Here is a 57102-nt window from a genome sequence, read left to right as displayed (position 1 = left end):
CGCCGACGCGGTCCCTCCAGTCCTCGCCCTCGCCGAGCTCCCAGTTGGCCAGCAGCTGCGCGATGCCACCCGGGCGGAGGTGCCCGGCCAGGTCCCGCACGAGCCCGGCCACGAGAGCGTCACCGGCCGCACCACCGTCGCGGTACTCGTAGAGCGGGACCTCACCACCACGCGGCGTGATCACGAACGGCGGGTTGCTCACGATCAGGTCGAAGTCCTCGCCCTCGAAGGTCTCCAGCAGGTCGGCCAGCCGCAGGTTGAAGGTCAGTCCGTTGAGCACCGCCGTGAACCGCGCGAACTCCAGCGCCCGCTCGGACAGGTCCGAGGCGACCACGGGGTGTGCCGTGTGCCCGGCCAGGTGCAGCGCCTGGACCCCGCAGCCCGTCCCCAGGTCCAGGGAGCGCTCGACCTGCGGCCGGGGCGTCCAGGACGCCAGCGTGGTCGACGCCCCACCGATGCCCAGGACGTGGTCGGTCGGCAGCGGCCCGCCCAGCGCGGTCTCAGACAGGTCGGAGGCGACCCACCAGGTGTGGCGCTCGTCGCCGTAGGGCCTCAGGTCGCAGGTGGCCACCACGCGACCGGCCGCGCGCCCGTCCGTCCGGTCGCCCACCCGGCTGTCATCGATGGGCCTGGTCAGCCCGATCCGGGCCAGACCGGCCGAGCCGGTGCGCGGCAGGGCCCTGTCCAGCAGCGCTGCGTCGACGGGACGACCGAGGGTGAAAAGCCGGAGCAGCACCGCGGCCGGGTGGTCGCTGGCACGCGTCACGCGGTCGGCCAGGAGCGGGTGGTCCCGGTGCAGGGCGGCGCCGGCCACGTCACCGAGCGCTTCGGCCACCCCTTCGACCGTGTATTCGGCATCCGTCAGGTCCTCGCGGAGGCGCCGCAGCGCCTCCGCGTCCGAGGACGAGGGGACCGGGGCGCTGCGGTGCGGGGTGGGAGCTGGCACGCACCCAGGGTAGGTCCGAGCGCCCGGGGTGGGAGACCGCATACCGGGAAGAAGCCTCGTCCTTCCCCCCGCCCCCTCGACCGGCGACACACTCTGCTGCCGACCGGCGACACGGTCTGCGCCCCACCGGCGACACGCCCTGTCGCACGAAATGACGACGACCGGCGCGCCGCACGGAGCGGCGCACCGGTCGTCGGTGCTGCGAGCGTGCTGCAGGGGCGTCTCCGCAGCAGGCGGGTCAGTCGCCGGAGATGACCCCGGCGGCCTCGACCTCGGGGGCGTCGCCGATGGCGATGTCGCGGCGCTTGGAGACTACGACCGCCCCGACGATGACGGCGATGGCCACCAGGGAGATGCCCCAGCGGATCGCGTCGTTGGCGCCGTCGCCGTAGGTCAGGCCGACGATGGCCGGGGCGATGAGCAGGGCGACGAGGTTCATCACCTTGATCAGCGGGTTGATGGCCGGGCCGGCGGTGTCCTTGAAGGGGTCACCGACGGTGTCACCGATGACGGTCGCGGCGTGGGCCTCGGTGCCCTTGCCGCCGTAGTTGCCGTCCTCGACGATCTTCTTGGCGTTGTCCCACGCGCCACCGGCGTTGGCCAGGAAGACGGCCATCAGCACACCGGTGCCGATCGCGCCGGCGAGGTAGCCGGCCAGGGCGCCCACGCCCAGGCCGAAGCCGACGGCGATGGGGGCGAAGACCGCCAGCAGGCCGGGGGTGGCCAGCTCACGGAGCGAGTCGCGAGTGCAGATGTCGACGACGCGGCCGTACTCGGGCTTCTCGGTGTAGTCCATGATCCCGGGCTTCTCGCGGAACTGGCGGCGCACCTCGAAGACGATCGCGCCGGCGGCGCGGGTCACGGCGTTGATGGCCAGGCCGGAGAAGAGGAAGACCACCGCGCCACCGATCAGCACGCCGACGAGGGCGCGCGGGTCGAAGACGAGGAAGGACTGGAGCAGGTCGTTGTTCTCGCCCAGGGCGGTGCCGATGGTCTGCTGGATGGCGTCGAAGTAGGAGCCGAACAGCGCCGTCGCGGCCAGGACCGCGGTGGCGATCGCGATGCCCTTGGTGATGGCCTTGGTGGTGTTGCCGACCGCGTCCAGCTCGGTGAGGATCTGGGCGGCGTCGCCGTCGACGTCGCCGGACATCTCGGCGATGCCCTGCGCGTTGTCGGAGACGGGGCCGAAGGTGTCCATGGCCACGATGACGCCGACGGTGGTGAGCAGGCCGCAGCCGGCCAGCGCCACGAAGAAGAGCGACAGGATCAGCGAGCCGCCGCCCAGGGTGAACAGGGCGAAGACCGCCACGGCGATGGTGACCGCGGTGTAGACCGCGGACTCCAGGCCGACGCCGATGCCGGACAGGACGACGGTGGCCGGGCCGGTCAGCGAGGTGCGGGCCACGTCGTTGGTGGGCTTGCTCTCGGTGCCGGTGAAGTAGCCGGTCAGCCACAGGATGAAGGCCGCCAGGATGATGCCCACGACCACGGCCGCGGCGGAGTTGATCGCCGGGTTGAGGTCGAGCTCGGCGACGTCGCCACCCAGGATGCTGTTCTGCTGGACCAGGTCGGCCGCGTCGTGCGGCAGGAACACCCAGGCCGCGACCACGGAGGCGACGGCGGCGATGCCGGCGGAGATGTAGAAGCTGCGGTTGATCGTCTTCAGGGCGTTCTCGCCGGCCTTGGCGCGGGTGATGAAGACGCCCAGGATCGCGGTGAGGACACCGATGGCGGGGATGATCAGCGGGAAGGTCAGGCCACCGTTGCCGCCCAGCGCCGCGGTGCCCAGGATGAGGGCGGCGACGAGGGTGACGGCGTAGGACTCGAAGAGGTCGGCGGCCATGCCGGCGCAGTCACCGACGTTGTCACCGACGTTGTCGGCGATGGTGGCGGCGTTGCGGGGGTCGTCCTCGGGGATGCCGGCCTCGACCTTGCCGACCAGGTCGGCGCCCACGTCGGCGGCCTTGGTGAAGATGCCGCCGCCGACCCTCATGAACATCGCCAGCAGGGCGGCGCCAAAGCCGAAGCCCTCCAGGACCTTGGCGGCCTCGCCCTTGAAGATCAGCACGACGAGCGCGGCGCCGAGCAGGCCCAGGCCGACGGTGGCCATGCCGACGGTGCCGCCGGTGCGGAAGGCGATCCGCATGCCGTCGTCACGGCCGGTGGTGCGGGCGGCCTCGGCCACGCGCATGTTGGCGGCGGTGGCCAGGTTCATCCCCAGCCAGCCGATGAAGGCCGAGAAGCCGGCGCCGAAGAGGAAGGCCACCGAGCGGCCGACCCGGACGAACATGTCGTCGGCCGGCAGCGCCATCAGCAGGAAGAAGGCGACGACCGCGAAGATGCCGAGGGTCTTGAACTGACGCCCGAGGTAGGCCGAGGCGCCCTCCTGCACCGCTCCACCGATGGTCTGCATCGACTCCGTTCCCGGGGAGGCTGCCAGCACCTCCTTGCGGAACATGAAGCCCATGACCAGGGCTACCAGGGAGATGCACAGCACCACGACCACGATCGAGGTGTCTGTGCTCGTGAGCGTGATGTCGCTCGCGGCACGGACTGGGGACATGGACAGCCTCCTGAAGCTGCTGGCCCGCGGGCTTCCTTGCCCCGGGGCGACGGCGCGCGGCAGGAACCGCACGTGGTGTGGATGACGTCACTGTAGCGACGTGCCGTCAGGGGACGGCCGCCGACATGCTATGCGCACGCACCCCGGGTTTGTCACCCCCCGGACGTACCGTTGTGTCACGATGTCCGACCACGACCGCCTCGAGGACCGCCTTGAGCACCCCAGCGAGCCGTCGCCCGGGGGTGCCTTCGCGCCCGCCGAGGCGCTGGCCCACCTCACCCGCGGCCCACGCGCCGAGCGGCTCGTGCACGTGCGCACGGTGCCCGCCCGCGAGGGTCGTGTGCTCCCGTGGCCGGACTGGGTCGCACCCGAGGTCACCGCGGCGCTGCACGGCCAGGGCATCCACGAGCTGTGGGAGCACCAGTCTCGGGTGGCCGAGCTGGCCCGGGAGGGCCGCCACGTGGTGGTCGCCACCGGCACCGCCTCGGGCAAGTCACTGGGTTTCCTCCTGCCCGTCCTGACCTCCCTGTGCGAGGGCGCGTCGGCGGCCGGCGGCCGTGGGGCGACGGCCCTCTACCTCGCGCCCACCAAGGCCCTCGGCGCGGACCAGGCCGCGCGGCTCCATACCCTCGCGGTGCCGGGGGTGCGCACCGCGACGCTGGACGGCGACACCCCGACCGACGAGCGGCGCTGGATCCGCGACCACGCCCACTACGTGCTGACCAATCCCGACCTGCTCCACCACACCCTGCTGCCGGGGCACGAGCGGTGGCGGGCGTTCCTGCGCTCGCTCCGGTATGTGGTGGTCGACGAGTGCCATGTCTACCGCGGCGTCTTCGGCGCGCACGTCGCCTCCGTCCTGCGGCGGCTCCTGCGGATCGCGGCGCGGTATGGCGCACACCCCACCGTGGTCCTCGCCTCGGCGACCGTGGCCGAGCCGGAGGTGCTGGCCAGCACGCTGGTGGGGCAGCCGGTCGTGGCGGTCACCGACGACGCCTCCCCGCGGCGGGAGACGGTCGTCGCGCTGTGGCGGCCGCCGGAGCTGGAGGACGGCAGCCGGCGCAGCACCGTGGCCGAGGCGTCCTCGGTGCTCGCGGACCTGGTCTCCCGCGACGTGCAGACCGTCTGCTTCGCCCGCTCGCGGATGGGCGTGGAGGTGGTGGCCGCCCGCGCCAGGCAGGAGCTGGAGGACCGGGGCGACGTCGATGCGGGGACGGTCGCGGCCTATCGCGGGGGCTACCTGCCCGAGGAGCGGCGCGCCCTGGAGCGGGCGCTGCGCGAGCGGGGGCTGATGGGCCTCGCGGCGACCAGCGCGCTGGAGCTGGGCATCGACATCGCGGGGCTGGACGCGGTGGTGATGGCCGGCTGGCCGGGCACGCGGGCCTCCTTCTGGCAGCAGGCCGGGCGTGCAGGGCGGCGCGGGGCACCGTCGTTGGCGGTGCTGGTCGCGGCGGACGACCCGCTGGACTCCTACCTGCTGTCCCATCCGGAGCTCATCTTCGACGCGCCGGTGGAGGCCTGCGTCCTGGACCCGGAGAATCCCTACGTCCTCGGCCCGCACCTGGCTGCCGCGGCAGCCGAGCAGCCGCTGACCCGCGACGACGAGATGTGGTTCGGGCCGACCGTGGCCGACCTGGCCGAGCAGCTGGTCGCCGGCGGCATCCTGAGGCGTCGACCGACGGGTTGGTTCTGGGTCCGGCCGGAGCGGCCCACCGACCATCTGATGCTGCGCGACGCAGGCGGACCTGTGCAGATCGTCGAGTCCCGCAGCGGAAGGATCCTGGGGACCGTCGACGAGGGCCGGGCACTGACCACGGTCCACGAGGGTGCCGTCTACGTCCACCAGGGCCAGCCCCACGTCGTCACCGAGCTCGACCTGGAGGCGGGCGTGGCGCTGGTCGTCACCGGCGACCCGGGCTGGACGACGCGGGCACGCAGCGAGAGCACCTTCACGATCCGGTCGGCGGAGGCTGCCACGGCCTGGGGCGCGGCGCACCTGAGCACCGGCCGGGTCGAGGTGACCACGCGGGTCACCAGCTTCCAGCGGGTGCTCCCCACCGGCGAGGTGCTCGGCCAGCACAGCCTCGACCTGCCCGAGCGCACGCTGCTGACCCAGGCGGTGTGGTGGACGCTGCCGGAGGAGGAGCTGGCCCTGGCCGGGATCGGCGAGGAGGACGTCCCCGGCGCCCTGCACGCGGCAGAGCACGCCGCGATCGGGATGCTGCCGTTGCTGGCCACCTGCGACAGGTGGGACATCGGCGGCGTCTCCACCCCCTCGCACCCGGACACCGGTCTGCCGACGGTCATGGTCTACGACGGGCACCCCGGCGGTGCCGGGTTCGCCCGGCGCGGCTACCGGGCCGCCGCGACCTGGCTGGCCTCGACCCGCGACCTGGTGGAGGCGTGCGCCTGCACCTCGGGCTGTCCCGCGTGCGTCCAGTCCCCCAAGTGCGGCAGCGGCAACGATCCGCTCCACAAGGCCGGCGCCGTGGCCGTGCTGTCCCACCTGCTCTCCGAGCGGGTCGTCACCGTTCCCGGATAACCCCCCCGGACCCGCGCCTGCGCAACTGCTCCCCCGTTCGGGCCGGGAGCGACGCTGCGGTTCGCCCCACCTGGGATATCTCGATACCCTCGGATTCGCCACACGTCGCAAAGAAAGGGCCGCGCCATGCTGATCTTTGGCCTCCTGCTCGTCCTGCTGGCCGCCGCAGTCATCACGTACATGGTGCTGGCCACCGCTGGCGAGAGCGCCATCCCGCTCGACTACGGCATTCTCAACGTGGAGATGCAGCCGCTGTGGCTCTTCCTGGCTGGCGCAGCCACGGTCGCGGTCGCGGCCATCGGCCTGTGGCTCATGGCGGTCGGCGCCCGCTCCAAGGCGCGCCGTGCCAAGGAGATGCGCGAGCTGCGCAAGCAGGCCAAGGACCAGGACCGCAGGATCGAGCGTTCCGGTGACGCGACCGCCCCGCGCACCGGCCGCACGACGACATCCGGACATGACAGCCCCCAGCGTCCCGCCACCATCCCCGGCCCGGCCAGCAACTCGCGTCCGGGTGACAGCACCTACGGCACCGGCACCAGCACCGACCGCGACGTCCCGCCGGCCGACCGCAGCCGCCTCGACCTCGATCGCTGAGCCGTCCCCACGCGGCGTCACCTCACCCGCGCTGCCCTGGTTCACCGACGCAGATCATCTGAGATCACCGACGCTGCGGGACCCCGGTCGCCGCAGCCTTCGCCCGGACCGTCCACCGGGTGCCGGCCACCGCTCGGCCGACCTCGACCTCGACCGTGGGCACCGCCCGGGCACCGGTCACGGCGGACCCCGAACCTCCGACCGCCCCTGACCGCGCCGCCCCTGACTCTGCGGGCCGGACCGCACAGCCGGTGATCCGGGCCCCGTTGTCCTGCGCCACCTCGGCGGCCACCGAGCACGCTTCCTGCACGCTCTGCCCGGTCGTGACCCGTCCCGCTGCGGCCAGTGCCGCCAGATCTGCGGCCGTACGGGCCGACTGGCCTGCGACCGCGACCGCACCGATGAGGAGCCCGGCGGCCAGGAGCACGACCACCATCCCTACCACGGCGAGCGCGAGCACTGACGCGCTGCCTCGGTCGGGGTCCGGCTGGACGGGCCGGCGGACAGGCCCTCGAAAACGCCGCGGACGAATGTTGTCGTGCCTCTGCGGACGAACGTTGTCGTGCCTCTGCACCCTCATGGCGCTGCCCCCGGCTCCCACCGGGCCTCCGCGCTGCCCATCGCCCTGGGAAGCATGCTCAGCATCCGGGTCCGGGCAGGGGCTTTCACCTGCACCAGGACCGAGTCGTCGTGTGAGGACACCACGAGCTCGGCCCCGTCAGGCGCCCTCGAGTCCACGATCTGCCGCACGACCGAGCCAGAATCACCGCGGGATGCGGCGCGGGCACCGGCCCGCGCCGCATCCTCGCAACGGACGAGGTCGACGGCGAAGGTCAGCCCCGCCAGGGCCAGCGCGAGCATCAGGACCACGGCCGGGAAGGCCAGTGCCAGCTCGGCGCTGACCATCCCAGACTCCCGACCCGGACGCCCGCGCCGGCTCACAGCGAGACCGACAGCGCCGTGGTGACCACCGTCGTCACCAGTCCCTCGACCGCGCCGGACTTGATGACGGCCAGCAGCAGCGCAGCGAAGGCGCAGGCCGCGATCGTGCCCACGGCATACTCCGCCGTCGTCATGCCAGCCTCGGGCTTGCGCCGCAACTCGCGCCAGAGCCGTCGAAAGGCGATGGTGCTCGTCTTCATGTTTCCCCTCCTTGTTCATGGGCCCTGCCCCGGTTGGGCCGAACCTCACGACTCCAAGCCTGGGCACCCGTTCCCACCTGAGGAAGGGTGGCCGGAGAAACGGTGGATATCCCACCGCGAGCCCAGGAGGATGTGGATGGGCGATCGAAGCGGTCGCATGGCCATGGCATCGTGGGCAGTCCACGTTCGAACTCGAGAGGTGCCATGACTTCCCATCTCGCCCTCTACCGGGGGCCCTCCGACGCGCCCCTGTGCACTGCGGCCGAGACGGGTCGGACTGGCACAGCATGCGCGCCATCGATGGGGCCTTGGATGTCCCGGCCCCCTGGAAGGCCGTGAAGACGCGCACCCCGTTGACGGACCCCGAGATCGTGCACGAGGTCCTGGCGCAGGGCTGGAACCGCACCGACACCACGAACGAGCCCATTCCCACCCTCGGTCTGAGGCTATCGGCAACCGCCGGGTCAGTCGACGACCACTGGAGCCTTGACGCCCAGGTGGGCGTGTCCTCCCGCACCTCGAGCGGACTCTTTCTCCTGGACGTCCAGCCGGCCGCGAGCCCGAGCTGGACACCGCACGAAGCCTCCTTGCCGACCTGGTGAGCATCTGGCAGCCCGACCGGGCAGCGTGGACGACTCCCGCACTCAGAAGCGCCGGGATGCGACTAGGTGTGCCACCGAGGGTGGCCCTGGCCGGCTGGCTCAGCTGGATCCCGGACCATGTCCCCGACCCCTTCACCGGAGGCGATCCGGTGGCCAACGGGCACCTCCACGTCCTGGCCCCCACCCTGGCCCAGTCAGATCCCGCCTGGAGAGCAGGCTCATCGGCGGAGCCTCATGATCAGGTGACGGCGAGCTGGGCCAACAGGGTCAGGACCAACGGAACGATCGTGGTCAGGACGAATGCCGGGAGGAAGGCCAGGCCGAGCGGGACGACGAGGACGACCCCCAGCCTGGCCGCCGCGACCTCCACGTCGGCGAGGCTCTCGCGCCGGAGGTCGGCCGCGGCGCGACTGAGCGCCTCTGCGGGAGGGACGCCAGCCAGATCGGCCAGCTCCAGACACTGTCGGGCCGGAAGCCAGCGTTCCCCGACACCCTGCCAGGCCGCCGTGGCGTCGATCCCACCCTCCATCGCTCGCCCCACGGCAACGAGTTCCTCTCCCGACTGGCCGGGCAGCACGGCCCCGGCAGAGACTGCTGCAGCACCCACCGAGCCACCGCCGGTCAGCGCCAGCGCCATCAGATCCATGGCCTCTGCGACCTGGCGGGCCCCGTCGTCCGCCGATCCGCGGACAGCGCTCGGTGCTCTCGACCGCGGGGTCCAGGGCCGGACGTCCGCCGGCCAGGCCAGCACCGCGAGGGCGGCGAGACTGGCCAGCAGGAACGGCGCCAGAGCCTCGACCACGGTCGCCAGATCGCTCACTCCAGCCCCTTCATGACGTGGCGGACGAGCCGGTGGACGATCAGGTGGCCCACGCCCAGCAGCACCACCCCGAGTGCGGCCGAGGCAGCCGAGACGGGACTTCCATAGAGCTCCATCGGCCCGATGCCGATGAGCGCCGCCATCGCGACACCCGCCACGGGCAGCAGCGAGAGCACCAGCACCGTGGCGCGGGCACCAGCGCTGGCGCTGCGGATGGCTCGCGCCAGGCGCCGGTGCTCCCTCGCGGAGGCGGCGCTGCTGCGGACGGCAGTGGCCAGCGGCGCGCCCGTCGAGGCGGCCACCCGCCAGGACCGCGCGACACCCTCAAGCACGTGGCTCCCCGTCCGCCGGCCCACCCTGGCCCAAGCCGTGGCCAGATCCTGACCTTCGCGAGCCGCCCTCACCAAGGGCTCCCACTCCCACGACCTCCGGCCACCCGAGGCCGCTGCCTCCAGGGTGACCGCCAAGGCCTGTGCGGTGGGCAGCCCGGCCTCCAGCCCGGCGGCCAGACCATCCAGGATGCGGACCTCCTCGCTCCACCTGTCGCCCGACCGCCTCCATCGGTCGAACAACCAGGCCCCGGCCCCACGCAAAGGACGCAGGGGACCACGCTCGTCACCCCCACGCGCCCGCCTGCCTCCGGTCGGACCACGCAGAACGGCCCTCCGCTCCTCCACGCCCTGCCCTGAACCTCGTCCGGAGGCTCGCGAGGGCCAGACCAGCACAGCCAGGGCAGCCAGCACCGCCAGCGTCGGCAGCAGCGCTCCGGAGCTGCCCCACTGCTCCAGGCCGGACGCGACACCCTCCGGCCGGACGCCATGCACCACGCTCATCCGCTGCCCGCCTCAGGCATGCGGGAGCGAGGGTCCAGGCCGAGCCGGGAGGACAGCTTCTCCCACGCCGGCCCGGGCTCCCAGCGCCCGGGCCGACCCGTCAGCGCCGCCTCCGCCCGGGTCGGGCCCTCCTCGGTCCGCCCCAGGAGCGAGACCTCCCGCACCTCCCTCCTGCCGTCGGACGATCGCGCCAGATGGACGACGACCTCGATGGCGCTGGCGAGCTGGGCGTGCACCGCTGACGGCTCCATCCCGGCCAACGCACCCAACGCCTCGAAGCGCGGCACGACGTCCGCCCCGGAGTTGGCGTGCAGGGTGCCGCACCCACCCTCGTGGCCGGTGTTGAGCGCGGTCAGCAGCTCACGCACCTCGGCACCACGCACCTCGCCCACGACGACGCGGTCGGGACGCATCCGCAAGGACTGTCTGACCAGGGTCGTCATCGTGACCTCACCGCGCCCCTCCACGTTGGGGGCCCGGCCCTGCAGATGGACCACATGGGGATGTCGCACCATCAGCTCCCGCACGTCCTCGACCACCACCAGGCGTTCGGCCGGCGCAACCTCGGCGAGCATGGCCGCCAGCAAGGTCGTCTTCCCCGATCCTGTCCCTCCCGTGACGACGAAGGAGAGCCGTCGTGCGACCACCTCGGTCAGCACCTGCAGCATGGGCCCGTCGAGCATGCCCAGGCCGACGAGATCGCCCAAGGACTGCGAGCTCACGCGCGGGATCCGCAGGCTCACATGAGCCCCTCCCGACACCAGCGGCGGCAGCAGGGCGTGCATCCGCACCCCTCCCGGGAGCAGTCCGTCGACCCAGGGCGAGGCCTCGTCGAGCCGTCGCCCGGCCAGTGCCGCGAGCCGCACGGCGAGGCGACGCACGGTCGCCGGGTCCGAGAGCTGCACCCGGCCTCGCTCCGCCCCCTCACCGCGGTCGACCCACACCCCGGCGTCCCCGTTGACCATGAGATCGGTCACCGAGGGGTTGGCCAGCAGCGGGGCCAGGGGCCCGAGAGCCTGCTCGAGTTCGTCGCTCATGCCCGACGATCCTGATCGTGTCCGACCCCCTGCGGAAGCGTCCTCACCTCAGGTGTGCACAGCTCCGAGGCACGCGCGCGGGATGTGGACAAAGAAGTGTGGACAGCGAGGTGTCGACAACGACAGGTGCGCGATGTGGACGAAGACGGGGCTCGACGTGGGCAACGTCAGAAGAAGCCCGTAAACAGGGGACGGCCCCGGCGGGGGGGATGCCGGGGCCGTCGGTGTCTGAGACCAGGGGGGGATGGTCCCATACACCCGCGCTGCAACTCTTGCGAGGAGCGCCGTACTGATCAGTATGCACCCTCGGGCGGGGAGGGGTCAAGTGCAGCAGACCAAGTCCGACCGGACGTAGGCAAACGCGTCCTGATCCGGCTCAGCGGAGTCGTCCGGCCCGCACGGCATCGGCCACCCGCACCCCCTCGGCGGCGGCGCGCTGGACCGCCTCGGCACAGTGCAGCAGCCAGAGCCGCACCCCCTCCTGGCCCCCGGAGGCATAGGCACCCAGCGCCCCCCGGTAGTCGGTGCCGGCCCGATCGGCATGGCCGACCTCGGGCACCGCGACCCCGGTGGGGTCCAGGCCGCCGGAACGCAGGATGACCCGCTCGACCGCCCGGGCGACCAGGGCGTTGCCGGCGACGAACGGCCGTGCCACGACCAGTTCCGCATGGGCCACGGCCGCGACGATCAACGTCGGCGCGGACCCCGCAGCAGCGACCCGGATCAGGTCCTGGACCTGCTGGAGGCGAGCCGTGGCGCCCGCGGGGCTGGGGGCCTCGCCGAGCTCGACCCACTCCCGACAGTCCTCGCCCCCGGTGCGAGGCCTCCCCAGCTGCTCGGCCGGGATGAGCTCGCGGGCGGCGAAGGAATGCAGCGCGGCCAGCACCTGGGCCGGTGCCTTCAGCTGCACCGGGCCGATCCCCTCCGTCGCGGCCGTGACACGGACAGCTCCGGCGAGGACACGCCACACCGGGTCCTCCTGCCGCGCCGACCAGGGCATCGCACCGCGCATGAGGTCACGGACCAGGTCCACCGAACCCTCGGACCCGGCCGGCTCCGCACCCTCGAGCATGGCGCTGGCAGCGGCGCCCCGGACCCTCGACTCCGCCGCCGCCTCCGGGGTGCGCCGACGCAACCCCTCGTGCCATCGCAGACCCGTGCAGGCCTCCCGTGCGGTCGCGACACCCTCCTCGACCCCGGGCAGCGCCTGGAGCTGGGCAAGAGCATGGCTGATGGCTGTCACCGGGCCACTCTAGAGGGGCCGCTCGAACTGCCCAACGAGGTGCGGCGGGACGCCCTCTGCGCCAGGGAGGCCGGTTACCCAGAAGTCTTTAACAAACCTTGACCAAATCGGCCTATCCCTGGCACGTCGCCGGTGAGACGATGGGTGCATCGACGAGGCGGCCCCCTTCGGGGAGTGCCCCACCGGCTGTCACGGGACCGGGAGTCGAAGGGTGTCCGCCCGGCACGTACAGGGGGTGCCGGGCGGACACCAGACCCAGAACCCCGGACTCGGGCTGCAGAGCATCCTTGGCCCCCTCCATGACTGACGACGCCGCGCTGTCCGATCTGCGCCGTCGCAGGTCGCGAGATAGCATCGCCGTCATGAGCCATCCTGTTGAGCCAGGCAAACCGTCCCACCTCGTGGGCACCACGGGCCCCCGCAGCATCGGTCAGCTCGTCAGCGACGTGTCGACCGACCTGTCGCAGATCATGCGCGGAGAGATCGAACTCGCCAAGGCCGAGATCAAGCAGGACGTCCAGCACGCAGGCAAGGGTGCCGGCATGTTCGCGGGCGCGGCGCTCTTCGGTCTCTACGGGCTCGGGCTGCTCTTCCTCGGTCTCGCCGCCGTGATCGCGATCTGGCTGCCCTGGTGGGCCGGCCTGCTGATCATGGCCGCCCTCCTCTTCGTGGTCGCCGGCGTCCTCGCCCTCATCGGCAAGAAGCAGGTCACCCAGGTCAAGGGCAAGCCGGAGAAGACGATCGAGCACGCCCAGAAGACGGTCGAGACGCTCAAGCAGGCGCCTGCCACGCTCCGTGGCGAGCGCGTGCCCGGCACGCTCCCCGAGGCGGGCACGACGACCGCGGCGCTGGAGCCCGGTACCCGCTGACCCCCGCCCCATCGCCCCCCTACGGGTTTGCTCGCTGTGAGCGAGCAAACCCGTAGGGGGCGAAACCTATGGTCTCGGCCCCCTCCGCAGCTGCGCCTCAGGCAGGTCGCGCAGGGCCGAGCGGTCCCACCCCGGCGCCAGCCCGGCCAGGTCGAGGACGCGGTCCAGGATCCCGGCGGTGAAACCCCATACCAGCAGGCCCTCGACGTCCCAGGCGGGACCGACGAACCCACTGGGGTGGTGCACCTGGAACCTCCGACTCGGGTCGATGAGCGAGGCGACGCTCGGCTGCACCACCCGCTCCACCTCCCGCCGATCCTTGGCGTAGAGCTGCCCCGGCTCCGGCTCGCGCCACCAGGCCAGCACCGGCGTGACGTCATAGCCGCTGACCGGGATGTGCAACGTCGGCAGCTCGGTCAGCACGTCCACCCCGCCCGGGTCCAGCCCTATCTCCTCCCAGGCCTCGCGCAGCGCCGTCGCCTCCGCGTCCAGGTCGCCCTCTTCGGTGCCCCCGCCCGGGAAGGCCGGCTGCCCGGCGTGCGAGCGCATCGAGTGCGCCCGCTCGGTGATGACCACGGTGGTGTCCTCCGGCTCCTCCCACCCCGGGGCGAAGAGCACGAGCACCGCCGATGAGCGACGGCCCCCGCCCGGCGGCGGGAGGAAGCGGCTGAAGGTCTCCCCCGGGATCCCCGGCACGCGCTCGGCGAAGCCGGTCAACCACGCCGGAGGCTGGTATGCGGTCACCCGCCGACCGCTCTCACGCGCGCGGCCCGGTGCGCAGCAGCTTCTCCGCCTTGACCGGGTCGGTCTCACCCTCCCCGTAGGAGGGACACAGGCGCGCCACCGGGCAGACGCCGCACGCCGGGCGCCGGGCGTGGCAGGTGCGGCGGCCGTGGAAGATCAGCACGTGCGAGAGCTGGGTCCAGTCCTTGCGGGGGAACAGCTCGCCCACGGCGTGCTCGACCTTGACGGGGTCCTCCTCCTGCGTCCAGCCGAAGCGCCGGACGAGGCGGCCGAAGTGGGTGTCGACGGTGATCCCCGGGACGCCGAAGGCGTTGCCCAGCACGACGTTGGCGGTCTTGCGGCCCACGCCCGGCAGGGTGACCAGGTCCTTCAACCGCCGCGGCACCTGGCCGTCGAAGGTCTCCACCAGCGCCGCCCCGAGCTTGAGCAGGCTGTCGGTCTTGGCCCGGAAGAAGCCGGTCGGCTGGACGATCGTCTCGACCTCGACCCGGTCGGCGGCTGCGAGCGCACGGGCGTCCGGGTAGCGGGCGAAGAGCGTGGGCGTGACGCCGTTGACCCGCACGTCGGTCGTCTGCGCCGAGAGCACCGTCGCCACGAGCAGCTGGAAAGGATCCTCGAAGTCGAGCTCGCAGTGGGCGTCGGGATAGCGCTCACCGAGCAGGCGGTACATCCGACGCGCGCGGCGCACCAGCGCCAGCCTGCTCTCGTCGACCTCGCCCGCTCCGTCGGCCATGGTGCTGCTCACCGTCCCAGACTAGACGTGATGAAAGACACACCCTTCCCCGCCCCGGGAGGCCCGACGTGCGAGGATGTGGCCGTGGACGGTCAGATTGTGATGAAGGCGCCACTGTTCTCGGCTCTCGACGACGCGACCGCCGAGCGGCTGCGGGCGTCCATGACGCCGCGCAGGCTCGCCAGGGGTGAGGTCGTCTTCCGCGAGGGCGAGCCCGGGGACTCCCTCTACGTGATCCTCGCCGGCAAGGTGAAGCTGGCCCGGACCTCGGGGGACGGGCGCGAGAACCTGCTGTCGGTGCTCGGACCGGGGGAGATGTTCGGTGAGCTCAGCCTCTTCGACCCCGGTCCCCGGCTCACCACGGCCTATGTCGTCTCCGACACCGAGTTCATCTCCCTGGGCAACGACGCGCTGCGGGTCTTCCTCGCCGATCACCCCGAGGTGGCGATGCAGATGCTCGCGGGCCTGGCCCACCGCCTCCGGCGCACCAACGAGGGCCTCTCGGACCTGGTCTTCACCGACGTGCCCGGTCGGGTCGCCAAGGCTCTGCTGGACCTGTCCGACCGCTTCGGTCGCCGCACCGACCTGGGGATGCTCGTCGCGCACGACCTCACCCAGGAGGAGCTGGCCCAGCTCGTCGGCGCGAGCCGCGAGACGGTCAACAAGGCGCTGGCGGACTTCGCGCACCGGGGCTGGATCACGCTCGGCGCCAAGTCGGTGACCCTGCTGGACCTGCACCGCCTGCGCCGTCGCGCGCGCTGAGCCCGCGCTGAGCGGCACCGCCGACGGCGGTCGGGCCGGCGATCCGGGTCGGCTACAGCTCGCCGAGATAGTCCAGCTGCGCCAGTACAGACAAACGTGCTGCCGGCCACACCGCGCGAGGCACGTCGGCGTAGACCGTCGCCACCACTTGATCGGCCAGGTCCCCACGGTCGGCCGCGCCAGCTGCGCCCGTGCCGTCCGGCGCGTGCCCGCCTCCCGCCCGCAGCGAGGCGACGGCGGAACGCACCTGCTCAAGCCGCTCGAAACGGTGGGCGAGGTAGTACTCCACGGTCCCCGTCGCGTCAGGGACGACCGGTCCGTGGCCCGGGGCGATGCTGGTCGCCTCGCCCGATCGTGTCAGCCGACGCAACGTCTCGAGGGACTCCAGGTATGAGGTGAGGTCACCGTCCGGGTAGGCGACCACCGTGGTGCCCCTGCCCAGGACCGTGTCACCGGTCAGCAGCACCTGCTCGGCGGGGAGGAGGAAGGAGACCGAGTCGGCCGTGTGCCCCGGCGTGGGCACGACCAGGACCTCCAGCCCTCCCACGCGCACGGTCTCACCGGCCGCCAGATCGTCGTGGCCACGTCCGACCGCCCGGACCGGCGCGCCGGTCAGCTCGGCCCAGCGGGGCGCCGACTCGGCGTGGTCGTCGTGCCCGTGGGTGAGCAGGGTCAGGGCGACCCGCGCGTCCCGGCCCGCCACGTGATGGAGCACCGAGGCGAGGTGCTCCTCGTGCAGGGGGCCGGGGTCGACCACGATCACCTCGGAGCTGCCGGGCTCGGCGAGCACCCAGGTGTTGGTCCCTTCCAGCGTCATCGGCGAGGGATTGGGGCACAGGATCGCGGTGGCGCGCTCGCCCCACGACCCGCCGGCCCAGGTGGGATCGGCCGGAGCCATGCCCTTCACGTGGTCACCCCCGCCCGCAGTCCGTTGCCGTCCGCGTCCAGCGGGGCGCGCATCCACAGCCGGTCGGAGTGCTCGACCGGCCACGGCATCACGCGCCGGACCTCGGACGCGCGGTCCAGCCAGGCGTCGAGGTCGCCCACCAGGGCCAGCTGCTCGACCATGACCCGGGTCGGCGGCAGCAGGATCTCCCGCCCTTCCTCGTCTGCCCGGAGCAGCGCCTGGGGCGTGGCCCACTCGACCCGCTCGGCCTCCGAGGACAGGTCGTCGGCGACCTGGCCCTGCGGCATCCGGGCGGCGAAGAAGCGGGTGTCGTAGCGTCGCGGCTCGCACAGCGGCGTGGTCCAGTGCGCCCGCAGCGCGAGCAGGTCGGTGCGCAGCACGAGGTCGAGCCGGGTGAGCATCTCGCCGAAGCTCTGGCGCCGGTCCAGCAGCGCAGCCCGCTCCCGACCCCAGGAGAGGTCGGTGAGGTCGGCCGCGACCGACCCGGCGTCCGGCCCGGCCAGCAGCACACCGCACTCCTCGAAGACCTCGCGCGCGGCGGCGATCACCAGCTCACGGGCCACGGCCTCCTCGGTGCCGAGCCGCCCCGCCCATTCCTGCGGGGAGGGCCCTGCCCAGGGGACGTCCGGGTCGGCGTCACGGGCGTCGACGCCTCCCCCGGGGAAGGCGATCATCCCCGGCGCGAACGGCATGCTCGAGGCACGCCGGAGGACGAAGACCTCCACGCCCTCCCCCGACGACGCCTCCCGGAGCAGCATGACGGTGCTCGACGGCTTGGGCGCCGCCGCTGTCCGCTCTGCCTCCGGCGTCCCGAGCCAGCCCCGGGCCGAGCTCACGAGGAGCTCCGGCATCGGGAAGTCCCGCCAGCTGCTCATCACGGCACCTTCGCTCGTCTTCGGTCGTCGTCAGTCGCGGACGGCGACGGTGATCTCCACCTCGACCGGGGTGTCCATCGGCAGGGTCGCCACACCCACGGCTGACCGGGCGTGCACGCCCGCCTCGCCGAAGGCTGCACCCAGCAGCTCCGAGGCGCCGTTGATGACGCCGGGCTGACCGGTGAACGCCGGGTCGCTGGAGACGAAGCCCACGACCTTGACCACGCGCACGACCCGGTCGAGGTCGCCGACGACGGACTTCACCGCCGCGATCGCGTTGAGGGCGCACAGGCCCGCGAGGCGCTTGGCCTCCTCGGGGTCGACCAGGCCCTCGCCCTCACCCACCTTGCCGGTCGCCGGCAGCGCGCCGTCGACGAAGGGCAGCTGCCCGGAGGTGTAGACAAGGTCGCCGTGCTGCAGGGCCGGCACGTAGGCGCCTGCCGGGGCGGCCAGCTCGGGGACGGTGTGGCCCAGCTCGGCCAGGCGCTGCTCGACGGTGCTCTGCGTCATGGTGGCTGTCTCCTTCAGTTCTTCGGGCGCTTGAGATAGGCGACGAGGTTGGTGCCGTCCGGGCCGGGCACGACCTGGACCAGCTCCCAGCCGTCCTCGCCCCACTGGTCGAGGATCTGCTTGGTCGCGTGGATGATGAGGGGGACGGTGGCGTACTCCCACTGTTGAGTCGTCATGGCCCCGACGATACTGGCCCCGGAGGTGAGCGACCATGGCCGACCGTGCCCGACCCGACCACAGGCGCCCCGATCGGGCCATCCTCGACCACCCCGCCCTGCCGCCCGCCCCGACGCGGCGCTACGGCCCGGGGCCGGACCAGGTCTACGAGCTCTTCGGGGACCCCGCCACCGCGACGGCCTGGGTCCTCCTCGTGCACGGCGGCTTCTGGCGCGGCCTCTGGGACCGCTCCCACCTGCGCCCGCTGGCGCACGCGCTCGCTGAGGAGGGGTATGCGGTCGCTCTCCCGGAGTACGTGCGCTCCGGGATGCCCGGGGGCGGGTGGCCGGGCACCTTCCGCGACGTGGCCGAAGCCCTCGCGGCGGTGCGTCGGGAGGCCGGGGCCGCACCGCTCGCCCTGGTGGGCCACTCGGCCGGGGGCCACCTGGCGGTGTGGCTGCTGCAGGAGCCCGAGGCCGGAGGCGTGCGCGGCGCGGTCAGCCTGGCGGGCTGCCTCGACCTGACCATGGTGGCCGAGCTCGGTCTCGACGACGGCGCGGCCGTCGACCTGATGGGCGGCCGTCCGGCAGAGCTTCCCGAGGCCTACGCGGCCGCGGACCCGAGGCTGAGGGGAGCCGCCCCATACCCCGTGGTCGTGGTGCACGGGACCGAGGACGAGCAGGTGCCGCTGGACGTCGCGGAGTCCTGGTGGGCGACCTGCGCAACCCCCGGCCGAGACCGTCTGGAGGTGCTCGAGGGCACGGGGCACTTCGCCCTCATCGACCCCGGGTCGGACGCCTACGGGCTCCTCACCGACCGGCTGCGGCGGCTCCTGGGGGTGGCGGCAGACCGCGGATAACCGGGAATCCTCAGGAAACTCCCGTACCGTAGACCTATGCGTTCTGCTCTCACGGCCGCGAAGGTGACCTCCCTGCTCGGGGTCTTCCTGGCGGTCTCGCTGCTGATGGGGATCATCGGCGCCGGTCTGATGGCGCCGATGGTCGGGGCCGCCGGCTTCGCCGCCCGGGAAGGGGTCGGCATGTTCGACCGCCTGCCCGGTGACCTCGAGCAGAACCCGCTCGACCAGCAGTCGCGGATCCTGGCCGCCAACGGCAGCGTCCTGGCGACCCCGGCCGACCAGAACCGCATCATCGTGGAGAGCAAGGACATCTCCCAGCACATGAAGGACGCGCAGGTCGCGATCGAGGACGAGCGCTTCTTCGACCACGGCGGCATGGACCTGCAGGGCCTGGCCCGCGCCGTGGTCAGCAACACCACCAGCGACACCACCCAGGGCGCCTCGACCCTGACCCAGCAGTACATCAAGCTCGCCCTCATGGAGGAGGCCCGCAAGAAGGGCGACATGGAGGGCTACCAGGCCGCCCAGGCCCGGTCCGGCACCGAGGGCTACATCCGCAAGCTGCGCGAGCTGAAGTATGCGGTCACCCTCGAGGAGCGCCTGACCAAGGACGAGATCCTCGTCGGCTACCTCAACCTGGCCTTCTACGGCGACCACTCCTACGGCGTGGAGGCCGCGGCCCGTCACTACTTCAACACCAAGGCCAAGGACCTGACGATCTCCCAGGCCGCCACGCTCGCCGGCATCGTGCGCAACCCCAGCAACACCAACCCGGTCGCCAACCCCGAGGCCGCCGAGCAGCGCCGCAACCTGGTGCTGTCCAAGATGCTCGAGCTGGAGATGATCACCGAGAAGGAGTACGACGAGGCCAAGGAGATCTCGGTCCCCGAGCTGCTCGAGGGCAACATCCGCGACAGCCAGCGCTCGTGCCTCAACTCCCGCAACCCCTACTTCTGCGACTACGTCACCGCCTGGCTCCTGCAGCAGCCCGCCCTGGGCGACACCCCGGACGAGCGGCGCGAGGCCCTCTACACCAAGGGCCTGACGGTGCACACGACGCTGGACGTGAAGATGTCCAGCGAGCTGCGCAAGATGCTGCGCGAGGCGACGCCCGAGAACGACTACTACCTCGGCTCGGCCGCCTCGGTCGTCGAGCCCGGCACCGGCAAGGTCCTGGCCTTCCACCAGTCGAGCAAGTACTCCTTCGACGAGTCCGGCGACAAGATCAAGAGCACCTCGGTCAACTGGAACGTCGACACCCGCTACGGCGGGCCCGGTGGGATGCAGATCGGCTCGGTCGCCAAGGCCTACACCCTGGTCGAGGCCCTCGAGAAGGGCGTCCCGGTCGAGGGCAAGCTCAAGATCGAGGAGCCCGGGCTGGCCGACTCCAACGGCGTCTGGTTGGACAACCCCGAGGACCGTCAGCCGATGCCGGCCAACGGCCAGACCCACCCGGTCGGCGTCTTCAAGCAGGAGGACTTCCAGGAGGGGTGCACCATCGGCACCGACTACTGGACGGTCCGCAACGCCGAGGACAAGAACCACGACCCCGAGATCACGATGCGCACGGCGGCCGGCCTGTCGGTCAACACGGCCTTCGCCACGCTGGCCTCCCAGGTGGGCACCTGCGACATCCGCGAGACCATGATGAAGATGGGGATGCACCAGGGCGACGGCTCCGAGCCGGACGCCTTCCCGCCCTCCATCGTCCTGGGCTCCGACTACGGCTCGCCGCTGACCGTCGCGGCCTCCTACGCCGCCTTCGCCAGCGGCGGCATCTACTGCGAGCCGGTCCCGGTCACCAAGATCACCGACTCCAACGGCAACGAGATCCCGCTGGACCTGCCCGGCTGCGAGCGGGTCATCGACGAGGACGTGGCGCTGGGCACCGTCGAGCTGCTCAAGGGCGTCATCGACATGAAGGGCTCGGGCTGGCGCGCGATCCTCGACGGCGAGCGTCCTGCGGCCGGCAAGACCGGCACCAACGACAACTCGACCCACACCTGGTTCGCCGGCTTCACCCCGCAGCTGTCGACCGCGGTCTTCGTCGGTGGCCGCATCGGCAACTCCCGGCCCTACGACGGCGACCTGGTGGACATCACCGTGGGTGACCAGTTCATCGAGGGACCGCTGTTCGGCTCCTCGATCGCGGCCCCGACCTGGAAGCGGTTCATGGACTGGGCCCACCAGGACCTGCCCGTCGAGGACTGGGACAAGCCCTCCGAGGAGATCCTCAACGGCAAGCGCGTGGTCATCCCCGACGTCATCGGGATGCAGGAGGCCGACGCTCAGGAGAAGCTGCGCGACTCGGGGCTGACCGCGAGCATCCAGCGGACCGCCTCGAGCCAGGCGGCCGGCACGGTCCTCTACACCACCCCGGGCGTGGGCAGCTCCATCCGCACCGAGACCCCCGTGGTCCTGCACGTCTCGACCGGGATCGCGGCGCCCGCCCAGCCGGCCCCCACCAGCAGGCCGAGCGCACCGCCGGAGGATGACGACGACGAGGAGGAGTCGCCCTCTCCCACGGCGTCCCCGTCACCGTCCCCCTCGCCCACACCGACGCCGTCGCCCACCCCGACGGACCCGCCGGATGAGCCCGGACCCCCCAACCCGCCGAACCCACCCGGCCGGCCGAGCCCGCCGGAGCCGCCCGGCGAGGATGAGTAGACCAGCGCGCCCCGGTCCGTCAGGACCGGGGCGCGATGGTGTCTGCAGTGCCCTGCAGGGGGGGTGGCCGGGTGGGCTCAGGAGGTCAGGGCGGCGCGCACGGCCGCGGCCACACGACCGCCCTCGGCGCGGCCCGCGACCCGGGGCGTGAGCACCTTCATGACCTGCCCCATACCGGCCATGCCGCTGACCCCGAGCTCGGCCACCGCCTCGACGGCCATCCGGTCCAGCTCGGCGTCGTCGAGCTGGGCGGGCAGGTAGGTCTCCAGGACGGCCAGCTCGGCCTCCTCCTGGGCGGCGAGCTCGGGCCGGTCGGCGGCGGTGTAGGCCTCGGCCGCCTCACGGCGCTTCTTGGCCTCCTTGGCGACCACCTTGAGGACCTCGTCCTCGGACAGCTCGCGGTGCTCCTTGCCGGCGACCTCCTCGTTGGCGATCGCGGTCAGCGCCATCCGGAGGCTGCCGGAGCGCACCTTGTCGCGGGCCCGCATGGCCTCGGTCAGGTCGTGCTGGAGGGTCGCCTTGAGTCCGGTGGAGGTCGTCATGGGCACCATTCTCTCACCCGGCCGCCCGCAGACCTCCCGAGTTTTTCGTGGGCCCCGGACCTGCGAGGATCGGGGGATGGATGCTTCGGTATGGGGTTCGCTCCGCCCGCTCGCGCTCGTCACCGGCGGCGTGGGGCTGGGGGCCGCCGCCTACGCCACCGTCGTGGAGCCGCGGATGTTCGCGCTGCGCCGGGTGGACGTGCCGTGCCTGCCGCCCGGCACCCGTCCGCTGCGGGTCCTGCACCTGTCCGACCTGCACCTGGTGCCACGGCAGCGGATGAAGCGGGACTGGGTCGCCGGCCTCGCCGCGCTGGCCCCCGACCTGGTGATCCACACCGGCGACAACCTCGCCTCCCACGACGCGGTCCCGGCGGTGCTGGAGACCTATGACCGGCTCCTGGACGTGCCGGGGGCCTTCGTGCTGGGATCCAACGACTACTTCGCCCCCAAGGCCAAGAACCCGCTGCGCTACCTGGACGACAGCCACGAGCGGCCGGGGATCGACAACCACCCCGACGACGCGGAGGACCTGGACGCCGACCCGACCCGACTGCCCACGCGCCAGCTGGTCTCCGGCTTCACCTCGCGCGGGTGGGTCGACCTGACCAACGCGCGTGCACGCCTGGAGGTCGCCGGCGTGCCGCTGGAGCTGGTCGGCGTGGACGACCCCCACCTGCACTACGACGACTACGCCTCGGTCTCCGCGCCCGCCGCACCGGACGCTGCGCTGACGATCGGGGTGACGCACGCCCCGTACCAGCGGGTGCTCGACGCCATGGCCGCGGACGGGGCCCGGCTGCTGATGGCGGGGCACACCCACGGCGGGCAGCTGCAGATCCCCGGATATGGCGCCCTCGTCACCAACTGCGACCTGGACACCGGGCGGGTGGCGGGGCTGTCGCGCTGGTGGCCGGGCGCCGGGTCCGCGCCGTCGTCGGCCACCCCCGCAGGTGCCGCCTGGCTGCACGTCTCGGCGGGCCTGGGCGGCAATCCCTACACGCCCTTCCGCTTCTGGTGCCGGCCTGAGGCGACGCTGCTCACGCTGCGCCCCGCGGACTGACCCTCCGGCTCAGGCGAAGGGGTCGCCGCACCCGCCCGACTCCGCCCAGCCGGTGGGACCGCCGGGCCCGTCCGGCCCGTCCGGTCCGGCGAAATCCTCACGGGCGTTGCCGAGCAGCACCCTGGTGAGCTCCTCCTGACCGTCGAGGAGCCCCTCAAGCGCGGCGGCGAGGTGGTCGTCGGCCGGCTCCTGGCCCGCGACGGCGGCCTCGAGCACCGCGCGCCGCATCAGCTCCTTCATGAAGGAGGCGGTCATCCCCGCCGACCTGCGGGCCGCCTCGGCGAGGACCTCCTGGCCGTAGTCGACGTCACCGCGGTAGAGGTCGAGCAGCCGGCGCCGTCCGTCCTCGTCCGGCAGCGGCACCTCCACCGCCAGGTCGACCCTGCCGGGCCGTTGGACGAGGGCCCGCTCCAGCGCCTGGGCCCGGTTGGTGGTGAGCAGGAAGGTGACGTCGGCATCTGCGTCGAGGCCGTCCATCGCGTCGAGGACCTCGAAGAGCAAGGGCCGTCCCGACGGGCCCATGCTGCGGTCCTCGGCCACGAGGTCGCAGTCCTCCAGCACCACGATCGCCGGCTGCAGCGCCCGCGCCAGGCTCGCGGCCAGCGAGACATAGGCCAGGGACTCCCCCGCGAGCACCACCACGGTGTGGTCGGGGTTGCGGCTGATGAGGTGGCGGACGGTGTGCGTCTTGCCGGTGCCGGGCGGGCCGTAGAGCAGCAGCCCCCGCTTGAGGTGCTGCCCGTGCCGGCGCAGGACCTGGGCGTGCTCGGCGATGCCGCTGACGTGGGCCACGATCCGCTCGAGGGAGCGCTCCGGGAGGATGACCTGCTCGCCCGTGACGTCGGGCCGCGGCAGGAAGGTCATCCCGGAGGACTCGGGCCCGTAGCCGGAGGATTCGAAGGAGACGACCTGGCCGCGCAGCACGCTGTGCTCGACCGCGAGGTCCCGCGCCTCGGCGAGCAGCGCCGAGGACACCTCGTCGTCGGGGCTGATGACCTCGAAGGTGCCCTTGTCCTGGCCGTAGCGGGGGTTCGCCCGGCGGGCGAAGACGCCGACCGGCTGGTCGGCATAGCTGAACAGGCGCATGCCGAAACCCATGGCCCGACGACGCGCGTCGGGCCCCACCGGCACCGAGACGTAGTCGGCCTGCCCGACGGGCAGGCGCAGGTGGACGCCGCTGATGAAGTCCGGCAGCGTCTGGTGGTAGCGCATGTCTCCCCCGCCGATGCCCAGCTCGCGCGCGTCGGGATCGCGACCGGCGAGCAGGGAGAGGGCGACGTCCCAGTCCGCGAACCGGTGCGGCATGACCTCCTCGGTGACCACGGCCAGCTCGCGCGCCGGGCGCCCGAGGTGGCCGGACAGCGCCTCCGCGAAGGGCTCCCCCTCGCCCTCGACCGCGGACCGCTGCGCCAGCTCGGACACCTCGCGGAAGGTCCGGAGGAAGCCCTGCACATCCATCTGTCCCATGGGGCTCAACCTACGCGGCACCGGTGACAGCCGATACGGATTTAGCCGGGCGCCATCTGTGGGTTATCCTTGCGGACGCTGTGCCAGGCACTTTCGGGAGCCTCGCCGGCGAGCCACGGGGTGTGGCGCAGCTTGGTAGCGCGCGTCGTTCGGGACGACGAGGTCGCAGGTTCAAATCCTGTCACCCCGACTCTTCCAGAACCGGCTCTGACCTGCGGAAACGCAGTCAGAGCCGGTTCTTTCTTTGTTTCCCGGGCATAACTGGGGCATAACGGGGACGGGCTCGAACAGCGTTGACCCCCGCGAGGCGGCAACCTCCGGGGGTCGGACGACAGCAATGAAGGTGCTGACGTGAGACCTATCGTAGCGGCGATTGCTCCGCCCGGAAAGGGCGTCGAGCCCAGGCGTTCTGGCTGCATGCCTTCGTCCCCGTCGTGTCTTGCCACCCACACAGTGCGCTGGGGGTGGTCCATCGGCTGACACCTGCAGCTCGACGCGGCGCTGGACACGGCCTCAGCCGCGAGACCAAAACGATGACGCCCCGGTGATTGACCTCCAGGCCTCTGAACCGGCACGGGCCGCCTCCGGCAGAGCAGTGCACGGCCAGCTCGAGGTTCGCGATCCGCTCGCTCTCTCCACGGGGGCGGGCCACTCGGCGTGGGTTGGAATCAACGCGAGGTCGGCTCTTTGGGGGGGATTCCCCACCAGTCTGTCCACTCCCCGGCACTCCCCGCTGACCACTACCACCAGCTCGCCGCCTTCCCCTCCCCCGCCCCCCCAGGACCGAACCATCCGCGGACAACGTGAACCCCTGACGTTCATATGCCCCTTTGGTGAGTATGACTACCTACACGAATCCACGTCCCATCTACGAATCGCTCACCCAGGCATCCGAACGGACCGGCCTCAGCGTGAGCACCTTGAGACGCCGCATCGCAGACGGAAGCCTCGAAGCCTTCCGGAACGGGCCACGACTGATTCGAGTTCGCCCGGCAGACGTCGACCGGCTCATGCGCCCCATCCCGACCGGTTGATCCTCGCGAACGTGTATCGGTCAAGTCATGCTCGTTGGTCGGCGCCGCGGGAACGAAGACGACAGTGCGGGCGGCGGCCCGGTGGCTGGTGAGCGCCCCAAGAGCTCGGTGCGGTGTCGGCGCGTCTAGCCTCGTTTGAGCTGCTCAGCGACGCGCGTAACCAGATCCGGGTGCACGCCTCTTGGGGGAAGCGGTGGACACAGGATCCTTCCTCATGCGCCGGCCCAGGTGCACGGCGGCCGTGGCCCTAATCGTCAAGGTGGTCGATGAGGCGGTAGTGGGCATGCGTCGCGGGTGAGTCGGGCTGGCAGCCGCCCCTTGACCTTGGCGATCAACACGACTCCGTTGATGACGCTTCCGCCCGCGGATTGTCCACCGTGGAGCGGGTCAGCGGTCACTAGCGAGAACGGCCCAGTTCCACCCATCGTGAGTCACCGAAAGCTCCGCTAAGAACTGCCTTCCTGTGCTGTCACCTGTGGTCGGGTTGTCCGCCGCCCTTTCGGGCGGCCGGCGGGCAGAGGGGCAGGGTCACGGTTGAAGAGGACCGCCTGCATGTAGTCCTGGAGGGTCAGTCCCTGCTCTGCAGCCTTGCGTCGCAACTCGTCCCGTTCGTCTCTCGACATGCGGAGGAGAACCGACGCTTCCCGCTGCTTGGAGCGGTGAAGAAGGCCTGCCTCCCGGCCCCCGTGATCTCGGCCAGTGCTCATGCGATCCACCCTAGGTGGCTCACCACGACGGTTAGCCGGATTATCCACAGGCGTGTTCAGCGCGGCAGCGCGGTCGGTCTCGGCTGGGCAGGAGCAGGAGTGCGGGGAGCGTGAGAGTAGGTCGCTTCCCGTGGTAGGCCCACCGTCCGTTGGGTCCAGGACTGCCCGCTGGCCACGTAGGCCGCCGTGGAAGTGTGGACCAGTTCGCCCGCGCGTTTCTCGAGCTCTGGGCGTACGAAGTCCGGCAGGGGGGAGGGTGCGTCGCGGCGGGAACGAAGCGCGACGGGCGCCCGACCCAGGTCAGAGAGCCCATAACCTTGGCCCACGCCGGTACGCTCCTCGATCTGGCGTTGAAGGGTGGTGACTAGAGCGTCGATGCCCCTGGCGCTGTAGCGCATCTGCGGGTCCAGGGCGGCCTCACGCAGCAGCTGGGCGTGCAACGGCACGGTGGCCAGGTGCTGGTGAACGACCTCGGTCAGCTGACCCAGGTCTGCGCGCCGCGCGATCGTCTGGGCCCGCTCGGCCCGGCCCGTGGGGGTGAGTGTGTCGCGTAGGGCCTGGACCACCTGGCGCTGGCTGGCCCACAGCTCCGGGTGCGGCCGCTGGTCGGAGCGCGGGGTCATCTGCAGCCACAGTCCACGAGAGGTCATCCAGGTATCCCGGGCCTCGTCGACGCGCCGTAGGAGATGCTCATTTGTCGGAACGATCCCCGCCTCCATGCCGGCCGCCAGGATGACCCTGGACCCCGCATAGATGGTCGCCTGTGGACCTGCGACCTGGGCCAGGTCTGAGGCCCGGTCGGCGCCGGCGAGGTGCCGCTGGGTGAGCACGTCGAGCCTGGACAGGAAGGCACCGAGGTTCTGCGCGTCGTCGGTGGGTTCCTTGTGAGGGCCGCCGAGCTCATCAGGCCGGGCCCGGCGGCCGTAGGACCCGGCCACCTCCTCGACGAGGGTGCTGACGCGCAGGTACCGCAGCAGCTCCTCCCGCTGCTCCGGCGAGGAACTGGAGTGCGTCAGTTCGCTTACCCGTGAGCCGATCGCGACGTTCGCCGCGTGGGCGCAGTGGTGGAGGATCTCCATCAGCGCCACCCGGTCCTCCACGGGATCAGTGCTGCGAGACCCGCCCCCTTGCATCTCGCACAGCACGTTCACCACGGGCAGCAGCCCCACGCCATCCTCACCAGGTTGCCCTGCGTGAGGGACGACTCGTGGATGCTCCTGCTCCCACCGGGGCCGATCCCCGGCCAGTGCCGTCAGGAGCTGGGACTGCTCCACCACGCGGCTCAGCTCGTCGGAGGCCACAGGACCGCCCCCGCGGCGGGCCCCTCCCCAGTCCGGCTCAGCGGGCAGTTCCTGCCAGACGACGGCAACGCCGGCCACCACGTCGGGCAGGGTGGACGCCATGACCCACGCGCTGTGGTCAGGGGCCACTCTCAGTGCGTGTAGGGCCCTCATTCGGGCCTCGCCCATCTGCTCCTTGAGGTCAGGCATGGGAGACATCGAGCGGGTAGGTGTCGCCGCGATAGCGGGCCATGTTGCGGGCCGCGTCGATGATCCTGCCCAGGACCACATGAGCCCCTGCCGGGTAGTGGCTGAGGGATCGGCTGACCATCACTTCCACGGCCTGGTCCAGCAACCGCACGGGATCCGCCCCGGTTTTGACGGGCGCGGCGGGGTAGATCGTGTCTGAGGGGAGAAGCAGGCAGATCTCGCCCTGCAGCGGCACCAGGTCCCCCAATGCCCACGCCGCAGCGTCGTCCAACTGCCCGGCCAGCTCCGCCTCCGCCTGGACGACCAGCGCGTGCACCTCCCGCAGCGTGCGCTCTCCGGCCCCGTTGACACCTGTCTGGTTCATCTGTGCGCCTTCCTCATCCGTGGTGAACCGGGGAGCAGACCGCAGCCCCCCGCTCTCCACTTGTCTCACGTCCTGCGGCTGCCCCGCCAGACCAGGCACCGGCCCTGTGGATAACCCGGCGCGGGTGTCAGTCGCTCTTGGAACAGTGGCCTCACACCCCCCTAAAGGGGCGTGCGGGGGTTCTGAGGTTCACCACCACCGAACTCTTCATAGAAGACATAACTGCTTCGTGACATGTGGGAATCGGAGGTTCGAGGAGATGAGGACCACTCGACATGACCGGGCGATGGTGGGAGCCGCTGCCGTGCCCACGGCCGCCAGCATCCTTCTGGTGCTGGTCATCGGACCCCTGCTGCCGGCCTGGGGAGCCTGGGCCTTCCTCCCCGGCTGGCCCGCGGCGGTCGCGCTGTCCGTGCCGCCGGTGGGGGAGCGGTGGCTGCCCGTGCTGATCTGGCGGGCCCGGCCGGCAACCCCGGCCGAACAGCACACCCTGGCCGACGCGCTACGTCGTGGCCAGCTGGAGGTCGCCGTGCCCCGTCTGCGGGTGCGGATCACCAGCGGCGACGACGTCCGCGCCTATGGCTCCCGGACCCTGCTGGTAGGGGAAGGGGTGGTGGCCGCGGTGCGGGCCCGCACCCTGCAGACCGAGCACCTGGCCGCGATCACGGCCCACCAGCTGGGGCTGGCGCAGGTCGGTGCCACCCGGGCGGACCCGGTGCTGCACGTGCTGGCCTGGCCCTGGAACCTGATCGCCGCGGTGCGGATCCCGCTGCTGACACCCTTGCTGCGCATGGCCATGGCTGTCCGGGCTCTGTACGTGCCGCTGCTGGCTTTCCTGGCGTGGACCGAGCGGGACGTGGCCTACCTGATGGCGATGGTGGTCCTCGTGCTGTCCTACGTGCCGGCGGCGCAGCGGTCGCGCTGGATGGGCCGCCGGCGGGCGCTGGGTGATGAGCTGATCGCTGGCACGACACTGGCCGCACCGTTCGGTGAGTGGTTGCTGTCGCAGGACCGCAGCGCGGCCACCTACGAGCGTGTCTACGCCCTCGTGTTGACGGCTCGCCCGGGCCGGCCCCTGGTCCGGTCCGCCGCGCCGTGGTGGTAGATCACCGGCACGCTCCCCACACGCCCACGTCCGGGTCCGCGGCCTCTTCGGCGGCGTCCTCATACGCCTGTCGGCGCGGGTGCTGCCCCCAGGGTCGGGCGTGTCCGTGCTCGAGGAGCTGCAGACTGACGTCGAGCCCCGCGGCATCGGTGGTGCGTACGTAGCCCAGGAGCCGTCCGTAGTGGTCTCGTTCGCCCTGGCCCGGGTCGACGGTGAGCTCCACCCGGGTTCCGGTGATGACCAGCTGCCGCAGGGCGTTGGTTGCGTCCTGGGACCAGCACTGCCTTTGGGTCAGCTCCGGGGCGTCGACCCCGACCAGCCGGACCCTGCCCACCGGGTCGCCGGCTGCGTCTGTGGCGGTGAACGTGTCGCCGTCGAGCACGTCCTGGACGACCAGGCCCCGCCCCTGCGCCGTCGGATGGGGCCGCTTCGGGCGATCGTGGAGTTGAGGGCGGCGGCCGCGACGGCGGCGGTGAGGAGGGCGAGCACCCCGATCGTGCGGCGCATCATCATCGGGGCCCTGTCCGCACGACGGCCTCAGACGACCGCGCGCAGCTGCCACCTGGCCGGCGGTGGCGGAACCAGGCCGGCCAGGTCGGCCAGGTCCTGGGTGATGAGGTTGAGGTCCTGCTGCGCGGCCGCGAGGAACCGGCGGCACATCTGCAACCGGGCGGAGGTCACGACCGTTCCCTCCTCGGTCAGCGCGAGCGTGATGGAGGCTGCTTCGAGGGAGGAAATGAGCGAGGCGGCTCGGGTGACGGCCACCTGCAGGCCCTCGCTCACCAGACTGGGCTCGCCCTTCTCGCCGGCGTCCACCCGGGTGGCCCACCTCAGGCACCCGTGGATGCCCTGCGCGGCACTCACGTCGCCGGCCAACCGCTCACCGAGCTCGCGCCGCTGCTCGACCGTGAGCACGCAGGAGGTGCCGTCGACGATCTGGCTCTCCAACGTCACGATGGTGGCCCACCGCGAACGCAACCGGTCCTGGCTGACCCGCAGGTCGTCCCGGGTCCGGTCGATGATCGAGGACAGGCCCTCCGCCGGGATGCTCATCTGCGGATCCCGAGCGGCGGCGCGGAGACAGCCAGGTGACGGGTGGACATCCCCTGCCCCATCCGCAACCGTGCTTGGGCGGCCACCATCTGGGCCTGGCCGGCGGCGCGGTGGGCTGTGCCGGCGGCCGAGGTTACCTGCCCGTCGAGGTCCCTGGTGGCCCCCTGCGCACAGCTGACCTGGCGCCCGATGTTCTCCACCGACACAGGCTCGCCTTCCCGGACGTGGTGCAGCCCCTCGGCCGCCAGCCGTCCGGTGTCCTGCATCCGGTCAACAATGTCGACCGCGAACGGGCGAGCCTCCCCCACCGCCCGGTGCAGTTGGGACACCCGATCCCGCAGCGCCTCCTGGTCGACCCGCTCCTGCACGTCTGTCGGGGCCGGCATCCCGGCCAGCAGCACGTCGGAGGCCTGCAGCGCACCCTTGGCCCGGTCCAGCTCACCCTGCACCTCGGTGACGTCGCTCACGACCTGCAGACTCGCCCGGTACAGGTCGCTCAGCGCCGCCTCCACCGCCCTGGCGTCGCCGCGGCCTTCGGCCTGGTGCCAAATCTCCTGGTCCACCCCTCCCAGGGTGGTCATTGCCGCCACCCCCTGCCCGGCCTCATCGAGCCAGCTACGGGCCATACGCAGCCGCCGATCCGCCTCCTCCAACGTCGCCGTCAGCTCATGGGTGGACACCGCGTACCACCGGTGGTCGCCCTGCGCGGCCAGGTCGTCCAAAAGCTCACTCATCGCTCTCCTCCCCCCACCGCTGCTCAGTTCGGCTCACGGCGCCGTCCAGGATTTTGCCCAGCCGACCCACCGCCTCGGCCGCGGCACCCAGGCTCACTCGGGCTGTGCCGACCAGACCCCGCGCCGGCCCCCCACTCTCATGCTGCTGCTGACTCATCGCCGTCCCTTCCCTCTCTGCCCGCGGCCCCCGTTGCGCTGAGCCCGAACCCTTAACTCCAAAAGAGGCAGAAGGGTCCCTGAGGTTCACCATCAAGGGGTGGGCTGTCGACAACGGGAAGGTCTGTCGCCGGGGCGCGGCATGATCGAGGGCAGACGCATCGAAGGTGGGAAACCTGCTCCACCTCGACCTCCCGGCTAGGAGCCAGAACCATGCGTGCACCCATCATCCAGCGCATCCAAAACGAACGAGGACTGACGACATGGGGAGACCCGAAGACGCAAGAGCTGGAGGCCGGTTGGCCCCAGATGACCTACGAGTCCGTCCGTGCGGTCAACAACCTCACCTCCAACGGGACCATCCCCGCACCCGCCCTCCTAGGCAACTTCAAAGGGGTCGGCCCCCTGCTTCCCCAGGCGCTCAGCAGCTCAGGGCGGGTCTGGAAGCAGTCGCTGGTAGACCCTCGACGTCTACGACCGCGCCGGCGAACTGGAACGCAGCCCGCGGAGCTGAGCAGTCCGTGATCGGGTAACCAGGGCTACCACGCCGCTACCGACTGACATGGAGGGCGGGGACATCGTGACACTACCCGAGCTGGGAGCATCCGCTGACCACAGCAACGCAAGCTCAGGCGGTCGCGGTCGCGTTCGCGGCGGCAGGAGTTTGTCCGGGCCGTCGAGGCCCACCGGCAGCCGGCGACGCCCGGGACCGTGCCGTTCGCGCCGCAGTACCCTGCGGGATCCGGGCAGGGCTGGTAGCCCAGGCAGCCGTCCGTTCCCGCCTGCCGCCTCTTACGCCTGACCACCTCTGCTCGCAGCACCTGATCGCGCCCCGTCGCGCCGCGGTGAACGCCGGCGTTCAGGTGCCCCGCCGCGTAGAATGACGAGATGGGACTGGGGGCGAGTGCCGAGCACGAGCGGCGGAGGTTGAAGGCGGTAGAACAGGCCGCGAAATTGCACGCCCGCGCTGCTGAGACTGAGCATACAGCGAGAGAGACCCGCGACCGGGCGATCCGAGCCGCCGTCAGCGCGGGCATCACCTACGAGCAAATCGGCGAGGCGGCTGGCCTGTCCCTGGGGCGAGTTTCCCACATCGCCCGCGCGCCGAACCTAACCTGACCTCCGGGGCGACGGTCCCAAGCCGTTGTTTGGTACCACTCCGCCGTACCGGATGCTATCGGGTGAATCAGAACGCCAGCCTTGCGCCTCCACCGTGCCCTGCGCCGCGGTCCATAGGATGAGCACTGGGAACATGAAGAGCAAGCCTGATCTCGCCCAGTCAGGGCCTCCAGCGCCAGCCCAGACTAGAGGCGGTAGCGCGCACACCACCCAGCGCAGGCCGTCGGCGGTGCTCCAGCTCCACTCTCCACGGGCACAAGCCAGGCCGACTCGTCCCCCGAAACGAACGACCATGGCCCCACCCAGGAACCCCACCACAGCCGGCGGGGTTTGCCCCGGCAGCTGCGCGATGAGCAAACCCGCTGCTATGACCATCGTGCTGTGCGCAACGGCAAACACCAGGACGGTCCGAGAGGCCGGTGCCGCCTCCCGCGCCTCCTGCGCGGAGGCGAAGGTGCGCCACGCGCCGGGGATCTCCGCCCAGGCGAGCCATTGCAGCCTGCGGGCCACCACGTCGCCGGCGACGAGCACCAGGAGCACTATGAGCAGGAGCCCCGGCCGGAGGAACGCCTCCATGCTTGGCTGAGCAAGGACCCAGGCCATGCCGGCCAGAGCCGCCGCGTTGAGTCCGAACCGGAGCAGCTGCCCGGAGGTCCAGTAGTTACGTGCCCGGCCCTTGCGGGCGGTCGGGTGCTCGATGCGTGAGACTGCGGTTACTGACATGAACTGCTCCCCTTCACCAACGCGGATCCCACCACGTCTGAGCTCTCGCCGCCTTGGACACGGCCTGCTTGCTGACGCCCAGCCGCCGTGCCACCTCGGCCAGCGACTGAGTCATCAGCAGTTCCTGGATCGCGGCGGCGCGGACGCCGGCTAGCTCCTGAGCCTGCATCTTCAGCACGTCTTGGAGGACCAGCGTGAGACGAGCAACCCCCTCAGGGCCCCCGTGCTCAACAGACCACCCCGGTTGAGCGTGCCGCACCTCGCGCAAGAAGGTACCCGGCTCCTGGTCGGGACCGCCATCCGTGCTCATGGCCCATTGTGAGCAGCATGCACCCCTATCTGTCAACCCCAGGGTTGACCCATCTCTTAAGCACGGCCGGCGGGATGCATCAGAGACGGCCTCCCTACCGCACATCACCGCTCGGCGGCAGCGCCTGGCTGTGGGGCACACCCTAGGCAAACTGACCTAATGCCGCGCACAGGGCAGTGAGTCTGTTTGTCCGCATGGCGAAGACGCGCTGGGTGCGGGAGGCGTTGCGACAGTGCCTGGACACCACCGCGCCACTGTCTAGTCTTCAAGGGCCGCCGACAGCCAGGGTCGCGAGTGGAGAATGTTAGCTCATCGCGCCACGCCTACGAATGTGCGTACCTGCCAGTTCAAGGAGCCTGCGTACGCGACCTATGGAATAGCCCGTATCTTCGGCAAGCCCCCGGATCGTCCCCCCGGCTTCATAGCGATCGCGTAGCTCCATGGCCAGTCGCTCTTCGGTGCCCTTTGCGAGCCGAGCGTGGGGCTCCACGACAGGGGCAAGGATCGGCCCGCCGGCATACCCTCGATGCACCTTTCCACGCACCTCTGTGTCTGCGCTCTCATCACCCCAGACTGTCCAACCCGTTCGACCCTGACGCGCGAACAGTTCGAGATGGGGACCAGGGGAGCACGCCTCAATCAGGTCGTACTGCTCATCAGGCTTACGTGAGTGCTCTCGCTTGCGCGTCTCGATGATGTTGACCTGCGAACGAGCTGGCGGCAGAGTCCTCATCGACCCCCGAACACCAAACAGAATGAGCTCGGTGGTGTTACGGAAGTAGAACCCCACGCCTCGCCCGTCCGGCCCGCCGTCTTTACGCCGCTTGGCCCAAACGAGGTTGGAGATGTAGCGGAACCCCCACGCCTCCATCACCGCCAAGCCGTCCGGGAGCAAGGCGTTAGGCACCCACAGGTATAGATGGGCGTTCCTAGCCGCCACCTGCTCAACCTCTAATGCTTTGATGATCTCTAGGTCCATCGTGCTGTAGCGGTCTAACCTGCGGTGCTCGGGCGCGACCTTGCCCGTGCGGTTTGAGAAGCGCCACGGCGGGTCAGCCAGGATCGTCTTGAACCCACCATCGACGGTCGGGAGCGGTGAGATAAGGTCGTTCGCACGTAGGGCAGGGGCACTCATGAGAGCATCCTAGCGAAAGTAGATCTTCCTCCTGAAGATCTACTTCGGCGTGTCTAGGATCCGTTGTCTTCGTCGAGGCTCTTGGCCTCCTTGACCGGCGGCATCATTGCTTCTGCGCTCGCTTTCATGGCGTCGTGAACGGGCCTGGCGTCCTTCCAGGATTTGTGGGTGTCACGCCAGTGCGCCTTGAAGTTGGCCGCCTCCGCCAAAGCCTCCGCGACCTTCTGTGCCAGCTCGATGCCGATGATGCGCTCAGGCTCGATGCCGATGAGCAGAAGCGGGCACTCACCACCGCCGCCAAGATTGACCTTGGGCACAAGCTTGCCCCAGTGTGTCGTGCTCTGGCCGTACTTGAGACCACCGTCCTTACTGCGGATCGTGGGGCCGATGAGGGACTGGAGCCCTGGGCCGCGCGTGACGATGACACCTACGGAGATGGCACCCTCCTGGTGTAGGGCCTGGAAGTTGATCAGGTCCCGGTCATAGAACGGGTCCTTGTTGTTCCACTCCATCTCGACCGCGATGCCCGGTAGCGGCTGCTCATCGGTGCCTTTGCCGAACATGTCGATTTCGTGGCCGCGAGTACGCGTGGTGCGCAGCGGGGTCCCATCGAGGCCGACCGACTTGTCGATGGTGATGTTCTGTTTTCCCCAGACTGCACCACCTCGCTGAACGGCCAGCGAGGCATCGAACCGGGCGACGAACACTGTCCGGCCTCCGCCACCGGCGCGGAGTTCGTCCAGCGTCGGGTGAAAGCCTGCTAGCGCGCCCGCCAGGTCCGTGAAGCGATCCGAAAACGAGTTCTTGAGGATAACATCCGCGTAACGAGTCGCTCCATAAACGTACCCGCTTGGCCAGCCGTCGGTCGACAGTTCGCGGACCTCACCAGCGATGTCGATCGTGCCCTCCCCCTCTCCATCGTCCTGCGGGTCGATGGTCTCTGGCGCGTCCGTCATGCCCCGAGGTTAAATGGCCGCGATGAGGAAGGATGGGAGACCCACCGAGGTTGGGCTCGGCGGACCGCACTAAAGAGGTCGTTTCGGAGCTCAAGTGCTCCAAGGCTCCGAGCCACACTTGCGAGCAATAGGTGACAGTGCTCAAAATGGCTGCGAGTCGCCGCCGACTGGTCGAGCGATGCAAGACTCGACCCATCGCCCACCGTACTGGTCCGGTGCTGCCTGAACCGGCTCCCGCGGATAGTCTGACGGGGGGACCTGGTTACCGACGTCAGGTAATGGGGCTCTCCAGGCTCGTCTCCCGCAGGATGCTTTCCGGCCCCAGCTCATCGGGCCACAGCTCAATCAGGTACCGATCAGGAGGAACCGCTTCGTCTGAGCCTTCGCCTACGACCAAGTCCCGCGCCGAGTCGCGACCCCGCGCGGAGACGCGGACGCGCCAGGTGCCGGGGATCAGCGAAAGCTCGCCACGCTCCGCGCCGGCAGCCGATTGCCAGAACGGTTCCGACCCAGGCGGGATGGTCGTAGACACTTCTGCCACGTCCTCCCATTCGTCTCCCGGGCCGCCAGGTTCCCCGGTCAACGCCTGAATAGCTACCTCTGCTCCAGACCAAGAGGCGAAGCGAACCATAACACCGTAGTCCGCTCCTGCTCCGACCATATGGTTTCTCTGTCCGGACCACACGCGCTCCGGGTCGGTGGCGAGGGTGAGACCCTCGTCATCTAGCCATATCAGTTCGAACTGGCCGTGCATAGTGGGTATAGAACGCCAGGTCAGCAATGTTGTTGTCATCCTGTAATGCACCCTTCTTCGTTCTTGTTTCGGGGGTTGCGGATCGGTTGCTTTGTCCCTTCACTGCTTCCTCAGAAATGATCGCCAAACCTACGGCGAAGACGTCGAGGATACGTCATAGAGGTCTGGCTCCTTGCAGGTATCCTGGGGCAAAGGGGCTACTCCTTCATCTGACGAGAAGGGATTCCAGGGCGGCCGGCCTTCGTTGTAGCTACTAAGATACACTTCAAAGCTGACCGGGGGGGTGGGCTCGTGCCCTTCCTCAACTAAACAGTCATATGCATCGACGTAACCATTGTACAACCAGCGCACCTCATCTTCCCTCAACGGCTCTTCAGCGGCGCCATAGTCGAGATTGCTGCGACATGACTCCGTCACTCTCATGAACTCTTCGTCCTGCCCCGGGGCGACTTCGGTCTGAATGTTGCCGCTGGAATCAAATTTCGACGGGAAGCCCTCGGACTCGAAACATGCGAGAAGATCCTCCTGCGCCTTTTTCGCAGCGTCAGCTCTGGCTTGACGTGATTCCGTAACATCCAACGGGCTGGACTCCTCAGGCGGGCTGGCGACCTCGGGCGCGTTTGCTTCCCGAGCGCTGGGGGCTACATCTGCACTTGTGGAATCGGCGCTTGGCCCAGCACAACCGACGAGCAGGAGAGACAAGGTGGTGATGGCAACTGCGCAAGGTCTTTTCATACAAACCGCTTTCTAGGGAGTGGGTTGAGAACATCGCTCTGCCACAGCACCGAAGGTGGGTGATGAACCGCGTTCATCACCCACCTCCGGTTGAGTCCGGCTACCTACGACCCGTCCCCACAGAACGGGAAGGTCTTTGAGTAGTTCAACCGGGTGCCTGTCACCGCGTATGCGCCGCCCGCCTGGGATCCAGAGTTGACGACGCTCCTCCAGGATGCCTTGTAGTCGGTGTTGAGGTAGTAGGACCGGCCGGGAGGCTTGATGGAAACCCCCCCAAACCACTCGGTAGCCATGTGCGGCCAAGCCCACGAAAGGCACTTCGAGTCGTAGAACGTGCCTGACGTATCGTCAGCTAGGGCTGGCAGCGCAGTTGCAGTCACAACCGTGAGGGCCGCGACGCTGGCAGCCAGTCTGTTCCTCATGCGGATCATGATTCTCCTAGTGGTGTTGGTGAAAGACCGAGTGGTCTCCGGGATTGAACTGTTTGACTTCATTGGGTAAACCCTACTTGGAACCTGTCGCCTTGCAGAATGCGCTCAGACGTGTAGAAGCCGGAGAGAACACTGCCTGCTCCAGAGTTTTGCTTCTCATCAATAAAGCATCGGCTCCAGCCTGTCGGGCCAGTCCTAGTCGGATCGGGCATCTGGCATCCCTGCCAGCTGCGGGCGGTCGTCCCCCCGCCCGTGTGGGCGCCTTGATACGTACTCGCGAAGGGGTACTCGTCACAACTCTTGCCGGCGGGTCGTGTCAAACTGCTAGGGCAGGCGGTGGCACGGTTCTTTGAGACCAATGTTGAATCCTGCAAACGTGTCAGGTAAGAAGTGGTCCGAATGCCCCCCGGTAGGCCGGAGCTTAGAGCTAGGCCAACGTGGTTCGTAAATTGTGGGTAGGTCACTGTCGAGAACGCCGCCACTCCCGGCACCGCATTGAAAACACATCCGCCTCCCGTGCTTGCAACCTTATCGCACCTATACGATGCCAGGCTTCCAGATATTTTGGCGGGGGACATCCATTTGCTGCCGTTGAAGGTCAGATCCCATTTCCCGCCAAGTCCGGTGGCAATCTGAGATGTGCTCAGTGTTTTCTTCCAGGATCCGTTCCCCGCCCAGGAACCTCCAGAAACTCCGACTGGGCCGAATGTAGACTGAGTAGCGCATCCCTCGCAACCGTACAGAGTCCCAGTTGCGCTCGAAGGGTGTCCGATGCCTGTAGCATCCCAGACCCATGCGCTGATCTTGGATGTCATCTCCGGGCCGTTGTAACGAGTCCCTTCCATCTCTACAATCAGGCCGATGCGAGCCGTACCCTGAATCGTCCCAGAGGGGATCCCGACCACATTTAGGTAAAGGTCGTGGCGCTGGCAGGCATACCGACGGCTAGTTGCGAGCCAGTTCGGGTTAGCCGGAGCCGACTGCTGGCATTCAGCGGGGAGCGCTGAAGGCGATGGCGTGATCGTTGAAGTCAGGCCCTCCTCTTTCTTCAGGGGCTTAGAACCCGAATTCTCAAATGCCTGCTCAAGTTTCCTTTGCTCTTGAGCTGTCAGCGTTCGCGTGGACTCTTCTACGCTGACGCATACTCCGTTTCCGCCACTCCTCCCGGAGTTTCGAATGTTCTTAGCAAGGGTGAGACAGTCGTCTAGCGAAGTGCCCTGGATCGAGTCGGACCCAATCGACACTAGCGGCAAATCCTCAAGAGACCCGCCCGGCTCGGAGGCGACCGCGTCTGGAGTTTCATACGGCGACACCACCTCCGTAGCTTCTAGTTCGGATTGTGTAGCCATACTGGGGGCAGTCATTCCAACCGTAGAGAGGGAGAAAACTGCTGCTATGAGCACTGCTGATCGGGTACGCCGGTGTCGCATGTGGGAACCTCCAGAGTTGGAAAGCAGCTCGCCGGATGGCTAGTTGGATGGAAAGTACCTGTTTGCAGTTGCGTGCGGCAATATGATGTAGGTCACTAGGGAGTCAACCTGGCGATGGTTGCGCCCTCCGTCCGTGTGGGCTATGTTCCGCCCGCCGTGGACTGTTGAGTAGGCTTCTCTGTAGCGCCTGTAGACGTGCGGGCAAGAACCGCTTGCACTCCTTCTGGGACGATTCAGTACGAACTCGGTGTTCCTGCGCCGCACCGATCGGTTCTTGGGATTCTGGGTCCGTAGGTTAAGGGGTGCGCAGGACTCGGACGGGGTCTCGGGTGGCGGCGTAGAGGGCTGGTGGGATGGCTGCTGCTGCGGCGGCGAGGAGGGCGAGGGTGGCGGTGCCGGTGGTGAACTCCCACGGGGGTGTGGCACCGAGGCGGTTGGTGAGGTAGAGCCCGGTGGCGACGCCGAGGAGGGCGCCGAGGAGGGCGGGGGCCAGGGTGCGCAGGACGACGAGGGTGATGATCCCGGCCCGGGTCGCGCCGAGGGCGCGGCGGCGGCCGAGGTCCTTGCGGCGCACGAGGACGTCGGCCAGGGTGACGATCGCGACCAGCAGCGCGCCGCCGCCGAGGACCCCGAGCAGGAGGGTGCGGCCGAACACGGCCAGGTCGCCGGTGACCTGTTCCTGCAGCTGCGCCAGGGACACCGGGGAGGTGACCGTGACGCTGTCGGGGGCTGGTGGGTCGATCAGCGCGAGGACCTGTCCCTGCGCGGCCTGCGCGACGCCGGCGTCGGTGAGCACCACGTGCAGGGTGTCCAGAGCCCTCCCCTCAGGGGCGACGTACAGGATCCCGGTGCCGTAGTCACCGAACGGTTCCCTGGGGGTGAACGATCCGACAACGGCCCAGTCGTCCACCACCGTGGTCGAGGCCTGCGCGACCCACCCCACCGGTGCGTCCAACCCCAACCGGGCCATCGCGTCCGTGGTGACCAGCGCCTCCCCCGGCCCCGGCCACCGGCCCGAGGTGAGGGTGGCGACCGCGGACAGGTCCCCGTGCACCCCCCACGCCGGCACCCTCGTGGCGCCCTGACCGACGGCACCGTTGACCACGTCCACCGGGATCAACGTCCCCACCGCCCGTTCGCTGGTGGACAACCCCGCGGCCTGGTCCACCACCGTCGGGCTGATGAGGCCGTCTCCGCGGGCGTCGGAGACCGCGAGCACCCGGGAGCCGGCCGAGTCCAGGCGGGCCAGCAGCTGCTCCTCCGCCGCGGCGGTCCGCCCCACCGTCGCCAACGTCGCCGCGCACATCGTCGCGACCAGGAACGTGACCAGCGCCGAGGGGACCTTCGCCGCCCACGTCGTCGCCAGGGCCTCGCGCACCATCAACCAGAACCTCACCGGGCCCACCTCCGGGCCACCACTGAGCCCCTCATAGGGAGAGCACCTCGTCGGCGTGGTCGATGACGAACGGGTCATGCGTGGCGATCAGCACCGTCCTCGGTACCCCGTCACCACCCCCAGACCCACCACCACCACCGCCGGTGGCGGCGGCGGACAGGGCGGTGAGGACCTGGGCGGCGTTGTCCCGGTCCAGGTTCCCGGTCGGTTCGTCCGCCAGGATGACGACCGGGTCGGTGACCAGGGCCCGGCAGACCGCGACCCGTTGCGCCTGCCCGCCGGAGATCTCGCCCGGCCGGTGGTCCGCGCGTGCCCCGACACCCATCTGCTCCAGCAGGTCACGGCCACGCCCGCGTGCACGGCCCAGGCGCCACCCGGCGTACAGGGCAGGTTCGACCACCGAGTCCAGCACCGTCCTGGTCGGGTCGAGGGCCGAGTCCTGGAACACGAACCCGATCCGGTGCGCCCGCACCCGCGCCCGCACCGCATCCGGCGCCGACGACACAGCCTCCCCGTCGAGCAGCACCTTCCCCCGGGTGGGGGTGAGCATCAGCCCGAGGACGTACAGCAACGTCGACTTCCCCCGCCCCGACGGGCCGGTGACCGCGGTCACCGCCCCCGGGGTGAACTCGTGCGACAGCCCGTCGAACAGCTCCTCCCCACCCCGGGAGTACGCGAACCCCAGACCCTCCACGGCCAGCACGCCTGCCTCACCCGTCCTGCGTGGACCCGGCACCATCACCCTCGCCACCCTCACCAGGCGCAGGAGACGGTGGCTGCTGCTGGGGTGCAGGCTGTGCCGGGGCGGGCGCGGTGCCGTCGCCGGTGACCTGCACCCGCGTACCCGGCCCGAGCTCACCGCCGGTGGGTTCGATGACGGCGATGCCCTGCCCGGACCCCGCCACCGTGACGTCGACCTCCCCGGCCGCCGTGACCACATACGTGCCCCCGCCGGGGCGGGAGCGGACAGCGGCCGCAGGGACCGTGGTCCCGGACACCTCCGGCACCACGACCACCCTCGAGCGCAAGGTCACCTGGGCATCGTTGGGCAGCACCCCGCACTCCTCCCCGCAGACCTCCCCACCGTCGGGGGCGGTCAGGGTGAACGTGGTCGACCCGTACTCATCCAGCTCCGACCCGCCGATCACCGCATCCCACGTGTGGTCCTCGAACGTGATCTCCACCGTCGCCTCGGCCGGGATCAACCTCGCCTGCTCGGCCGTGACGACCAGCACGAACTCCCGCACCCCGGTCGGCGCCAGCACGCTGTCCTCACCCCCGGCCAGGGTCTTACCGACCACGATCCCCTCCCCCAGCTGCACCACCGCGGGCAGGTCGCTCACGGCGACCAGCTCACCCAGCGGCACCACCCCGGTCTGCTCCCGCCCCTGGCCCTTCTGCCACGCCTTGACCGCACGCTGCGTCACCGGACCGAAGTCCCCGTCCGCCTCACCCTCCAGATGCCCCTCGTCGACGAGGAGCTCTTGCAGGGCGGTCACGTCATCACCCTTCGAATTCAGGGCCAGGTCGCGCCAGAACGGCGCCCCCGCCTCCACCACGCGCACGGGGGTGGCCCCCACGACATACACGACCCCGCCCTGGTCCACCTCCCCCGGCGAGACCGACGTCACCACCCCCGCCAAGCTGTTCGCAGCGACCGGCAGAGCCGGTTGCAGCAACGTCGTCGACAACGGCAACGACCGCCCCACCGACCCCTGCGACGCCTCCGCCCACACCACCTGCGACGCCGCGCCGGCACCGGCCGCGTCCTCCTCGGGGACCTGGGAGGTCAACGTCGCCCGCGACGCCCACCACCCCGCCCCCACCGCCGCCGCCAGCAACACCAGGACCAACAGGACCCCCAACACCCTGCGCACAGGCGATGTCTTGACGACAGCACTGCCAGCCATGAAGAACCTCTCGACGACGAAACGTGGCGTCACCCTAACGTCCGTACGCCTAGCCAGGCTGAGGGACTCACACGAAGTACTGATTAGGGTCACAGTCGCCAGTGCGAGAGAGACGGCTACTCGACGGCGGCGGACCCCTTGCGCCGTTCCTTGGAGTACGGCAGCGACCCGCGAGGGCACGCCCGCTCGTGCCGCGCCGAGGGGCGGCGGCACTCTCGGTGAGCCGGTTGCCGTCAGGCGGATCATCAACAGTTTCCGCTCGAAGTGAATCCAGATCGGGGGAAATCAACCCTCCGATCGCCTCGACCAGATGGACCCGGTGAACGGTTCTCCCCCCAGAGCGTCGGTCAGCTGTCACCGACGGGTGTCCACATGCGCTCTCAGGAGCAGGTCACCCGCCGCGAACGCCCTGCCGGTGGCCGTGTCCCCAGGTTGACGCCGCCGAGGGCCAGAGCACGTTCCGCGCCCCCTTCGGGGCGGTTGATGGTGCTGGCAGCAGCACCGCCGCCAGGCGTACTTAAGGCCGGCCGTCGCTGCAGTCCTCAGGTTGGTTTGGCGGCCGGCAAGGTTCGCAGATCACGGACCTACTCCCTTGCAGGACGATGTTCGGCGCCAGCGTCTGCCGTTCAGCGGGTTGCCGCACCGGTGTCCCGCGACCTCGACCGCCGCAGCGACAGCCGGCCCCCACGCCAGCGCCGTGCCCAGCCGGTGCGCGATGACGACCCGCCCGTGCCCGCGCCCCGAGATAGCCCCCGTCCACCAGTGGCACTCCGACCCCGGAACCGTGACGATCTTGGCCCGGTAGCGCGCCACCACCTCCGGCGAAGCCACGGCCTGCTCCAGCAGATGCACCGTCGCCCGAGCCACTGTGCTACCCGTCCGCCGCCGCGACCGGCTCGCCCTGGTCCTCACCCCGAGCTACCCGCCGCAGCCGCGACGCCTCGTGCACGGTCAGGCCCTCACACCCGGTCATCTCGACCGCCTCAGCTACCGCGTACCCCTCATCGGTCACCAGCGACTCCAGCGCCCGGCCCGCCTCAGCCTCCAGCAGGCTCACCGCCTCATCCCGACGCGCCAGCGAGACCGAGGCCGCCACCGCCAGATCGAACCCGCGCCGCTCCCTGTCCCGCTCCGCCTTGCGCCGGCGCTCCCGCGCCTGAGCCGCCCGCGCCCGAGCCTGCGCCCGCACCTTCTGCTCACGACTCGCCACCATTCCTGACCACCCTTCCCGGACCCGGTCGACACTCCGTCACCTACCTAAAGGCCCGGCCAGCCCTCCGAGGTTCACCCCACGGCGCAGCCTCGCTCCCCTCCAGTCCCCCCTCGACCCCCTGTCAGAGCAACGCCCCCAAACCGGACACACCTCTTGCACTAACGGTTCAGTGACATGTCACGTACCTGAACCCCGGGGGTGGAAACGAGGCTTTTCTCTACTGTGGCGATGACGATTCACAAGCTGACCGCGGGGACGGGGTATGACTACCTGACCCGCCAGGTCGCGCGTCAGGACGCCACCGAGGTGGGGCACGCCGGGCTGGCCAGCTACTACACCGACAAGGGCGAGTCGCCCGGGGTGTGGGTGGGCTCCGGCATGGCCGGAATCGAGGGCCTAGCCGCGGGTGACGTCGTCACCGCTCAGCACATGGAAAACCTCTTCGGGATGGGCCTGCACCCGCTGGCCGACGTCGACGACCTGGGGCCGGAGATGATGCTAGGTCGGGCCTACCCGGTCATCCCCGGCGACTCCGGTCTGCTGCGCAAGACGGTCGCCGGCCGGCTGGACAAGATGAACCGCCAGGCCGGTCTGCCAGCGGGGACACCGGTGGACTTCGACACCCGCGCGAGGGTCCGCACGCAGGTCGCCACCGAGCTGTTCCGGGCCGAGCACGGGCGCGACCCGGAGGAGCGGGAGCTGGCCGGCACGATCGCCAAGCACTCCCGCCCGACCTCGCAGGCGGTCGCCGGGTACGACCTGACGTTCTCCCCCGTCAAGAGCGTCTCGGCCCTGTGGGCCGTCGCCGACCAGGCCACCGCAGCGAAGATCGAGCTGGCCCATCAGGCCGCCGTCAAGGACGCCCTGGCCTTCCTGGAGACCCACGCACTGTTCACCCGCACCGGCGCCGGCGGCGCCCGTCAGGTGGACGTGACCGGGCTGGTCGCCACCGCATTTACCCACCGTGACTCACGCGCCGGCGACCCCGACCTGCACACCCACGTCGCGGTCGCCAACAAGGTCCAGACCCTGGACGGCAAGTGGCTCGCGATCGACGGCCGGGTGCTGTTCAAGGCCACCGTCACCGCGTCCGAGACGTACAACACCGCTCTGGAGCAGCACCTCGGAAAGCTCGGCCTCACCTTCGCCGAACGCCCCTCCCCCGACGCCCGCACCCGCCCCGTCCGCGAGGTCGTCGGAGTGCCGGCCGAGCTCAACTCGGCATGGTCGACGCGCCGTGCTGACATCGAGGCCCGCCGGGACGCACTGGCCCGTGACTTCCAGGTCCGGCACGGGCGCCCACCGACCGCGGTCGAGGCGGTCAAGCTGGCCCAGCAGGCCACCCTGGACACCCGCCAGGACAAGCACGAACCACGCTCCCTGGCCCAGCAACGCGCGCAGTGGGCGGCCCAGGCGCGAGCAGTGTTAGGCGGCGACGAAGCGGTGTCGGCGATGTTCGCCGGCGCCTTCACCCGGGGCCGCGACGCGGCAGCACCGGAGACCGGCCCGGGGTGGGTCGAGCAGAACGCACGCCGCATCATCGACACCATCCAGGAGAGCCGAGGGACCTGGCAGGTCTGGCACGTCCGGGCCGAGGCACAGCGGGTCGTGCGGTACGAGAACGTGCCGCTGGAGCGCGCCCAGGGCATGGTCGACGCCTTGGTCGACCAGGCCCTGGGCACGTGCAGCACCGCTCTACCCAGGCCCCGCGACGTCGCGGCGACCGCGCCCGACCAGCTGCACCGGGTGGACGGGTCCAGCGTCTACGAGGTGGCCGGGTCGGCCCTGTTCACCTCGGCGCAGGTCATCGCCGCCGAGGAGTATCTGCTGGACGCGGCCAGGCAGTCCGGGGGGCGGGTCGCGGCCGCCTCTGACGTGGCGATCGCGCTGCTGGAGATGGAGGCGAACGGGGTCCGGCTCAACCCCGGCCAGCAGGCCCTGGTGCGGGGTATGGCGACCTCGGGTGCCCGGCTGCAGCTGGCGATCGCGCCGGCCGGGTCGGGCAAGACCACGGCGATGGCAGCCCTGTCCCGGGCGTGGGAGTCCGGCGGCGGAAACGTGATCGGGCTGGCCCCGTCCGCGGCCGCCGCGGAGCAGCTGCGCGACCAGATCGGCACCCGCACCGACACCCTGACCAAGCTCATCTACCAGATCGACCAGGCACACCCGCAACCCACAGACACCTCCGGCGGCGAGCGGGACCAGGAAGGGTTGGTCAACCGCATCGGGCGCCGCACCCTGGTCGTCATCGACGAGGCCGGCATGGCCGACACCCTGTCGCTGCGCCGGGCCGTGGAGTTCGTCACCTCCCGGGGCGGCAGCGTCCGTCTCATCGGCGATGACCGGCAGCTGGCCGCGATCGGTGCCGGCGGTGTGCTGCGCGACATCGAGGCCACCCACGGGTCGCTGCGGCTGACCGAGCTGCTGCGTTTCCGCGACCCGGCCGAGGGGGCCGCGACCCTGGCCCTGCGCGAGGGCGACACCTCCGCGCTCGGGTTCTACCTGGACCAGAGCCGGGTCCACGTCGGGGACATGGGCACCATGGCCGAGCGGGTCTTCACCGCCTGGCGCCACGACGTCCAGGACGGCAAGGACTCGATGATGCTGGCCCCCACCCGGGACCTGGTCAGCGAGCTCAACCGGCGCGCCCGTCAGGAGCGGCTGGAGCGCGACGGTGAGGTTCCCCTGGTCACCCGGGTCCTGTCCGACGGGAACGAGGCCAGCCCCGGCGACCTCATCATCACCCGCAAGAACGACCGCAGACTACGCACCTCGACCACCGACTTCGTCAAGAACGGCGACCGGTGGCTCATCGAGGACGTGACTCCCGCCGGTGGGCTGGCGGTACGCCACCGCGACTCCGGCCTGCGGATCACCCTGCCCGAGGCCTACGTCCAGGCCAGCACCGAACTGGGGTACGCCGGCACCGTCCACACCGCCCAGGGCCTGTCCGTGGACACCATGCACGGGCTGCTCGGCGGGCAGGAGTCGCGCCAGCAGCTCTACACGATGATGACCCGCGGGAAGCAGGCCAACCACGCCTACCTGGAGGTCGTCGGCGACGGTGACCCGCACACCCTGATCCACCCCAAGAACGCACTGCCCCCCACCGCCACGGACGTCCTGGAAGGCATCCTGGCCCGCGACGACGCGCCCCGCTCGGTGCAGACCCTGATCCGCGAGCAGGACTCCCCCGCGTTCGCCCTGGGCCAGGCCACCGCCCGTTACACCGACGCCCTCTCCCTCGCTGCGGAGCAGCACCTGGGCACCGACCAGGTGGCCCGGTTGGAGCGGGAGGCCAGCACGATCCCGGACCTGGTGCAGGCCCCGGCCTGGCCCACCCTGCGCGCCCACCTCATCCTGATCGGCGCCAACGACGTCGACCCCGTCCCGGTCCTGAAGCAGGCCGCAAACACCCGCGAGCTCGACACCGCCAGCGACGTCGCCGCCGTCATCGGCTGGCGCCTGGACGACTCCGGTCTGCGCAACGCCGGCCCCGGCCCGCTCCCGTGGGTGCCAGCCGTCCCCGCCGCCCTGGCCGCCGACCCCCGGTGGGGCACGTACCTGACCGCTCGCGCCGACCTGGTCCGCGACCTCGCCGACCAGGTCGCCCAGGACGCACGCACCGGCCCCACGCCCCCGTGGGCCCAGCAAGGAGCACGCCGCCCCGACCCGGACCTGCTCGCCGACGTCCAGGTCTGGCGGGCCGCCCACCAGATCCCCGACGACGACCTGCGCCCGACCGGCCCCCGGCAGCTGAACAAGGCCCCAAGCGTCCACCAGCGCCACCTGGGCCAGGCCCTGCAGATGGGCCGCCACCCCGCCCTGGTCGAGTTCGGGCCGCTCATCGCCGCGGCCTCCCAGGCCGCCCGACGCGACCAGTTCGCCCCCGTCCTGGCCGACCGGCTCGCCGGGCTGTCCCGGGCCGGGATCGACCCCACCGCGCGCGTGACCCAGGCCATGGCCGAGGGTGCGCTGCCCGACGACCACGCCGCAGCAGCCCTGTGGTGGCGCATCGCCCGCACCCTGACCCCCGCCGTCGCCCACGAGGTCGACACCCAGCACGAGCTGGCCGCTGACTGGATGCCGCAGCTCGTCCACGCCGTCGGGACGGACCGGGCCCGCCAGATGCAGGACTCCCCCTGGTGGCCGCCGCTGGTCTCCACCGTGGACCAGGCCCTGGCCCGCGGGTGGCGCACCGGGGACCTGTTCGGTCAGGCCGCCCCGGCCAGCGGCGCCGACGTCGACGACGCCCAGGCCATGACCTGGCGCATCAGCGCGGCCCTGACCGACCCCGCCCACGAGGACGGGCACATCGAGGACCTGCCGCCGGCCGACCTGTACGACGCCGCTCCACCACCCGAGGACGCACCCACCGCCGCCGACCTGGCCTGGCTGGCCACCCACCCCGACCAGGTCGCCGCGGTGGTCTCCGAGGAGCCGGCCGCGGACCAGCCCGAAGAGCACGAGGAGCACCTGCACCCGGTCGCGGCCCTCGCGCTGTGGTCCACGATCCGGTCCCACGAGCCGGACAAGCTGGACTACTCCGAGCAGGAGCTGGCCGAGCAGTGGGACCGGCACGAGCAGGCCCAGTCCAGCCCGGTCCCGCTGCCCCGTCTAGCCGACGTCAACCAGCTGGCGCTGGACTACTACGAGACCCAGCTGGCCGCCGGGTGGGCCCGTGGATACCTGCTGGAGCGGTTCGGCCAGGACGTCACCGGTCACCCGCAGATTCACCCCGGGTACGCCCCCGCCGGGTGGACAACCCTGCTGGACCACCTGCGCGGTACCGGTGTCAGCGACCTCGAGCTGGAGACCGCCGGCCTGGCCACCCGCACCCGCGACGGCCGCCTGATCGACCGGTTCCGGGACCGTGCCGTCTTCCCCATCCGCGACCAGGACGGCACCGTGCTGGGGTTCGTCGGCCGCCGCAACCCCGACCACGACGACCGGGAGCAGGCCGGCCCGAAGTACCTCAACACCCCCAACACCCCCTTGTTTCACAAGGGCGACCAGCTCTACGGTGCCTCACGGCAGCTCCTGGCCAAGGGCGCGATCTCGGTCCTAGCCGAAGGACCCATGGACGCCCACGCGATCACCCTGGCCACCCGCGGCCGCTACCTCGGCCTCGCACCGCTCGGGACCTCACTGACCGAGACCCAGGCCCGGCAGCTGGCCGCCATGAACCGCACCCCGATCGTGGCCACCGACGGCGACCTGGCCGGCCACCTGGCCGCCCACCGCGACTTCTGGCTCCTGGCCCAGCACGGCGCCAGCCCCCAGGTGGTCCACTTCCCCGAAGGGTCCGACCCCGCCGACAGCCTCGAGCGCCGCGGCCCCAAGGCCCTGACCCGTGCCCTGGCCGTCAACCGGGAGGAGCTGCACCAGACCCTGCTGGACGAGCGACTGCGAAACCTCGATGGGTACCCGGCCACCGAAGCCGCGCTCACCGTCCTCGCGGCCGCGCACCCCCGGACCTGGGACCAGGGCGTGTACCAGATCCACCAGCGCACCGGCACCGACCCCGACGTGCTCCGGGTCCTCCTGGTCAATCGGATCCGCCACCAGGACAACAACCCCCGCCACGTCGCCCAGGACCAGCTCGGCCAGCTCAGCACCGTCCGGCAGCGCGAGGCCTCAAACCACACACCGCAACAGCCCGGTCGACGAGCCGGGCCGGAGCCCGCCACGGCAGCGCGCCGCCACCCCGGCGAGATGCTCCAGCCCACCACCCCCGGACACCGCGCGCCGGGCGGTCCCCGGCGCCGATAACGCTCCCTCCGAAGGCTGTCAGACATCACCCTCATGCCGAAGAGAGGTCGTTCCTTAACTCCCCCTGACCATGGGGCCCAGGACCCGTTCGAGGGCGGGGTGGATCTGGGTGAGTAAGCCGAGGACCGGTTGGAGACCCGCTTGATCTCGGCTGCGAGGTCATCGTCGTAGCCGATGATGACTTGCAGGTTGGTCAACGCCTCGTCGATCGGGCGCAGGCGCGCCGCGTCAGCGTTCGCTGCGTCCTTCATCCGGTAGTCGGTGGAAACTGGCCGAGTGACCGGCCGAGCGCGGTGCCGCGATCGGTGTTATCGCTGCCCAGATCTCGCACGCTACGGGAAGTTGCTCCGCGGCCTCGGCTAGCTCGGCTGTGACGTGGAGGACCGAGATGGTCATCGAGACGTCCGACCCGCCGGATCCCAGTACCGGTGCCCCGGACCTCTCCCTGAGCCAACCCGAGAGTTCTAAGAAGCGTTCTGCGCCCAGGTCACTGGGCAGGACATCCGTGGGTGGCGACTTCCAGTGGCCTGCATCGGGCGTCTCGACTCCACGCGCCGTGGCCTCGGCGATCCGTCCTTCGCGCCAACGGCCGATGACGCGGACGACGGCGTGTGGTGAGGCCGGGAGGGGCTTAGCAACGTCGACCCCGACCTGCCCGCCTTCTACCCGCATCCGCGCTTGGGGCGCCCACGGGGAAACGACCCACAGCCTGCCGTCGACGAGGAAACCGCAAGCGGTGACCTCGGCGTCCTCATGGAGGATCAAATCATCCATAGGACGTCCCTTGACCACTTCGCTTGGCCCTCCCCCAGGACCGGGAGTCGCCATCGCAAGGTGTCTACTGTGCGATGTCTGTTGAGATCCCCAAGGACCGAAGCCACGGGATCGCATCGTCGATGCCTTCCGGCCAGGGCGCGTGGAGGATGGGCGGCGAGTGGACGGGCGACCTTTTGCGGCGTTGGCCTCATGAACGGACCCTAGCGTCACAAGGCCTCGCCTCGCAGCGAACAAGCGATTCCGCTGGGCGTGGAACGCTGCCAAGTGCGTGGCCTACGGCGCGCGGCGGCACGGTGCAACATCCTGATCTGCCGCACCGAGGGCTACGGTCCTGAAGCTGTTGTACTGGTAGACGTAGGTTGGCCGCATGGCATACGACGCCGAAGCCGAGAGCCTTCGACTCATCGAGTCGCGTGAGCTCACGCCGGCGACGAGATTGAGCCGACGTCGGCGCTACGTCCCCATGGCTGTGGATGTCTCCGATGACATCGCAGTCACGATGTTTGCTCGCAGAAGTGTGGGGTGCAACGTCGAGGAGACTTACATCCTCGTGCGGCGCGGAAACGAGTGGACGATGCTGGGCGGTGGCGGTGGACCCCTTGATGACGACGCTCTTGACTACCGACCTGCAGTGTTGCCATCGGGGCCGAGCGCCCACTCCGAGCACAATGCGCGGGTCGTGAGGACAGAGGGCGCTGGTGGCGTCCTGGACAGCGGCGCGAGGAGGCTTTGGCCTGGCCGTGGGAGGTGGATCAATTACTGCATTGTCCGGGTCAACGCGGAGGTCGCTCACGTCGTTGTGGAGGGACGACACATTGCGGTTCCGTGGCACGGTCGATGTGTTGTCGGATGGGTTGGACAAAGGCCCAAGGAGGTAGTTGTCCTGGCTCAAGACGGCAGACAAATGGAGCAATTTGCGCTGATGCCTGCGCGTTGAGCACCCGTCCGAAACTGCCGCGGGTGGTTGCCCCGTTTGCCGAGTTTAGGTCGTTGCGTTTAGGAGGTGCGGAGGACTCTGACGGGGTCTCGGGTGGCGGCGTAGAGGGCGGGGGTATGGCTGCTGCTGCGGCGGCGAGGAGGGAGAGGGTGGCGGTGCCGGTGGTGAACTCCCAGGATGGTGTGGCGCCGGTGCCGAGCCGGGAGGCGACCCACAGTCCGGCGGCAATGCCGAGGGTGGCGCCGAGGAGGGCGGGGGACAGGGTGCGGAGCACGACGAGGGTGATGATCCCTGCCCGGGTCGCGCCGAAGGCGCGGCCGGGGCCGAGGCCCTTGCGGCGGACCAGGACGTCGGCCAGGGTCACGATCGCGACGAGCAGCGTCCCCGCAGAGGACGCCGAGCAGGAGGGTGCGGCCGAACGCCCGGGTCACCGGCCTATTCCTGCAACTGCGGCTGTCACGGTGAGGTGGGGAACTGCGCGTCGGCGTCAGACTGGGAGGGACAAGCCTTCTCGACATCGCTGAAGCTTGCACCCGCTGCCCGGGTCTGTTCCCCCACCTGTGCCGAAGGTATCCACGAGGAGGGCCCGGCGGCCAGGAACACCTCAAGTGTCGGAGCCTCGGACACCTCGTACCCCAGCGCCTGGACGCAGGGGACGTACTCCTCGGTGAGGAACTGGTAGAGGAACGCGGTCTGCTCTTGAGCCCAGGGGTGCCGGAACTGCTCCGCTGGTGGGTACTGTGCCTCACAGACGTAGCTGGACAGGTTGAAGGCCTCCTGCTGATCGGTGGGTACGACGAATGACCATTGGCCATCCTCGTTCTGCTCCACGGTCCAGCCTGCCTCCTGCATACACCGGGCCAGCATCTCGATGTGCTCTGCGGGGCTGACCTCACGGAGCACCTCCACCCGTGGTGGATCAGTGATGCCGTACATGTCGGCCAGCTCGCTCTGGTAGGCCTGCACGGTCAGAGGATCCCCGCCGGACGTCTCCGGTGGCGATGAGACCACGGCGCCGGGCACGGCCGTCTGCCCTCCGCCCGGGCCGCACCCGGACGTCGCCAGCACGGCCAGCAGCGCAACCGCCGCGGGCCTGATCCCACCAGATGTGGCGGCCCGGCTCGCAACGCCAGTCATGAGTGCATCCTATGGGGTTTGCGAGGCCCCGACGGGTCTCGTGTGGCGATGTAGAAGGTAGCGACGTCGGCGGCGGCCGCGGCAGAAGGCACTACAACGCCGCCCGTGGCGCACCCGTCTGCCGAATAGCGCGCGTGGGTGGCGGCTTCGTCGTGGCTCAGCTGTGAACGTGCTGGCTCGTGATAGACCTCCTCGGGTGACTGATGCGATGGACGGTTCTGGCAAGGGCGTCCACCGTGTGCGTGACTTCCGCCGCTTGTGGATCTCGAACATGGCTCAGGAGGTCGGCCGGCAGGTCACCGTCCTGGCCCTGGCGGTCACGGCCGTCGTGGTGCTGGAGGCCTCCGCGTGGCAGGTGGGTGTGATCACCGCCCTGGGAAACAGTGCCTACCTGCTGATCGGGCTGCCGGCCGGTGTCTGGGTCGACAGGTGGCGCAAGAGACCGGTGCTGGTCGCAGCAGACCTGGCCCGAGCCCTGGCCGCAGCGAGTGTCCCCGTAGCCTACTTCGGCGGCTGGCTGACCATCGGCCAGCTGATGCTGGTCGCCGCGGTGATGAGTTTCTCCGCGGTGTTCGCCGATACCGCGCAGACCGCATTCGTCCCGCGCATCGTCGGACCCGAGAACGTCTCAGAGGCGACCGCCCGGTTGCAGGCCACCGACACCACGATGCAGGTGGTCGGCCCCGGGATGGCCGCGCTGCTCCTGACCCGTCTGACCGCCCCCTACCTGTACGTGCTCACCGCCGCCGCAGCGCTGCTGTCCGCCCTGTCGTTGCGCACCATCACTGCCCCAGAGCCTGCCCTTGCCAAGCACGAGCACCCTCCGTTCTGGTCCGACCTTGGCCACGGCATCACCTTCGTCATCCACCACCCAGCGCTGCGGGTGCTCATGGGTACCAACGCCTTCATCAACACCGGGGCCGGCGTGTTCGCGACGATGGCCACGCTCGTCGCGCTGGAGGATTTCGCCGTCCCCCCAGAGCAGTACGCCCTCGCCGGATCGATCGGGGCCCTCGGCGGCATCCTCGGTGCCCTGGTCGGGCTGCGCGTCAAACGGGCTCTCGGGGAGATCCGCACCATCCTCGTGTGCTACTGCCTGCTCCCCCTGGCCGCCCTGATCCTGCCGCTGGGCTTCATTCTGCCCGGGCCCGGTGCCCTCTACGTCGCGCTGTGCGACTTCGCCTTCGGCCTCATCATCGTGACCTCCTCCATCAGCTCCGCCGGGCTCCGCGCCCAGGTGACACCGCTGGACAAGATGGGGCGCGTCTCCTCAGCCAGCCGGTTCGTCACCCTGGGCACACTGCCCCTCGGCGCCCTTCTCGCCGGCATCCTCGGAGAGGGCCTTCCCCACTCCATCGTCATCCTGGGCGCACCGCTGTTCATGGCGATCGCCGCAGGCATCTTCCTCACCTCACCCCTACGAACACACCGCCACCTGCCCCAGGAATGGAAAGCACGGTAAACCTGCCACCCACGTCCGCACTCTCATGCGGCATGGAGCGTGGGACGCACGCTAGTGCCGCCGGTCGTTCGTGCCGATGAGAGGGCGTGCTAGCGGTCTGATGCGCGGGTAGGTGGGTGTTCGCCGGTACGGTGGCCAACCGTGACGGGTGAGCGTGGCGGGGTCCACAAGGTGCGGGATTTTCGGCGGCTGTGGTTCTCGAACGTCTCGCAGGAGGTGGGGCGACAGTTCGGCACGCTGGCGTTGTCGGTCACTGCGGTGGTGGTGCTCGAGGCGGCCGCTTGGCAGGTGGGGTTGATCATGGCACTGGGAACCAGTGCGTACCTGGTCATCGGGCTGCCGGCTGGGGTGTGGGTGGACCGATGGAGAAAGCGGCCGGTCCTGGTCACCTCGGACCTGCTACGCGCCGCCGCGACCTTGAGCGTCCCCATCGCGTACGTGGGCGAATGGTTGACCGTGGGCCACTTGATGCTGGTGGCTGCGATCATCAGCTTCACCTCGGTCTTCTCGGATACTGCCCAGACAGCGTTCGTCCCGACGATCGTTGGACCCACGAACGTCTCCGAGGCCACGGCGCGCCTGCAGTCGACTGACACCACCATCCAGGTGGTCGGGCCTGCCGTGGCCGCTGCGCTCCTGACCCGGATGGCAGCACCTGTCCTGTACGTCATCACGGCGGTCACGGGTGTGCTCTCGGCCGCGGCGGCGTGGTCCATCCGCGCACCCGAGCCTCGACAGAAAGGCGTGCAGCACCCGCCCTTTCGCAGGTCCTTGGTCGCAGGTTTCGGCTTCATCCGCCATCACCCGGTCCTTCGGGTATTCCTGGTCACCAATGGCCTGATCAACACAGGCGCGGGTGTCTTCGCGACGTTGATCGTGCTCGTCGCCCTGGAGGACTTCGGTCTGAGCGCGAGCAGTTACGCACTGGCGGGTTCGATCGGCGCGACCGGGGGCATCCTGGGCTCGCTGATCGCGATGCCGATCAGAAACCGGGTTGGGGCGATCCGCACCATGCTGGTCTGCTACTGGTTGCTGCCCCTGGCCGGGCTCATCCTGCCGCTGGGGTACGTGCTTCCAGGACCGGGTGCGGTCTTCGTCGCTGGGACCAGCTTCGCTTTCGGCCTGGTCGTGGTCGTCTCGTCCATCAGTGGCGCCGGCCTGCGGGCCGAGGTCACTCCGCTGGACATGATGGGCCGTGTCACCTCGGCACACCGCTTCGTCTCGCTGGGAGCGATGCCGGTAGGTGCCCTCCTCGGTGGACTCGTTGGAGGCCCCTTGCCCTACGGAGTGGTGCTGCTGCTGTCTCCATGCCTGTTGGTCGTCGCCGCGACGGTTCTCCTACTGTCTCCCCTTCGGCCCCACCGGAACCTTCCCGAGGAATGGAAGCACCGCGAACCCACTGACGAGGCTCGTCGAAGTTCCCCAGTGATGCTCACTGAATTTCCCCACCTTGGGCGGTGGTCAGTGTAGGGGTTGGCGGGTGGCGGCTCGCAGGGTGCCCTGGCGGGCGTGGTGGTCGCGCAGCCGGTAGGAGTCGCCTTCGAGGTTGAGCACGACGGAGCGGTGCAGGAGCCGGTCGAGCATGGCTGCGGCGACGGTGCTGTCGCCTAGGACCTCGCCCCAGGATGCGACGCCGCGGTTGGTGGTGAGCACGATGGACGTCTTGAGGTAGCGCTGGGAGACGACCTGGAACAGCGCGGAGGCGGCCTCGCCGGGCAGCGGCAGGTAGCCCAGCTCGTCGATGATGAGCAGGGTTGGGCCGGCGAAGAAGCGCATGGTGGTGGCCCAGCGTCCTTCGATCGCGGCGCGGTGGCACCGGGCGGCCAGATCGGCGGCGGTGGTGAAGTAGGTGCGGTACCCGGCCTCGGCCGCGGCCCGGCCCAGGCCGACGGCCAGGTGCGTCTTGCCGACGCCGGGCGGGCCGATGAGCAGCACGTTGGTCGCCGACTCCAGGTACCGGCAGGTGGCCAGTTCGTCGATGAGCTTGCGGTCGACGTTCGGGGCGGCGTCGAAGTCGAAGTCGGCCAGGGTGGCCGGGGTGGGCAGTGAGGCGAACCGGAGCCGGCCGGCGAGCTTGCGGGCCTCGGTCGCCTCAACCTCGCGGGCGAGCAGGTGCTCCAACGTCGCGGTCATCGACCACCCCTGCTCGGCGGCGGTTGCCAGGACGGTGGGCAGGTGCTCGGCGGCGGCGTGCAGCTTCAACGCGGCCAGGTGGGAGCGCAGCTGCTGGTAGGTCGACGCCTGGCTGGTGATCATCGGCGCCGGCAGCGCCTCGGTCGTCGTCGCGGTCGTGGGTGTGGTGTTCATCGGGTCAGGGTGTTCCTTCCTCGGGCTGCTTTGTCGTAGGCGGACAGGTCGATGACCACGTCCGCGGTGGTGGCGGGCTCGGGTTGGTGGCGGGCGCGCAGCGCCTGCGCGGCTGCCTGGGCTGCGGGGCCGGGTGGGATGCGTTCCTTGCGCCGGTGCGGCACAGAGGCGTCGTGCCCGGCGAGGACGCGCGCCTCGAGCGCGGTGACGTGGGCGTGCTCGCGGACCATGACGCCAGCACCGTCGGGGGCGAGCTCGTGCCGGGCGATCACCGTCCCGGAGGTGGTGGCGATGTCGATGCGCGTGCTGCCCAGGCGCCAGGTGACGGTCACCTGGGCACGGGCGAGCTCGGGGGCGACGGAGTAGAAGTTGCCGCGCCAGGCCACCAGCGCCTGCGCCGAGACGACCCTCTCCTCGGTGATCGACGCGGGGAACGGGACGGTCGGGACCGGGGCCAGCGGTTCCTTGGCGGCGAGGGTGAGCACGGAGGCCTTCCCGTCGGGGCCGCCGGGCCGCATGCGGGCATCGCCACGGGTGGTGCAGAACTTGTCCAACGACGCCTGCGCCTGCTCCACGGTGACCTCGTCGGCCAGGGTGCGCCACCAGCGTTGGGCGGCGGTGTGGTTGGCCTTCTCCACCACGCCCTTGCGGTTGCCGCGCCGCGGCGGGCAGATCTCCACACCGACGCCGTAGTGCTTGGCCACCGCGGCGAACGACGCGGACACACGCCCGGTGGCCGGGTGGCACACGGTGGCCATCCGGTCGAACCGCCACGAGCGCGTGAGCCCGCCGAGCGCTCTGGTCACGCGGTCGAGGGCGCCGATGAGGTGAGCCTGGTCCATCGAAGGGCACAGCACGCCGCGCCACCGGCCGGAGTGGGCCAGGGCACCGACGAGCAGGAACGCCTTGGTGCCCCAGCCCCAGTGCTCGGGCGGGTCCGGCAGCTCGACCCAGTCCCACTGGGTCTCCTCACCCGGTGGGTGCTCGATCACCGCCGCCGGGCGGCCCTTCGTGCCGGCGCACGGTTCGCAGTGCGGGCGCAGCCCGCGGGTGCGGACCTGCCGGGTGAAGGTGGAGTAGGCCTTGTCGTACCCCAGCTCGACGACCTCGTCGTACAGGGTCATCGCCCACAGGTGCGGGTCCTCGGCCAGCCGGGCGCGGACGTAGTCCACGAACGGCTCGAACGGGTCCTGCCCCGCCGGCTTGCGGACGCCCGCGGCCCGGTCTCCGCGCAGGTAGGCGCGGATGGTCTTACGGTCCCGACCCAGATGCCGGGCGATCGCTGAGATCGTCCAGCCCTGCCGGGCCAACGCGTGAACTTCGATGTCTTCCTCCCGTGACAGCATGGGACGAGGGGCTCCTTCGAGTAGGCGTGTGGTCAGAGACCGCCATCATCGAAGGAGCCCCGCCCGTCCCCGGATGGGGCCACAGGGTGGGGAATTTCAGTGAGCAGAACTGGGGAGATTCACCTGAGCGCCGTCA

At 70.2% G+C, this 57102-nt stretch carries 49 protein-coding genes, 1 tRNA gene and 2 pseudogenes (1 of these 52 only partly in view); 15 read left to right on the top strand and 37 right to left on the bottom strand.

All coding sequences use genetic code 11. The features are described 5' to 3' along the window. Positions 1-946 carry the 5' portion of a DUF7059 domain-containing protein gene (locus ACTMMA_RS08635; RefSeq protein WP_441189714.1) on the bottom strand. The gene continues 620 nt to the left of window position 1, outside the view, so 946 of the gene's 1566 nt are visible here — the first part of the coding sequence; the start codon lies at positions 944-946; its stop codon lies beyond the left edge, outside the window. A 238-nt stretch (positions 947-1184) separates the two neighbouring features. Continuing rightward, complete coding sequence (locus tag ACTMMA_RS08630; RefSeq protein ID WP_441189713.1) at positions 1185-3509, bottom strand: sodium-translocating pyrophosphatase; 2325 nt, start codon at positions 3507-3509, stop codon at positions 1185-1187. Positions 3510-3690: 181 nt separating this feature from the next. Between ACTMMA_RS08630 and ACTMMA_RS08625 the strand changes: the two genes are divergently transcribed. Both ACTMMA_RS08625 and ACTMMA_RS08620 read left to right on the top strand, forming a co-directional pair. Beyond that, the gene (locus ACTMMA_RS08625) at positions 3691-6051 is read left to right on the top strand and encodes a DEAD/DEAH box helicase (protein ID WP_441189712.1); all 2361 of its coding nucleotides are present in this window, start codon (positions 3691-3693) and stop codon (positions 6049-6051) included. Positions 6052-6177: 126 nt separating this feature from the next. Next, entirely contained in the window at positions 6178-6645 is a 468-nt protein-coding gene (locus tag ACTMMA_RS08620) for a leucine-rich repeat flightless-interacting protein (RefSeq protein ID WP_441189711.1), read from the top strand. 64 nt (positions 6646-6709) lie between these two features. Here ACTMMA_RS08620 and ACTMMA_RS08615 read toward each other — a convergent pair whose 3' ends face one another. From ACTMMA_RS08615 to ACTMMA_RS08605, 3 genes are read right to left on the bottom strand one after another with little or no spacing between them, the layout of a single operon-like run. After that, positions 6710-7225 carry an Rv3654c family TadE-like protein gene (locus tag ACTMMA_RS08615; RefSeq protein WP_441189710.1) on the bottom strand — a complete coding sequence of 172 codons (516 nt, stop codon included), beginning with the start codon at positions 7223-7225 and terminating at the stop codon, positions 6710-6712. After that, positions 7222-7551, bottom strand: coding sequence for a TadE family type IV pilus minor pilin (locus ACTMMA_RS08610; protein WP_441189709.1), 330 nt, complete (start codon positions 7549-7551; stop codon positions 7222-7224). Before ACTMMA_RS08610 ends, ACTMMA_RS08615 begins: the two co-directional genes overlap by 4 nt. A 32-nt stretch (positions 7552-7583) precedes the next feature. Then, positions 7584-7787 carry a DUF4244 domain-containing protein gene (locus ACTMMA_RS08605; RefSeq protein WP_441189708.1) on the bottom strand — a complete coding sequence of 68 codons (204 nt, stop codon included), beginning with the start codon at positions 7785-7787 and terminating at the stop codon, positions 7584-7586. A gap of 287 nt (positions 7788-8074) precedes the next feature. Between ACTMMA_RS08605 and ACTMMA_RS08600 the strand changes: the two genes are divergently transcribed. Next, entirely contained in the window at positions 8075-8389 is a 315-nt protein-coding gene (locus tag ACTMMA_RS08600; RefSeq protein WP_441189707.1) for a hypothetical protein, read from the top strand. A 238-nt stretch (positions 8390-8627) separates the two neighbouring features. Here the strand turns inward: ACTMMA_RS08600 and ACTMMA_RS08595 are convergent, their stop codons facing one another. The 4 genes from ACTMMA_RS08595 to ACTMMA_RS08580 form a co-directional block, all read right to left on the bottom strand. Beyond that, a complete protein-coding gene (locus ACTMMA_RS08595; RefSeq protein ID WP_441189706.1) occupies positions 8628-9209 on the bottom strand; it encodes a type II secretion system F family protein in 582 nt (193 codons plus the stop codon). Further along, positions 9206-10042 (bottom strand): type II secretion system F family protein, encoded by an 837-nt coding sequence (locus ACTMMA_RS08590; protein ID WP_441189705.1) that lies wholly within the window; start codon positions 10040-10042, stop codon positions 9206-9208. The genes ACTMMA_RS08595 and ACTMMA_RS08590 overlap by 4 nt, the downstream gene beginning before the upstream one ends. Beyond that, on the bottom strand, positions 10039-11079 hold the full coding sequence (locus tag ACTMMA_RS08585) for a TadA family conjugal transfer-associated ATPase (RefSeq protein WP_441189704.1): 1041 nt from the start codon (positions 11077-11079) through the stop codon (positions 10039-10041). Before ACTMMA_RS08585 ends, ACTMMA_RS08590 begins: the two co-directional genes overlap by 4 nt. A gap of 376 nt (positions 11080-11455) precedes the next feature. Beyond that, positions 11456-12322: a Fic family protein gene (locus ACTMMA_RS08580; RefSeq protein WP_441189703.1), complete on the bottom strand. Its 867-nt coding sequence runs from the start codon at positions 12320-12322 to the stop codon at positions 11456-11458. 362 nt (positions 12323-12684) lie between these two features. Here ACTMMA_RS08580 and ACTMMA_RS08575 point away from each other — a divergent pair, with 362 nt between their 5' ends. Further along, entirely contained in the window at positions 12685-13191 is a 507-nt protein-coding gene (locus tag ACTMMA_RS08575; RefSeq protein WP_441189702.1) for a phage holin family protein, read from the top strand. A gap of 66 nt (positions 13192-13257) precedes the next feature. On the opposite strand, the gene ACTMMA_RS08570 is transcribed toward ACTMMA_RS08575, so the two are convergent. Further along, entirely contained in the window at positions 13258-13935 is a 678-nt protein-coding gene (locus ACTMMA_RS08570) for an NUDIX hydrolase (RefSeq protein ID WP_441189701.1), read from the bottom strand. 13 nt (positions 13936-13948) lie between these two features. Further along, positions 13949-14668, bottom strand: a complete 720-nt coding sequence (gene nth / locus ACTMMA_RS08565) for an endonuclease III (RefSeq protein WP_441189810.1) — start codon at positions 14666-14668, stop codon at positions 13949-13951. Positions 14669-14752: 84 nt separating this feature from the next. On the opposite strand from nth, the gene ACTMMA_RS08560 reads away from it, so the two are divergent. Then, positions 14753-15430, top strand: coding sequence for a Crp/Fnr family transcriptional regulator (locus tag ACTMMA_RS08560; RefSeq protein ID WP_441189700.1), 678 nt, complete (start codon positions 14753-14755; stop codon positions 15428-15430). 52 nt (positions 15431-15482) lie between these two features. Here ACTMMA_RS08560 and ACTMMA_RS08555 read toward each other — a convergent pair whose 3' ends face one another. From ACTMMA_RS08555 to sp36, 4 genes are read right to left on the bottom strand one after another with little or no spacing between them, the layout of a single operon-like run. Then, positions 15483-16328 (bottom strand): MBL fold metallo-hydrolase, encoded by an 846-nt coding sequence (locus tag ACTMMA_RS08555; RefSeq protein ID WP_441189809.1) that lies wholly within the window; start codon positions 16326-16328, stop codon positions 15483-15485. 5 nt (positions 16329-16333) lie between these two features. After that, positions 16334-17212, bottom strand: a complete 879-nt coding sequence (locus ACTMMA_RS08550; RefSeq protein WP_441189699.1) for an NUDIX hydrolase — start codon at positions 17210-17212, stop codon at positions 16334-16336. Between the two features lie 30 nt (positions 17213-17242). Continuing rightward, complete coding sequence (locus tag ACTMMA_RS08545) at positions 17243-17722, bottom strand: RidA family protein (protein ID WP_441189698.1); 480 nt, start codon at positions 17720-17722, stop codon at positions 17243-17245. Between the two features lie 14 nt (positions 17723-17736). Next, positions 17737-17898 carry a Sp36 family protein gene (gene sp36, locus ACTMMA_RS08540; RefSeq protein ID WP_441189697.1) on the bottom strand — a complete coding sequence of 54 codons (162 nt, stop codon included), beginning with the start codon at positions 17896-17898 and terminating at the stop codon, positions 17737-17739. Between the two features lie 35 nt (positions 17899-17933). On the opposite strand from sp36, the gene ACTMMA_RS08535 reads away from it, so the two are divergent. Beyond that, positions 17934-18737: an alpha/beta hydrolase family protein gene (locus ACTMMA_RS08535; protein ID WP_441189696.1), complete on the top strand. Its 804-nt coding sequence runs from the start codon at positions 17934-17936 to the stop codon at positions 18735-18737. Positions 18738-18773: 36 nt separating this feature from the next. Beyond that, a complete protein-coding gene (locus tag ACTMMA_RS08530; protein WP_441189695.1) occupies positions 18774-21404 on the top strand; it encodes a transglycosylase domain-containing protein in 2631 nt (876 codons plus the stop codon). Between the two features lie 77 nt (positions 21405-21481). Here the strand turns inward: ACTMMA_RS08530 and ACTMMA_RS08525 are convergent, their stop codons facing one another. Next, entirely contained in the window at positions 21482-21946 is a 465-nt protein-coding gene (locus ACTMMA_RS08525) for a GatB/YqeY domain-containing protein (RefSeq protein ID WP_441189694.1), read from the bottom strand. A 76-nt stretch (positions 21947-22022) separates the two neighbouring features. On the opposite strand from ACTMMA_RS08525, the gene ACTMMA_RS08520 reads away from it, so the two are divergent. Further along, positions 22023-23006, top strand: a complete 984-nt coding sequence (locus tag ACTMMA_RS08520; RefSeq protein WP_441189693.1) for a metallophosphoesterase — start codon at positions 22023-22025, stop codon at positions 23004-23006. Between the two features lie 9 nt (positions 23007-23015). Here ACTMMA_RS08520 and ACTMMA_RS08515 read toward each other — a convergent pair whose 3' ends face one another. After that, positions 23016-24473: an AAA family ATPase gene (locus ACTMMA_RS08515; protein ID WP_441189692.1), complete on the bottom strand. Its 1458-nt coding sequence runs from the start codon at positions 24471-24473 to the stop codon at positions 23016-23018. A gap of 116 nt (positions 24474-24589) precedes the next feature. Here ACTMMA_RS08515 and ACTMMA_RS08510 point away from each other — a divergent pair. Continuing rightward, positions 24590-24663: transfer RNA gene (locus tag ACTMMA_RS08510), tRNA-Pro, on the top strand. A 649-nt stretch (positions 24664-25312) separates the two neighbouring features. Beyond that, positions 25313-25507 carry a helix-turn-helix transcriptional regulator gene (locus ACTMMA_RS08505; RefSeq protein WP_441189691.1) on the top strand — a complete coding sequence of 65 codons (195 nt, stop codon included), beginning with the start codon at positions 25313-25315 and terminating at the stop codon, positions 25505-25507. A gap of 446 nt (positions 25508-25953) precedes the next feature. Here the strand turns inward: ACTMMA_RS08505 and ACTMMA_RS08500 are convergent, their stop codons facing one another. From ACTMMA_RS08500 to ACTMMA_RS08490, 3 genes are all read right to left on the bottom strand, one after another. Continuing rightward, complete coding sequence (locus tag ACTMMA_RS08500; protein ID WP_441189690.1) at positions 25954-26214, bottom strand: plasmid mobilization protein; 261 nt, start codon at positions 26212-26214, stop codon at positions 25954-25956. A 56-nt stretch (positions 26215-26270) separates the two neighbouring features. Beyond that, the gene (locus ACTMMA_RS08495) at positions 26271-27617 is read right to left on the bottom strand and encodes a hypothetical protein (RefSeq protein ID WP_441189689.1); all 1347 of its coding nucleotides are present in this window, start codon (positions 27615-27617) and stop codon (positions 26271-26273) included. Between the two features lie 79 nt (positions 27618-27696). Beyond that, on the bottom strand, positions 27697-28068 hold the full coding sequence (locus ACTMMA_RS08490; RefSeq protein WP_441189688.1) for a hypothetical protein: 372 nt from the start codon (positions 28066-28068) through the stop codon (positions 27697-27699). A gap of 259 nt (positions 28069-28327) precedes the next feature. Between ACTMMA_RS08490 and ACTMMA_RS08485 the strand changes: the two genes are divergently transcribed. Further along, entirely contained in the window at positions 28328-29173 is an 846-nt protein-coding gene (locus tag ACTMMA_RS08485) for a hypothetical protein (RefSeq protein ID WP_441189687.1), read from the top strand. Between the two features lies 1 nt (position 29174). On the opposite strand, the gene ACTMMA_RS08480 is transcribed toward ACTMMA_RS08485, so the two are convergent. The 12 genes from ACTMMA_RS08480 to ACTMMA_RS08425 form a co-directional block, all read right to left on the bottom strand. Further along, positions 29175-29555, bottom strand: coding sequence for a thermonuclease family protein (locus ACTMMA_RS08480; RefSeq protein ID WP_441189686.1), 381 nt, complete (start codon positions 29553-29555; stop codon positions 29175-29177). A gap of 155 nt (positions 29556-29710) precedes the next feature. Beyond that, entirely contained in the window at positions 29711-30226 is a 516-nt protein-coding gene (locus tag ACTMMA_RS08475) for a hypothetical protein (protein WP_441189685.1), read from the bottom strand. Further along, positions 30223-30960, bottom strand: a complete 738-nt coding sequence (locus ACTMMA_RS08470; protein ID WP_441189684.1) for a hypothetical protein — start codon at positions 30958-30960, stop codon at positions 30223-30225. Before ACTMMA_RS08470 ends, ACTMMA_RS08475 begins: the two co-directional genes overlap by 4 nt. Before the next feature lie 2011 nt (positions 30961-32971). Next, complete coding sequence (locus ACTMMA_RS08465) at positions 32972-33136, bottom strand: hypothetical protein (protein ID WP_441189683.1); 165 nt, start codon at positions 33134-33136, stop codon at positions 32972-32974. A 436-nt stretch (positions 33137-33572) separates the two neighbouring features. Beyond that, the gene (locus tag ACTMMA_RS08460; RefSeq protein WP_441189682.1) at positions 33573-34403 is read right to left on the bottom strand and encodes an MT-A70 family methyltransferase; all 831 of its coding nucleotides are present in this window, start codon (positions 34401-34403) and stop codon (positions 33573-33575) included. A gap of 53 nt (positions 34404-34456) precedes the next feature. Next, a complete protein-coding gene (locus ACTMMA_RS08455; RefSeq protein ID WP_441189681.1) occupies positions 34457-35359 on the bottom strand; it encodes a BglII/BstYI family type II restriction endonuclease in 903 nt (300 codons plus the stop codon). Positions 35360-36952: 1593 nt separating this feature from the next. Beyond that, positions 36953-37279: a hypothetical protein gene (locus tag ACTMMA_RS08450; RefSeq protein WP_441189680.1), complete on the bottom strand. Its 327-nt coding sequence runs from the start codon at positions 37277-37279 to the stop codon at positions 36953-36955. Between the two features lie 59 nt (positions 37280-37338). Next, a complete protein-coding gene (locus tag ACTMMA_RS08445; RefSeq protein ID WP_441189808.1) occupies positions 37339-37857 on the bottom strand; it encodes a NucA/NucB deoxyribonuclease domain-containing protein in 519 nt (172 codons plus the stop codon). Between the two features lie 1147 nt (positions 37858-39004). Further along, complete coding sequence (locus ACTMMA_RS08440) at positions 39005-40105, bottom strand: FtsX-like permease family protein (protein WP_441189679.1); 1101 nt, start codon at positions 40103-40105, stop codon at positions 39005-39007. 31 nt (positions 40106-40136) lie between these two features. Beyond that, a complete protein-coding gene (locus ACTMMA_RS08435; RefSeq protein ID WP_441189678.1) occupies positions 40137-40808 on the bottom strand; it encodes an ABC transporter ATP-binding protein in 672 nt (223 codons plus the stop codon). A 7-nt stretch (positions 40809-40815) separates the two neighbouring features. After that, positions 40816-41982, bottom strand: coding sequence for a peptidoglycan-binding domain-containing protein (locus ACTMMA_RS08430; RefSeq protein ID WP_441189677.1), 1167 nt, complete (start codon positions 41980-41982; stop codon positions 40816-40818). A 904-nt stretch (positions 41983-42886) separates the two neighbouring features. Then, positions 42887-43228 (bottom strand): hypothetical protein, encoded by a 342-nt coding sequence (locus ACTMMA_RS08425; protein WP_441189676.1) that lies wholly within the window; start codon positions 43226-43228, stop codon positions 42887-42889. A 228-nt stretch (positions 43229-43456) separates the two neighbouring features. Here ACTMMA_RS08425 and mobF point away from each other — a divergent pair, with 228 nt between their 5' ends. After that, on the top strand, positions 43457-49000 hold the full coding sequence (gene mobF / locus ACTMMA_RS08420) for a MobF family relaxase (protein ID WP_441189675.1): 5544 nt from the start codon (positions 43457-43459) through the stop codon (positions 48998-49000). Between the two features lie 72 nt (positions 49001-49072). Here the strand turns inward: mobF and ACTMMA_RS08415 are convergent. Then, positions 49073-49233 (bottom strand): annotated as a pseudogene (locus tag ACTMMA_RS08415) (IS110 family transposase); the annotation flags it as partial. Between the two features lie 911 nt (positions 49234-50144). Here ACTMMA_RS08415 and ACTMMA_RS08410 point away from each other — a divergent pair. Beyond that, positions 50145-50714 (top strand): hypothetical protein, encoded by a 570-nt coding sequence (locus ACTMMA_RS08410; RefSeq protein WP_441189674.1) that lies wholly within the window; start codon positions 50145-50147, stop codon positions 50712-50714. Positions 50715-50844: 130 nt separating this feature from the next. Here ACTMMA_RS08410 and ACTMMA_RS08405 read toward each other — a convergent pair. Then, a pseudogene (locus ACTMMA_RS08405) lies at positions 50845-51093 on the bottom strand (FtsX-like permease family protein); the annotation flags it as partial. A 77-nt stretch (positions 51094-51170) separates the two neighbouring features. Continuing rightward, entirely contained in the window at positions 51171-51680 is a 510-nt protein-coding gene (locus ACTMMA_RS08400) for a hypothetical protein (RefSeq protein WP_441189673.1), read from the bottom strand. Between the two features lie 379 nt (positions 51681-52059). On the opposite strand from ACTMMA_RS08400, the gene ACTMMA_RS08395 reads away from it, so the two are divergent. Continuing rightward, entirely contained in the window at positions 52060-53313 is a 1254-nt protein-coding gene (locus ACTMMA_RS08395; RefSeq protein WP_441189807.1) for an MFS transporter, read from the top strand. 141 nt (positions 53314-53454) lie between these two features. After that, entirely contained in the window at positions 53455-54783 is a 1329-nt protein-coding gene (locus ACTMMA_RS08390) for an MFS transporter (protein ID WP_441189672.1), read from the top strand. Here ACTMMA_RS08390 and istB read toward each other — a convergent pair. Together istB and ACTMMA_RS08380 are read right to left on the bottom strand one after the other, a co-directional pair. Continuing rightward, complete coding sequence (istB, locus tag ACTMMA_RS08385; protein ID WP_441188763.1) at positions 54775-55620, bottom strand: IS21-like element helper ATPase IstB; 846 nt, start codon at positions 55618-55620, stop codon at positions 54775-54777. The genes ACTMMA_RS08390 and istB overlap by 9 nt on opposite strands. Continuing rightward, on the bottom strand, positions 55617-56966 hold the full coding sequence (locus ACTMMA_RS08380; protein WP_441188762.1) for a Mu transposase domain-containing protein: 1350 nt from the start codon (positions 56964-56966) through the stop codon (positions 55617-55619). Before ACTMMA_RS08380 ends, istB begins: the two co-directional genes overlap by 4 nt. Between the last annotated feature and the right edge of the window lie 136 nt (positions 56967-57102).

Source organism: Ornithinimicrobium panacihumi (assembly GCF_052073805.1).
Lineage (GTDB): Bacteria > Actinomycetota > Actinomycetes > Actinomycetales > Dermatophilaceae > Ornithinicoccus > Ornithinicoccus panacihumi.
This window is presented reverse-complemented; position numbering and strand designations above follow the sequence as displayed.

Coding starts and splice junctions, on each gene's coding strand:
- ACTMMA_RS08630 (WP_441189713.1), bottom strand. CDS start 3,509: ATGTCCCCAGTCCGTGCCGCGAGCGACATCACGCTCACGAGCACAGAC.
- ACTMMA_RS08625 (WP_441189712.1), top strand. CDS start 3,691: ATGTCCGACCACGACCGCCTCGAGGACCGCCTTGAGCACCCCAGCGAG.
- ACTMMA_RS08620 (WP_441189711.1), top strand. CDS start 6,178: ATGCTGATCTTTGGCCTCCTGCTCGTCCTGCTGGCCGCCGCAGTCATC.
- ACTMMA_RS08615 (WP_441189710.1), bottom strand. CDS start 7,225: ATGAGGGTGCAGAGGCACGACAACGTTCGTCCGCAGAGGCACGACAAC.
- ACTMMA_RS08610 (WP_441189709.1), bottom strand. CDS start 7,551: ATGGTCAGCGCCGAGCTGGCACTGGCCTTCCCGGCCGTGGTCCTGATG.
- ACTMMA_RS08605 (WP_441189708.1), bottom strand. CDS start 7,787: ATGAAGACGAGCACCATCGCCTTTCGACGGCTCTGGCGCGAGTTGCGG.
- ACTMMA_RS08600 (WP_441189707.1), top strand. CDS start 8,075: ATGCGCGCCATCGATGGGGCCTTGGATGTCCCGGCCCCCTGGAAGGCC.
- ACTMMA_RS08590 (WP_441189705.1), bottom strand. CDS start 10,042: ATGAGCGTGGTGCATGGCGTCCGGCCGGAGGGTGTCGCGTCCGGCCTG.
- ACTMMA_RS08585 (WP_441189704.1), bottom strand. CDS start 11,079: ATGAGCGACGAACTCGAGCAGGCTCTCGGGCCCCTGGCCCCGCTGCTG.
- ACTMMA_RS08575 (WP_441189702.1), top strand. CDS start 12,685: ATGAGCCATCCTGTTGAGCCAGGCAAACCGTCCCACCTCGTGGGCACC.
- nth (WP_441189810.1), bottom strand. CDS start 14,668: ATGGCCGACGGAGCGGGCGAGGTCGACGAGAGCAGGCTGGCGCTGGTG.
- ACTMMA_RS08555 (WP_441189809.1), bottom strand. CDS start 16,328: ATGGCTCCGGCCGATCCCACCTGGGCCGGCGGGTCGTGGGGCGAGCGC.
- ACTMMA_RS08550 (WP_441189699.1), bottom strand. CDS start 17,212: ATGAGCAGCTGGCGGGACTTCCCGATGCCGGAGCTCCTCGTGAGCTCG.
- ACTMMA_RS08545 (WP_441189698.1), bottom strand. CDS start 17,722: ATGACGCAGAGCACCGTCGAGCAGCGCCTGGCCGAGCTGGGCCACACC.
- sp36 (WP_441189697.1), bottom strand. CDS start 17,898: ATGACGACTCAACAGTGGGAGTACGCCACCGTCCCCCTCATCATCCAC.
- ACTMMA_RS08535 (WP_441189696.1), top strand. CDS start 17,934: ATGGCCGACCGTGCCCGACCCGACCACAGGCGCCCCGATCGGGCCATC.
- ACTMMA_RS08530 (WP_441189695.1), top strand. CDS start 18,774: ATGCGTTCTGCTCTCACGGCCGCGAAGGTGACCTCCCTGCTCGGGGTC.
- ACTMMA_RS08525 (WP_441189694.1), bottom strand. CDS start 21,946: ATGACGACCTCCACCGGACTCAAGGCGACCCTCCAGCACGACCTGACC.
- ACTMMA_RS08520 (WP_441189693.1), top strand. CDS start 22,023: ATGGATGCTTCGGTATGGGGTTCGCTCCGCCCGCTCGCGCTCGTCACC.
- ACTMMA_RS08515 (WP_441189692.1), bottom strand. CDS start 24,473: ATGGGACAGATGGATGTGCAGGGCTTCCTCCGGACCTTCCGCGAGGTG.
- ACTMMA_RS08505 (WP_441189691.1), top strand. CDS start 25,313: ATGACTACCTACACGAATCCACGTCCCATCTACGAATCGCTCACCCAG.
- ACTMMA_RS08500 (WP_441189690.1), bottom strand. CDS start 26,214: ATGAGCACTGGCCGAGATCACGGGGGCCGGGAGGCAGGCCTTCTTCAC.
- ACTMMA_RS08495 (WP_441189689.1), bottom strand. CDS start 27,617: ATGGCGTCCACCCTGCCCGACGTGGTGGCCGGCGTTGCCGTCGTCTGG.
- ACTMMA_RS08490 (WP_441189688.1), bottom strand. CDS start 28,068: ATGAACCAGACAGGTGTCAACGGGGCCGGAGAGCGCACGCTGCGGGAG.
- ACTMMA_RS08485 (WP_441189687.1), top strand. CDS start 28,328: ATGAGGACCACTCGACATGACCGGGCGATGGTGGGAGCCGCTGCCGTG.
- ACTMMA_RS08475 (WP_441189685.1), bottom strand. CDS start 30,226: ATGAGCATCCCGGCGGAGGGCCTGTCCTCGATCATCGACCGGACCCGG.
- ACTMMA_RS08470 (WP_441189684.1), bottom strand. CDS start 30,960: ATGAGTGAGCTTTTGGACGACCTGGCCGCGCAGGGCGACCACCGGTGG.
- ACTMMA_RS08460 (WP_441189682.1), bottom strand. CDS start 34,403: ATGAGTGCCCCTGCCCTACGTGCGAACGACCTTATCTCACCGCTCCCG.
- ACTMMA_RS08455 (WP_441189681.1), bottom strand. CDS start 35,359: ATGACGGACGCGCCAGAGACCATCGACCCGCAGGACGATGGAGAGGGG.
- ACTMMA_RS08450 (WP_441189680.1), bottom strand. CDS start 37,279: ATGATCCGCATGAGGAACAGACTGGCTGCCAGCGTCGCGGCCCTCACG.
- ACTMMA_RS08445 (WP_441189808.1), bottom strand. CDS start 37,857: ATGTCCCCCGCCAAAATATCTGGAAGCCTGGCATCGTATAGGTGCGAT.
- ACTMMA_RS08425 (WP_441189676.1), bottom strand. CDS start 43,228: ATGGTGGCGAGTCGTGAGCAGAAGGTGCGGGCGCAGGCTCGGGCGCGG.
- mobF (WP_441189675.1), top strand. CDS start 43,457: ATGACGATTCACAAGCTGACCGCGGGGACGGGGTATGACTACCTGACC.
- ACTMMA_RS08410 (WP_441189674.1), top strand. CDS start 50,145: ATGGCATACGACGCCGAAGCCGAGAGCCTTCGACTCATCGAGTCGCGT.
- ACTMMA_RS08395 (WP_441189807.1), top strand. CDS start 52,060: ATGGACGGTTCTGGCAAGGGCGTCCACCGTGTGCGTGACTTCCGCCGC.
- istB (WP_441188763.1), bottom strand. CDS start 55,620: ATGAACACCACACCCACGACCGCGACGACGACCGAGGCGCTGCCGGCG.
- ACTMMA_RS08380 (WP_441188762.1), bottom strand. CDS start 56,966: ATGCTGTCACGGGAGGAAGACATCGAAGTTCACGCGTTGGCCCGGCAG.